Consider the following 55,010-nt stretch of genomic DNA (forward strand, 5'->3'; position numbering starts at 1 on the left):
ATCCCCTCCTAAAATCTCTTTAAGTGCAAACCCCGCACCCTCTAAACCCTGAGTAGGGTCTAAAAAGGCAAGTCTTTCAGCTAATTTATTTAAATCCATTAACTTATCTGTATTTTTTGTGAACTGGATAAACTGACGAGATATAGCGGCAAAATCTTTAAGTCCGTATTGACTTATTAATGCATAATCGTTTATTCCATTAAAAAATGCTTTACCTACATCCTTATTCCCTAACATACCACTTATAGTTATTAGTTGTCTTTCCAAATTAGCAGCTCCGCCTATGGTTGAATCTATTCCCTTCTTAACAGCTTGGAATCCTAAATAAGCACCTACCAACCCTTTAATCTTACTTGCCAATCCATCAGAAGAGTTAATTCCTCTGTTAAAAGAATTATTCAAGTTCTCTTGATTATATTTAGCCTTATCTTGTGAATCGGCTAGTTCCTGTAATCCTGATGAAGCCCTTTTGATGCTATCCCTAGCTGTATTAAGTGTATTAGTAATTTTTATATCCCTATTTGCCTTATTGTTCATATCATCCATAGCACTTATAGTTAAATTTAATGCATTTGTTATTTGTTGAAGAGGTCTTGTCATTTGGTCAAACATTCTTAAACTAGTTGATACCGTAGCCATGTATTACCTCCTTTCGTTCATAATAAAAACACCTACCTTTAAGGTAAGTGTTCTATATATCTCACTATGAAATTAATATCACCTAACAACATATTTAAACTCTCTATTATTTACACTTATAATAACTGCCAATGGTTTTTTATCACTTTCAACTTCATTTGGAACTTCAGCAATAAAATGAATTACACCATTTTTTAACGGTTCTATTGATGTTATATTTGTATAATTAAAATTTGTGCCCCCATCCTTCTCTATTGCAGAAAAAGTTCTATATTCATATTTCTCATTATAAATAACTTTAACCGACAAAAACTCATTTGCCCGTCGTCCTTCTGTCAAAAGACTCTTTACATCTATTGTAGTATCAAAATAAATTGTACCTGGTTCTTTTGCTTCATAATAAGTATAAATATTTTTTGGCTTTGGTGGGTTGATTTTTTTACCAAATTTAGTATCTATAATAGTAAATTCACAATAATTTTTTATTATGTTTACCCTCCCTTTGTTACTATCTTCAAACTTTGACTTTACTTTTTTAGATTTATTTTCATCCTGCTGAATCTTTTCATTTATATCGTTTTTTGAAGATGTTTCTTTAGAACTATTACTTCCACATCCAAGCATAGTAATTAAATACATTGCAATGAAAATAGTACTGAATATCTTTTTCATTTATTAGACCCCCTTTTTTCTAATGAAACCATTTTAATGATAACAAATAATGGAGTTTGTTTCAATATTATCTTTTTCTTTTAGCTTTATCCATTTGTTTCTTTTCATTCTCTATATGCAAATCTATACTAGCATATATAAACGCCTTCTCTTGTCTATTCATATTTATTAATACGCTTGGGAGTATTTTTAATTTATGGAGGGCGTAGTGCGCATAATTAGCTTCACCGTCACCCTCCTTTATTAGTTTTTTGCTTCTTCTACTAGCTCTTGAATACCTTTATCGTATCCATTTACTTCACTTACAATACTTGACCATTCAGAATATTCTCCATCACTCATTTTATTTTTCATAGCTTTTAATAGTTCTTCTGCCCCAAGAACTCCCCAAGCACTTTGTAACTCTGCATTTTTTAAATCTGGATGTGTTGTTGTCTCTATTATAAGATTAGATAAATACTTCTCTTCATCTGTTTCCATTATCTTTTGTCCTTTTATAAATTTAACTTTTCTACAACTTTTTCTAATCTCATCCGCCTTAGTAGCACCTATTGCTTTAAATTTCATCCTTCTTTTTCTACCACCTATAGTTATTTCTCTCTCTATTTCTTCTACCTCTTCAAAAGTATCCATTAAAAAATCTTCAAAATTCATTTAATATTCTCCTCCTATTAACCTAATACTGGTTTATTAAATTTATCTAACATGTCAACATCTTCAAATGTGAAACTCATGTCTTCCTCAAGCATTTCTGAATCTATATCAAACATTGCCATTGCAACTTCATCAAGATTACAATTTTTCAATACTATTGTTTGTTTTCCTATAGTTGAAGTTGGGTCCTCATTAGTAACAGCTATATCAAAATAAGTATCAATACCATCTTTCATGTACTTTAACATCAATTCTCTAAATAAAGATGTAGCATAGTAAACTGTAAGAGTTCCTGTTCCTTTCCACCCAGCGGCCTTATTTTGCGTAGCTCTATTCCCTATTGTCTTTCCCTCTGTCTTTTGTTTTTCAACTTTAGATTCAAGCTTCTTTGCATAAAACAAAACTTCATTTCTGCCATTTACAGTTAAATAGGCTCTAGCTTCTGCCCCACTAATAGTATCACTAAGCTTAAAAAATCCCATATACTATTCCACCTCCACATCCATGTATAGCTTTTCCATAGCATCTATTGGTTGTACTCCCATTCTAGCTACTACAGAATCTTTATCCTGTCCTCTTTTGATTTCAATATCCTCTGGAACTACATTTTCTAAAGCTCCAATACCTTGTAATCCTTCTAAGAATTTAATTACATCTTTTTTATATAAATTTCTGCCATCTTCACTATTGTCACCTTTCCCAATATAATTGGTTTCCCATAATAATCTACTTCCGTTATTTACTTCAAAAAGTGTACGAACTACTCTATTTTTTCTATAATCTTTCCCTTTATCTTTAGTAAAGCTTTTAAATGTATTAATATCCTGCTCTATAACTACTCTTCTGTTGCTAATAGTAAATATCATTTCTCCATTTAATAAAGCTTCCTCTATTTCTCTACTAGTGTATTTAACATCTACATCAATGGCACCTGGATACTCTAGATAAGTGTTAGATTGATTTACATTTGCTCCTGCTGTAGCCCCAGTTACAAATGCTACAGCTTGGTCAGATTTTATTATTGTGCCATCACTTAAAATAACACCGTTTTTAACACTAATAACATTTTCACTATCGGCTTCAGGGTAATTCTCTAGCACTAGTTGTACTTGTCTACCTTCTTCTTTTAATCTTTTAATAAATGTGGTGGCAACTGTTTTTATGCTAATATCCTTTGCTGAAATACCTATAGTATGAAACTCATAAGGCTCAATTATAGCTAGATAATCCGTGTAGCTTTGATTAGTGACAAGTCCATTTTCTCCACCCTTTAATACTAACCCAGCAGTAACTTTTAATTCTCCAGTACCTTTAAACTCAACATAATTATTAGGTTTTAATTCCTCTATAGTTTTAACTAATTGCTTATCCACCTTATTTCCTTCAAACATAGTTATAACTTCAAAACTTCCTATATTATCAATACTGTTTTGAATTACTATAGTAATATTGTTTCCTTTAGTTCCACTATATTTTGCATTTACAGTTAACCCTTCCAATGTTGCAATAGCTTTAGCACCTTCATTTAATCTATATAATAGTAATGTCTTAGACTTCTTAAATACTTCTCTTATTAGCAGTACACTTTCATCAGCTATATTAATACCTAATACTTTTGATAAATCATCATCTGCCTGTATTGTAATAACTTCTTTTTCAGGTCCCCATGGTAATACTAATGGTAAAGTTGCAATACCTCTTTCACCTATAGGAGTTGATGTATTCTTTTTAGACTTGAAGTTTGTATATGCTCCTGGTCTAATTTTATTTTGTTTTTCCCATGTTCCTCCCGCCATCTATTTCACCTCTTTTTTATTAAAATCATCTATAATCTTTTTAACTTCTTTTAAGCTATATTCTTTATCTTCTAGAATAGCTTTTAATATGTCTTTTTCTATAACTGTAAATTGTTTTGAAGATAATATTTGTTCCTTGCTAAATTTAATTTCTTTACCTTCCATTGGTTTTCACCTCAACTTTTAACTTATTCATTTTAGGAGCTTCCTCAATCTGTTTTAAAACATAATAATTAAACCGCAGCATGAAGTGTAAAACTCCATCTATAACCTCATGAGTCATATCAGTACTTCTATATAAATTGTCATTTACTTGTACATATTCAAGTACATCATAAAGCCTATCAGCCATATCTAAACAATCCGAATTAATATCTTCTTTATCACTAAAATAATGAATATCAAATAATATATTTTTCTTGTATCTGATATCCAATTCCTTATCCTGTGCAGAACTTAAAACCTTAATAAAAAAACAAGGCTCCTCAAAGTCTTGTTCTATCTTTTCATTGTATATAGTTATGTTAGGAAATTCTTCGTCTAATGCCTGGTTTATTCCTATTTTTAAATCATTTATACTTGCTATGCTATCACCTTCTTATATAATGTTATAATCTTATTGAAAGGGGGGTGTTATTTATGGATATTGATTTTAATAAACTACAACAAGATAGCCTTGATAAATTTTTTGCTAAAAATCCTAAAATTAAAGATAATAAAATTCTAGCTTCTCAATTGGAATTAAACTCAAAGCTTATGTGCACTATCCTATCTCAGTATCATGAGCAATTGAAACAAGCTCATTCTCAAGATGTTGAGAAATAGTTTCGGTTATTTTGTCTATATCTATTGGCTGAACTTTTCCTTCAAGTTCAGCCACTCTTTTCTTTAAATCGTTAATTTCTTTTTTTAACTCCTCCAACCTTATCACCTACCATTCAATATCTGATTCAATAGTTCTACTTGCTTTTTCTCCATGAATTTAGGTAATTCCCTTTCCATTTCCTGCATAGATATTGTGGCCATGAACCTACCTTCCACCCATGCCTTATGATTCCTGGTCCTATGGCCATACTCAACATAGCTGGCATACTCTACGTTATTAAATACTTCCACCAAATAGCTATTTCCTTGCTTAATAACTTCTCCTACTTGCCAATTCCTCCTTAAATGTCCTCCTGTCTTATTAGGATAAACACCAACCGGAGTTCTTTTCTTAATTTTCCTCTCAGCACGAAAAGCCATTTCCAATAAGAACTCTCTTATCCATCTTTCGATTACTCTTTCATTTAAAGCTTTATTGAATCTTCCAGCCATATTCTTAAATTCAGAGTAATCAAAGCTACCCATTCTACTCATTAGGCTTTACCATCTTTACTAAGAATAACTTCCTGGTGTGTATTATATTTAAAACCTTCTCCAGCTTCATATGTTTCTTTATCTCCAAATTGGTTAGTAATTTCTATAGTATCACCTTGTTTTATATCTGCCTCTGGAGCTATAAAAAGCTTAAGTTCATATACTACCTGATTTACTGTATCAGTCTGAGTATTTTTACTTAAGCTTTGTTTAGATACCTTGCAAGAAATATTTTTATATTTTATTTTTGGCATTATTTTAGTTTCTTTAGTTTTAGGGTCCTTAACCTTTTCTTTACCTCCAGCTATGGTGCAAGTGCAATCGTATAATTTTTCTACTGCTTTCCTGGCCTGTTTAAATGCCTTATTTAGCATTACCACACCAACTTTCTGTACCTATTAATCTGTGTCTTATAGTCCATTATCAAGCTATCTTTAACTTCACTTGCGACACTCCTATAACTTACAGAAGTATCTCCTTCACTTATAGAAGAAACAGAACCTAAAGAACTTTCTTCTTCCCCTAGGTTCTCATTTCTGTACATGTCCATGGCCATTTTTAACACTATAGTATTTAAGGCTTCTGGTATTTCTTTAATGTGGCAATAATCTTTTACTATTTGCTCTACATCTTCTAGTGCAAATTTCAATAAAAAATCCTTAGAATCATCTTCTAAGGCTATTCCTAAAAGCTTTTTTAATTTTTCAAGCTGAGTCATAAACTCACCTTCTTATATTTTATGCTTAAACGCAACTATTCTTATTTGTTTTGGTTCATATACTCTCTCCCAGTTAGTTTTTTCTTGTAATTCTGCTCTACTTGGACCTTCTGTTTTAGCTACTTTAGCATTAGTAAATTTAATTCCTCTAGGGTGTAATATCATTGTTTTTCTGTTAATTAAATAATCAACCCCAGAACCCTTTTTCTTATCTCTATCAGTTTCAGTTGGTATAAATCCTACTGGATTTCCATTACCCAAAGCTAAAGCTCCTTGCCCAAATAAATAAGTAGTATAAACTCCACCAGTTTCTACAGGGCACCCATCATCAACTATAACCCTCTTATCCTGGTATACATCAAACTCTGGACTATCACTTGGCCTTATTGTCTGTATCAAATTTTGTTTCTTAAGTTCTGACTTAACAGCGCTATGCATCATAACCCCCGTCAATAATTCTTGAGCATCTCCAAGTAATTGTTGAGCATCTATAAAGGCACTTGCTGACCACTTAGCCGCACCTTCTGTCATAGCTGATATATCAAGTAAGTTATTTTTCATTGATGTACTTAAAAACACACCTTTAAGAATTGCAATTAACTCTTTTTGCATATCTCTAGTCCAAAATCCACTTACTAATTCTCCTATAGCTGCCATTGGGTCTTTACCTGCAAGAGCTGCTGATAAGTCTGTAGCACTCCACATTTTCGCCCTTCTTATAATAGCGGCAACATCTTTATTACTTGTAATCTTAGCTGCTTCTAAATCTGCATCCTCAATTATTTGCTCTGATTCTCCTGTTAAATCCTCAAAGAATGGCATATTAATTAATGGTGAAGCTTGACTTGCTAAATTATCAAACTCTGAGTTATTGGTTATAATGCCACTTTGTATTAAAGCTGACTTCTCCATTGTTCTATTAATCACATAAGGGTTAAATAATTCTGGTACAATTACATCACTTAATTTTGTTCCCATATTTTACACATCTCCTTTATTATTATTGATTTACTCCAGCCTGAGTCATTAATTGTTTGGCCTGTTCTGGATTTTCTTTAAATATTTTACCTTGCTCTGTTAAGTTAAAAGAATCCTTTTTCCATGGATTATAACCCTGTGGTGTTTTACTTCCATCTGTTGGTTCTACTCCTGAAAATTTAGGTTTTTGTTCTTCCGTAAATAAATAGCTATCACTTTTTTGTAATGCTTCTATTTGCTCTTTAAGTCCTAAAATATTCTCACCATCTAACTTAACATTTTCTAAATTCAAAAGAGCTTTAACGGCCTTTGTATTTCTTACATTGGCACCTTTTAAAGCTCCTTCTAATGCATAATTAAATTGCATATCTTGTATTTGTTTTTCATATTCCTTAACCTTAGTTTCATACTCTCCTACCTTAATTTGTAGGGATTCATTATCTCCATTGCTTTTCTTTAAATCATTGATAGTTGTATTAGCAGTTTTAAGCTGCTCATTTAATGTGTCAAATTTATCTTTAGTAACATGTTGCGAGCTATCTACTAAGTCCACATCCTTATATTTGTCTTGTAGCTCCTGTGGTATTTGAGAATATGATTCTCCTAATATTTCACTTAATTTTGGCATAATATCATTTCCTCCTTAATAATTTTTATATTTAATTACTGGACAGTTTTTAAGTTCTTCAATACAGCGTTCTAGTATAGTTGTTGCTTCGGATATTAAATAATTTTTCTCATTAAACATATTTAATATTTCTACAACTATTTCTGATTCCTCAAAATCCATATCTCCCAAACATGGAACAACATAAAGTTTATTCTTAACTTCTCTTACTTCATTTGATAATAGCTCTTTCATTTGTAATCATCCTCTCTTTGATTCTATATAAAATAAGAAAGCCTTATTTCTAAGACTCTAAATTTTATCTAATAATTTTTTAAACTGTTTCATTATTTTCTCAGCCTTCTCACCTGTAAAAACTCCACCTGGTGGAATAAATGAAGCAATAAAAGATTTACGTAATGCTAAAAAAAGTTCTCCATCAGAACAACTTATATTTGATTCTTCACCCGTTTCAATCAATCTCCAATCATTAGCCAAAATATCATCTTCACTTGATACCCAAGGTATTAATTTACCATTGTTATTCTTATAAATATATGGTAAAGATATCTTTGACTCCAATAATGTATATTTAACCTGTATCCATGTATTTTTGTCCCAACTCTTTCTTGCAATCTTATTCCCTTCTTTTAATAATCCTAAAGCCTTTCTAATGTTCATTTATCTAACCTCACTTTCATGCATAATAAAAGCACCTACTATTTTTACTTAGTAAGTGCTTATTGCATACTTTTTATTTGCATATCTTTCCATATATTTTTTAACATTTTGTTTTGTATTTTATAATCTAGCATTTCATCCAATGTATTAAAATAAACTATATCACCATCAGGACATAAAGCAATTACACATTTTCCATTAGACCATCCTATATAATAGTCTGTTCCATAAATAGTACATTCTATATCCAATCCAATCTCTATTGAATTTTTTAACTCTTGTAAACTATCAAATTTACTATTATTCATTACTTCACCTTCTTACAAACTGATTTATTAGCTATTTTTTCAGCTTTACTTAACTCTCTAAGATTCTTATCTCTAACAACTATATCCTCATCTTTTAAATTCCAATCATGTGAATGTGGCACAATTGGGTGTAGTTTTGAATTACCATGGTTCGTAAAATGAATGTCTAATCTTGGTTTTCCTGTCCTACCATAGTAACGTCTAGAATCTAATACCCCATCCTTGTAATTATCAAATACACTATTAGGCTCACCTATAAATGGAACTTTATGAACACTATCATTTGTTAATTTGTTTTGAGATTTTAATTGCCAGTTAACATCCTTATAAAGATACTGTAATTCATTCCATTTGTTAACATCATTATACTTCAAGTCTTGAAAATCAGCAAATGATTTAGGTGTCAAGTTTCCTAAAATTTCTTTATATTTTAAATACTGTTGATTATCACTAACTCTATTCTGTATTTTCTTTTCTGCTATTTCTTCCTTTGAATTTCCTTTTACATACTTGTTATACCATTGCTCATAGCTCATATTTCCATCTACATAATAAGCCTTGCCTTGGTTGTCTCTAGCAATTCTTTCTTCATCTATAGCATCATCAAAGTAAGCTATAGTAGTACTCCTACAGTTAGCATGGAATGGCGGAGCAGTAACTCCTACTTCCCATTTATTTAAATCAAAAGGTTCCTTTTTACTTGCGGCATCCATAGACCTACATATTTCACTAGTGCGGGAATCCAACGTAGCTAGTATCTGATATTTCTTTACAACTCCACTGCCTGCATAACTATTAAAGGTAGCTTTAGAAACAATATTAGCGCTTTCAGTATTAACAAGTGTCCTTGCTCTATTTCTTGATACTTCCATTCTATCAGCTATTATCTTAGAAGTTTTATCTATGGAATCTCCTCGTATAAAAGCCTGCGCCAAATTAGTCTGTAGCTCCATTATTAACTTTTCTTTATTCTTCCATATCCTGCTGCTGTAATTATCTCCATGCCATGGTTCCGTAATTACCTTATTTATTATATTAGTATCTAACTTTGCAAAATTAACTCCTATTCCTAAGCCTTTGTGTACCTCAAAGATATTTCTATAATAAGTATCTTCATATATTCCACTTAAAAGGTCTGTGGTATCGTCTTTCTGTTTAGTATACAAATCCTCTATAGCACTTCTTATTTGAGTTTGTAGAGCTTGCAAACGTGTTACTCTAACTTTATAAGATACATTGTTAAGTTCTTTTTCCCATTGTTGATTTTTATTATTTTTAGCTTTTCGAGTAAACTCTTTTAAATCCATTTTAAACTCATTTAGCTGATTAGAATTTAAAAGTTTTCTAGCCTCTCCTAAACTTATTTCATTATTCTGTGAAAACCTAGCATAGAATACTTCTATATCTTTTTGTATGCTGTTTAATGCTTCCTGGTACTCTAGATGTAAACTTAAGATATAATCATCAGTCTTTTTAAATTGCCTACTTGCTACTACCTCAGAACGTTTCTTCCAGTAGTCTCTACTCTTCATCTAATTCACCTTCTGATGGTTCTTCTAAAGGAAAGTTTGAATATACTCTTTCACGTTCTTCTTGCTGCTTTTTAATCTTTTCTAGTTCATCCTTAGTAGCCCATGGGTGATTAGCAACTATAGTTTCATTACTAATAATACCAACACTATTTTGACAATTGCTTATAGTATCTGATTCATTTGTAAGCATACTCTTATTAAACACAAATTCTACATTCTCATTTGTATAATCTCCTTGACCAGTATTAATTAAATGCTGATCTACAAACCATAATAAATATTCTAGGCTTGCCTGGAACTCTGTTTCTATAGTGTCACAATCCATATCTAAATCATTATATAAGAATTTTAAGGCTATTCCTGAAGGACTGTTCCCGAACTTATCTGATTGAGTATCAACACCTCTTCCAAACTCATATATATCTTTTCTTGTCTGCTCTATATGGGTTTTATAAGCTTCAACATTAATCTCTAAGTTCCTTGTTTCAACTCCACCCTCACCGGCAACCTTAACAGCTCTGTAAAGACTTATATTCCTTCTAAACTCTCCTAAGTTAGTTCCATCATAGTCCTTAAGCACATAAATGCTATTAGGTAAATCCTCTAAGTTATTACTATTGTCACTTTTGTTTCTGTCATAATCATCTACAAGACTTTTAACAAACTTAATCAACGGCTGCTCTTCATCATTATATTTAAAATATACAAAAGGCACTTTAGACCAGGTAAATGATTTTATATTTCCTTTATCATCCACCATACTAAAATGCCCTGTATCTTCTAGCGCTTCTACATCAGGTATTAATTTACCATTATCATTTATATATCTTAATACCTGTTTTGTGTCCCAGTATTCAACTTTTTGCACTGTCTTTTTAGTTTTACCTTCATATACTATAATTTCATACACTCTAATAAGTGCATCTAATTTAGTATGCTCCGAATCTTTCCATAGTGGAATAATCTCTTCACTAGGTAATCTTTTAAATCGTAGTTCACCATCTGAATTATAATAAATTTGAGCCCATGCTATACCTTTATTAATTGCATCTTTACCTAAGTTCTTAATGAGCCTCATAAAAGATTTATTAAATACATCATCTAATATCTTTTTATATGTTTCATTATCTGTTTGAATAGCTAAAGGTTTTGATAATAAATACCCTGTTTTTTGGTCTGTAAGCTTTCTAACAAATTGATGTACTAATTTATTATTAGCTAAATTCTTTACTTCTTCTAATTCTCCATCTTCACCTATAGCCATTCTTTTACGTTTTAGTATATCAGTATCACCTTTATAATATCTTTCTCCATCTAACATTAATTGTCTTCTTTGTGATCTATTCCATTCTTTTATTTCCTCTTGGATAATTTCTTCTAAACTCATTACACTATTAGCTCCAGTAGACAATATTGACCTTATCTTATCCATCATATACATAACTTTACCACCTCCTTACTCAAATGAAATTGAGCCGCCTTTCATATCCCTTTCTAAACTATACCTTAATGCATCTATTAAATGGTTATCCTTATCTATAGGTATAGGGAGGATGTTACCATTCTTATCTTCTTTATATTTATATTTGCTTATTTCATTCTTAAAGTTTTGACATCTTGGATGAATTATAATTTCTAATCCTTGTAAAAATTTAATTCCATATTCAATACTTCCTGGACCTTTCTTTGCTGATTTAGCATTTACCCTTAGTTTTTTAAATTCAGCTACTGATTTAGGTTCAGCACTATCACATATAACCCTATTTGAACCAGCCTTTTCTTTTACTAAAGGAGCTGATTCTTCATTCAACATTCCAACTACCTCTATTTCATCACATATATAAAGCCTTTTTCTTGTTTTATCTAAATGTGATTTTATATAAGCAAAAGGATCCTCAGCAAATCCCCAGTCTACACCATGCCTATAATTATCAAATGTGTTTTCAATATCACTAAAATCTTGCACTTTCCAATTTTTAAATATAACAGCTCCAAGTACCCCCCAATTACCTAATGTATAAACTTCATAATAATAAGGATCTGCTTCATTTTCTAATGCTGCTATATCATCATCAGTTAAAAACTTATTATCTTTATATGTGGTTTTAAGAATAGATACATTATCTTTTTCTACATACTGTTTATCATCTTCCCAAATATTAAAATATTCATTATATAACCAGTGATCCTTAAGTATCGGGTTAAAGCTCAATATTAATCTTTTAGTTACTTTAGACCTTCCTCTAAGTCTTTTATCCAATTGCTTAACTGCTTTATATTCTGTTTCTGTTGCTTCCTCAACCCATATATCAGTTATTACCCCATCTATTGGAGTGATAGACTTAATTTTTTCAACATCATCTAAGCCACAAAATAGTATTTGCTTTTTATTTATCTTACAGGTAATTATCATGTCCGTTTTATTCACTTCAAAATAATCAGCCACTTCAAAATTATTTATAGCCTTTGTTATTTCATTTAAGCAACTTCTTTTAATTGTGTTTTGAACATTTCTAACTATTAAATAGTTTCTATGACCATTAAGTATATCCAATACAGTCCTTTGGGCCAAAGAAAAAGATTTACCTGAAGATGAACCCCCAAAGTAAATCTGATAACGATTGTTGTTATTTAGTTGATGTTTTAAATATACTGGATTAAACACCTTTGAATTAATATTTAGATTAAGCGCCATATTCCTCACCATCTATTATTATATTAACATCATTAGATAGGCTACCATTTACCTCGACCTTATCCTTAAACATTCCTAAATGCTTACCTAATAACTCTAAAGCCTTTACTTTATCACATGAAGCTACTTCTATTCCAAACTTAGTTTGTTTAATAGCAGCTATTGCTTTCTTTTGATCCTCTGTTAGATTGTCAGTTTCTATAACTTCAACATCTTTATAAAATACTTCTTCTTCATCTATCTTATTTCCACCTTTATCATAAATAGGTTTCATATAAGATTTTTGAACTACCTTTGCAAAATCTGAACCATTGGCAAAGGCTATTTTTGAAAGTTCTTCTAATACTTTATCTTGAGTTATTTCTGTTCTTTTCTCTCTATCTTTCATCCTTTTATTTATATAACTCTTTATGTTAGCATTTGTTAGCAATCTACTTGAATTTGCTCTTGCTGTTTCATCCTTTTTAATATTTTTATATGCTGCCTTATATGCTCTAGTGGCATTAAGATCCACTAGATATTCATCTGCAAATATTTTCTGTTTTGGTGTTAGTTTGGCCAATAATGCCACCTCCTTTTTATAATAAAAACACAATATATAGTATGAGTTATACACACTACCCTCAATACATTATGTATAACTTGGTTTATTTCTGTCTTAATGCTCCTTTAATTCTCTTATAACTTCTCTGCTGCATACATTCTTTTAAATTATCTGCTATTTTTTCTTTCTTAACTCTTCTGCTAGAACAATAAGGACACACTAAGTACCCTTTCAAAGTTTCAACTTCTTCTGTTAATAGTATAAATTCTTTCTTACAAATCTTACAAACGAAACTACTATATACACTTAGCATGTCCTCACTCCTTTAAAACTAAAAGCACCCGGAATTAATCCAGATGCTTTCCCTGTAACCACCACAGTTGTAGTCCCTGCTGTAGCTCACATTTTATTTTCTATAATACTATACTAACACATTAAAAATGTTAAATGTTAAACTATGTTTAAACTAAGATTAATATTAGTTTAATATTAGTGGTATTAGTTTATTTATTACCATTTTCTTTAGCCTGCAAACATGTACTTCTGTTAAATTTAATTTAGCGGCTATATCCCTACTTGTTTTCTTATCAAAATATCTCATATAAACTATACTTTTCTCTCTAGTTTCTAGTGATTCAACAGCATTATCTATCTTTTCTAACTGTATTTCTAGTCTTTCTATATAGCTAGATATTTTACTTATTTTCTTATGTCTATTCATTACTTCATTTTCCACTGCAGAATTAAATTTATTTGTTGCTTGCGTTTTTTCCTCATAGCTTATAGCTCCAGCAGAATTATACTCATTTTCAATTTCTCTTATCTTTAATTTCAAGTTCTCAATTTCAGCTTCTGATTTTCTATAGTTGTATAGCATGGCTTCAAGCTTTCTATAATTATTTTCTCTCATGTGTCCTCTCCCTTCTAGTACATATATCTAAATACTTACACATATCCTTCCAATACTGTGCTTCCTTTTTATAGGCTTCTACAAGTTCTAAACCCTCTTTTACTAAACCTTTTAGATTTTTATATTCTTTATTTAATACGCTTAATTTCTTAGTGTTCATTTTCCTACTACCTCCGCATCCCCTTTATTAATAGTTCCATCTTTAGTTACATAATTTCCATCCTGTACAGATTGTATTTTATAAACCTTGCCGATTTTATTTTTATACCAAGAATAACTACTGTAGCTCATTATTATTATTTGCATCATATCAAGCCACCTTTAATATTTTTGTTACAGATGTCCTTCCAATAGCTGTATGCTTATTATCAAAAACTATATTTAAAATTTCATTTCCCAAACCATATTCTCTAGTAATTTTCCCTTCTATAAGTTTCTTACCATATCTAGCTTGTATATAATCTCCTGGCTTAACTCTTGCCTGTATTTCTTTTAAATTCTCTTCTTTATCTTCTTTCACAACTTCATCTACTTCATGTTCTGCTTTTATATTTTTAAACTCTAATACCCAACCTTTTACATTTATACTAATAACCTTATCTTCTAATATTAAAATTACGTTCTCGTCTCCCCCACGCCTTATTATCTTTGCTGTAGGATACTTTGTTTGCAACTTCTTTAACTTGTCCTTCCGTAAGCTATTAAGCTTAATTTCTGCCACTTTACAGTGTAGCATCTTGTCCATAGGAAGTACTGTAGATTTTCTATTAAATTCGAATTCTTCTTTTCCTTCTGCATTAACGTATATTGTTTTAAAATTTTCTCTGGTTTTATATCTTTCTAAATGTGTGAACGAATCCACCTTTTCTGTTACTTTTCCATATATTTTTGTAATTTCTATGCGTACATTCCATGTTTGCCCTCCTTTCAAGGTGTATTTAAGCCCCTTATTTAAAAATTAATCAAACAAACTCACTTGTGGATTCCCTATAGCTTTTTCTATAAAATTGCCGTCCTCATCTTCTACAAGTCCCTTATCGCTAAAATATGTGTCTTCTTCTTTGTCTACTTTCTTAAAAGTAGTTGTTATATTATGTTTAAAACTTAATGCTTTGTATTCTATTATTTTCTCATTTAAAGTTTCCTTCACGTTATTAAATATAGGGCTGTCTAGATTTACTTTTAGTACCTTTGCTTCTCTTACCTCTTGCATTTTTTATTCTCCCTTCTAATCTTCTTTAACTTATCGTATTCTATCCATCCAGTCTGGCTATACTTTAAAGATCTTGCTACCCATGTAAGCTTTATATTTTGGTATTTATAATCAAATAACTTTTTTCTTATCTCACCTTGTTGAGTACTAAATCCTTTTACATCTATAAGTTCTTCAGATTCATCTAAGTGATATACTAGAAAATCTGGTGTATACGTCATAGCTCTATAAGTCTTTCCATTCTTTTTGAAGGGTGGTATTAAAACATATTTTGGCTGTAATTCAAAATTTAATATTTGCCCTTTAGCCTTTTTACTTTTTAAATATTCATAGTATTTAGCCTCATCCTTACTGTCAAAGGTTATTCCATCAACAGTAATTTTTTCTGATTTATATTTACTCTTTACCATTTCCCCTTTTCCTTTCCTTGAAATTGATTGTCATATGAGAATGTTAAGTGAAAGTAACGCTCCCTTATGACGTTATTTATTTGAATTGCGAACTACTTAGTCCATTGTTCCGCCATAGCTTTTGCTATTCCAGGAAATGTTTTTGCCCTATTTTTCTGCCTATCTTTGCCTCCTTTATTAAACCAATTACCAGGAATTTTCGTACTTTCTGAAGCTTCTATTATTTCAGTGGGTATTAATTTAGGTAATTCCTTAAGCCATAACTGAGTTCTTTTTTTAAATGGGTGTCCGAACTGATATGGTTGTATGACTTGTGAATGCTTTGGTAAATTATATATTTTGCTTGGTGTAGGATTTTCTACTGCAATTCTAGGACAGTCTGCATTATAGAGCTGCATAAAAAACTCTTTCGCTTGTAATCCTTTTTTATATCTTTCTTTATTTAGCACACCTTTAGGATATAAATGTCTAGCACCAGCATTACTTAAATATGTGCATGGTGGAAAGGCTATTATCATGTCCCATTTTTCTTTTAATAGTGGTGTTACATCTTGTTGTAAGTGCCATTCTGGGTGACCACCACTACAAGGCTCTATATCACAACTATAAGCTTCATGGCCCAATTTCCTTAATTCTATTGTGACTGCCTGTGATTCTTCACACGCTACTAATATTTTCATTTCCTTCCTCCATTCCTGGAGGTGTGTACACACTTTTTATCTAGAATTACTCCTATTTTAATTTTTTAGTTATTGCATAATTTATTTTTTCATGAATACTAACCAATGTGTCTTTGCTCTTTTATTTCCGAATAAAGGTTTATAATCTATAACTTTTAATATGTCTTTTATTTTTATTTGTTCTTCATTCCATTTAAAAATCAATATTCCGTATTTATCTAAAACTCTCATGCACTCATTAAATCCTTGTCTTATATCTATTGGCCAATCATTATTTAACTTTCCATATTTCTTGGCCAACCATGAACTTTCTCCAACCTTTATTAAATGCGGTGGATCAAAAACTACTAATTTAAAAGTATTATCTTTATATGGTATATTTCTAAAATCGCCTATTATATCTGGCTCAATAACAAGTTTTCTTCCATCACATAATGTATCTTCCAACTCTCTGTTATCCATAAAAATAACATCTTTATTATCTTTATCAAACCAAAACATTTTACTTCCACAACATACATCCAATATAGGCTTTTCCAATTATCTCACCTCATTTATGTCATAATATAATCAGATTGTGAATTATATTCAAAAATATACTGTCTCGCTTTTTCCTAACGGAAATTTTCTATAATAGCATTCCCCTCTTTTCTCTAATCTTTGGATTCTTTTCATAAGCTTTTTAGCTTCTTCTAGTTGACACTCTTCACAATCTTGAATAAAGCAATTTTTACTATCAACTTTAAATTCAACTCTATATCTATTCATTTATTCACCCTTTAATTTTAATTTCACTTGTATATTCATCTGAGCGTAAATCTTCTGAAACTTCTTTTATAATTCCATTGTTATTTGCACTATCTAACAACCTTTATGCCCCTTTCTTCTAGTATTTCTATTAAATTACGTATTCTTAAGCTCCGTTCTTAACCATGTTAATAAACTTCTTAACGTTTCTATTTCTAGTCTTAAATTATCCATAGCACTAATAGCTGTGTAATATGAACTCTCTGCTAAATCTCTTTTTAGTCTTAATTCTGCCACTTTGTCATTACCTTTTGATAAATCATTTATCATATTGCTTGGATACTTATCTATATTTCTTAATTTAAGCATTTCTTTTCTTAATGCTATTTTATAGTCATGCTCTGCCTTTGCTTTCTTTACTCCTAGAGTTTTTAACTCTATGTTCCCTTTTGTTAACGCTTGCTGACATGTAGATATTTTCTGCATTATCTCTATTGGTGTCATATTGTCCTCCTTATTTACTTGTATAATTTAAAATTACCACTACTTAGACATTTCAAAAACATGCTTGTACTCTTTTGTAAAGTTCTCTAACTGCTCTATATTTTCAAAGAACATTGTTAGTCCTTTATTTTGTAACTCCACTCCTTTTTCACAAACTTTATATTTCCCATTTTCTCCTTCTACTGTCATAGATAATATTTTTAATTTATTTCCCATAGATTTGTCCTCCTTATTTTTTTTAACTTCTGCTGCTAATTTACCACTTGAATTATATTTTCTGTCCCACTCTTTTAGCTTTTCTTTCTTGTTTTTTACTTCCTTTGGTTCTTCCTCTATGATGTCTAATATTTCCTCTACTGCATCATCTATTTCATTTTTTTCTTTGATTTCAGCCTCGGTTATTTTCCATCTACTAACGTAAGTAGATATAGTGCTATAAGTAGCTCCTAAATGATTTGCTATTTTATTTTTACCATCAGTGTCTAATCCATATTTCTTCGCAAGTTCCACTATTTTTTCTCTTGTGATTCTAGTTTCTTTTTCCTCCTTTACTTTTGCATATGCATTTAAAATCATGCTTTTACTTAATTTAGGAAACTTAAATACTAAATCATCTAAGGCTTGTTTTTTAGTTACCCCTTTCTCTAGTAATTCCTCTATATAGTTTTTTACTTCCTTTTCTACCTTGGACATGTTAACATTCTTCCTTTCTAATTCGTTTGATTTTTCAGTATCCTCTTGAAACAGTTCAGTTATTCTTAACTGAATCTTTTTTATTTCATTACAATTCCAATCCTTCTCCATTAGCGCAGCGCTCATACATCTGTCTGCTAAATTAACTAATTGATTAATTTTCATATGTGCAATTTCTTTAGCTTTATCCATTGCTGCAATGTTAATTAATTTAGTTTGTTGTGGTGTTAGCTTGTTTACCATTTTCATATTCTTTTTTAATTCTCTTGCTTTTCTTCTTTTATCTGCTCTGTTCACTTTTTCCCACCTCTGGATATTCTAAGTATTCGCCACAATAAGGACAAGGAGTCATGTTATAAGTTGGATATTTACCACACCTAGGACATTTAGGTATTAAACAGGTGTATGCTATGTCGTCAAGTCCTAAAACAGTGTCCTCTTCATATTCCACTTTCATTTTTAAACCTCCAATAATTCAAGTTCTACTCTAGCTTCTTCTCCATACCATTTACTTACACTACAATCTACAATCTGTTTATCATCATCATAGGCAATTGAATTTAAGCTATCTAAGATTATCTTAACTATATTATCTATATCTGGTTTTTTAGTTGGCCTTAGTTGCCCTTCTAGCATTTGTTCGGTTTTCTTTTTACTTGTGCTCTTGGGTATAGACATATATACCTTAATTTTCGCTTTTAAAGCACCTTCTAGCTTGATTCGTTCTTTAGATATGCAATAACATTGTTTAACCCAGTTTTCGTACTGTACAGTCTTCTTAGGTGTATATGCTATTCCTGTTTTAGTACTCATTCGTGGCCTTTGTTTTCCCATTGGTTCTCCTGGAATAATTATTTTCACATTTGTCCCCTCCTTTTAAAGCCTTTATAGTTTTTCTTGTAAACCCTATCTACGTTTGCTGATGTATGTGCCAAAAAGTCCTGTTCTGCTTTTTGGCTTTTCTCTTTTTTCTTTCTTGCAATAATTCATACGTTATTAAAGCTTTTTGCCTATTTGTCACTCATATCACTCCTCAATACAATTTTCCGCCCATACAAGCCCGTATAATATCTTCTTTTTTATATCTATCTATGTGCTTGTCTATTATTTTTACCAATCTTTTAACTGATACGTTACTTATATTCAATATTTCTTTTATCCCTTCTTCTGTGTAATCTTTATTAGTAAACTTTTCAAACAACATATTTTGAAAAATTAATTTATACTTGACGTCTATTTGTCTGTTTTTATGTGGGCTATTGTTACCTGTATGGTGTTCTTTGCATAAATAGATGTAATTATACTTGCAATGTTCTAAAGCTTTCTGTTGGCTTTTAAACACAATATGATGGCACTCTGAATTAGGTTTCCCACATACTGTACATTCCTTCATTTACTATCCTTTCTTATTTGTCATTTGATTTTCATATGAGAATACAGATATACGACTGTACTCCCATATGAAGTTATTTATTATTAAGCTATTATTTTAATATTTTTCATTTCTTTTAACTCTTCCTGTAAATATTCTTTTATATTCTTAATTGCTTGATTTCTCCAAGCTCCTCCATCAGCTTCAAAAATAGCCGCCATAGGTCCTTGTTGCATTCTGAATATAAACTTACTTGTCGGCTGTTGTACCTCTGGGAATGTTCTATATGGTGCTAATGCTACTGGATTAGGTACTACTGCTTGTCCTACGCTTGCTACACCGGTTTTTATTGTCACCGCTTGAGATACTCCATCATCACCTGTGCTTTTTACTGCTTCATCTTTTACAAGACCTGTGTATTTTAATAGTACATCCTTATCTCCAATATCTACAAAACTACTTTGAAGCATAATATTAAATTGCTCTGTACTTAAAAATCTATTGTATACAATGTTATTAGGTAATATTGCTTCTGCTTGAATGTATTCTTCTCTTTCCCTATCTGTATTTAAGGGACTATAGAGTCTTACTTGAACATGGGACTTAACTTGAACTAATAGTTGCTCTGGTAATCTATCAAGATTTGATTTAATGTAATCTACAAATCCAGTAAGTGTTGATACTGTTAAAGTTGATGCTTTTGGTAATTTTACTCTACTTAAATTTACAGTTGTGAATAATCCTTGCTCAGTGTCAATTAATACCTCTTTTTCTTCTCCTAAACCTACTAAATATTCTAATCCTTCTTTATTAATCATTTTTCATTCCTCCAATTTTATTTTTATTATTTTACTAATTTGATACCTTTAAGATCTACTTCTTTTTCTTCTGCAGTAGTTAATACTTCTCCAGTTTCTTCATCAACTCTTAGAACACTTTGTCCTGGTACTTGCTTCTTATACTCACTTGCAAGTATTCCACCTTTCCCGTCTGTTCCTATAACAATTTTAGCTGCCAATGGTTTTGTTGGTGCTAATTTAGGTTTGGCAACTATCGATACCTCTGCCAATTCTCTATCTTCTCCACTAGCAAATGTCATATCTACAGTTAATTTTCTTTTAGTTTTCCATTCTGTATTAGGGTCAGCAATGTTTTCTAGCACCTCCTTTAATGCCATATTGATTTTTTCTGCCAATGCTCCATCAGCAAAGGTTTCTAGATTAATCATCTTTTCCATAACATTGTTCCTCCTTCTGTATTAGCGTTTTATTATACTCACACACTGTAAGTATAAATATATCCATAGTTAGCCTATACCTACAGTATTTAGTTATCTAACTTTCTTCTTTCCTTTGTCCTATTTTGCTATACAAATCTGCTATAATTACTCCTGTTCTAGTTAAATCAGCATCATTTTGTATTAACTTATTCTTATTTAGTATCAATAACTGTTGTCTTGACACCAAAATTAAATTATCTATATCAAAATTCTGTGAGTTTTTATCACCAAAGATAACTGCATATCCTTTCGGAACTGGTCCATTATATTTTTCCCAAATTACCTGTTGCTTTAACCTCCATTTATTAGGCTCTTCTACTTTAATTTCTGTATATCCATCTACTGTTATTCTTTCACTTCCTACCGCTCTATGATTTATTGGAGTGCTACCTTTCTTAAACCATGTTTTTTCACATCCTTTGGCATATACACCTTTTATTCCTTTATTAGCTGGCACATTTCCCTTCTTAAATTGTCCTGTAAATCCAGTATTTAATTTATATCTACTTATTGCACCTTTTATTTGGCCTAAAGTAAGATTTAAATCAAATTTTTTATTTATAAAATTCTGGATTTCCTTATAATGATGTCCTGGTGTTATTTGCTTAAGATATTCTTTTTCTTCTTTACTCCATATATGAAGAACTTTGTTTTTACTTCCGGTTGTTCTCCCTGCCATATCTATTACCCCTCCAACATTTTAGGCAACTTAGCATCTGCATCTAGCCTATTATCCATAACCTTTTTAGCATCCAACACTAATGAACCATTACTTATTATCTTAGATGCAACTTCATTTACTGCTTTGGCTCTATTTATCTCTTCTACAAGTGCTTCACCTTTTAACTCTTCATCACTTAATCTCTCCAGCTGAGCAAATAGATGGTTATTTAAATCACCAAGTGTATTTCTCATTTAAAATACTCCCTTCTAATTCCAGTTAAATACTTGAAATATTATCATCTTTTTACTTTTCCAACCTCTTTTTCTTAACTTCTTCAAGTGCTTACATATAATCTGCTTTAGACTATATTTTTCTTCCTCTAAGGTATCTAACATACCTATGGCCACCTGTATAACATCTAAAACTTCCTCTGCTATATGTTCTTTATCTCCCTCTTGTATTGCTTCTAATACTTCTTTTGTTTCCTCTACAAGTTTGTCTGCTTGTTTTCCCTATGTATCTTTTTTATTTAATATCACTAAATGCACTACTTTTTCAACTCCTTTAAACAACTCTTACAAACATTTTTCCCTTTAAAGTTTATAACCTCACTTGCCTCACTGCAGAAAATACAAGCTGGCTCGAACTTCTTTAAAACAATTGTTTCTCCTTCTGTGTAAATTTCTAGTCCGTCACCTTCTTCTAAACTTAAAGTTCTTCTTAGTTCCTTAGGAAAGACTATCCTTCCTAATTGGTCCATTCTTCTCACAACTCCAGTTGATTTCATAATTTATTCCTCCTACTTATAATTTTTTCTTTTTTAACTACTTCTTTAAGATAACCTTGCCAGTTACCACCCTTAAAATAAATTTTAAGCACCTCGTTAATAACATCTTTATTCCCCATTTCAATCCCTTTCTGGCATTTGGAACACAAATTCCTTTGTTGTCCTTTTTTTATTATTTATGCTATCAAAGCTAGTCCCCTTCATTATCCTGTCTTGTATCATATCCAACACTTCTACAGCTCTTTTTTCGTTTGGATATTCTCCAAGTATTACGGTTGTACTCCCATTTAAGCTAGCACCTATTTGATTTGTACTTCTTACTACACAATTAAATTGCCCTAAAATTAATTTATCTTGACTTCTAATCCACATATTATGCTCCCTTCTATTTTCTTAAATCTGATATTTTAATTCCCCTTAAAGACATATTCCAAAATTCTTGAGTAATGTGTTCCTTTAGCTTTTCTCTAATTTCTTTTAAATCTAGGCTGTTCTCTAAGTCTTCTATTCTTCTGTTTAGCTTGTCTACTTCCTTTGCTACATATACACTAGCACTTAGTACTACAGTTATATTAGCTATAAGTAATGTGCCTATTAAAATTTGCATAATTTATTCCTCCTCTAATATCCTAAAAGTTTCTTTTCTAAATCATCGAAGTCATATTCTCGTTGTCCGCCATAGCTATTAAATCCATCTATCTTGGCACCATTTTTATTCCGTTCCTTATTATTTCTTCTCTTAAACTCTTTATCTAATGTTTTAACTTCTTCTACAGTTTTTATGTTATTTTCTAGCCAGCTATGTAAGATAGTTTTAACATAATTTATAGTTCTTACCCCGTTCTCAACTGCCTTTTCTAAAGCTAGTATTATTACTTCTTCATTTAGTCCATCTTTTTCAAAACTATTTAAAGTTTCTAGTTCAAATTTAGTTATGAGATGAAAATTATTATTAAAAAATTCAACATAACTTTTTTTAACATTATCATTACTATTATTGTTTTCTTTACTTTTCTTTACTTTACTTTCCTTTACTTTACTTTGGGGATTAATGTTGTCATTTATTCCGTTAATGTATACAATAATCAAGTTTTTGTATACATTAACTGTGTCTTGGTTTAAAAGTAAGTATTCTTTATACATTTTTACCTTTTGCCTACGACCTACTGCTTCTAAATATCTTCTCTGCACACCCTCGGAAGTAAGAATTTTGTACGTTTTTAGCATATCACCATTAAATAATCCCCACTTTGCACAATCATTAATGATTACATTAACTCGATTAATGTCAACATTAACCCTCTTTGAGAAGAGTAATTGTTCCTTTTCAGTCCACTCATAGAAGTAACTGTTCTTATAAATCTTCATTAACAGTTTAACTACTATGGCAAAACCAACTATGCCATGTTGTGCTTCTATAAGTGCTACTTTATCATCTTGGTCCATGTCTACATCAAGTGGAAAATAATCTAGTCCGTTCTTTTGTGGTCTTGCCAATTAATCTCCCTCCTAAATATCCTCTTTGTACTCCTCTATAATTAAATTAAGTAATTTATCTTTATTTTTTTGATTTATTAATGCTATTTGAATTTTTGCCATTATCTCCTGGATAATTTCATCTTTGGTTCTAAGCAGTTCTTCTTGCTTTTCTAATTTCTCTACAAAATCAGAAGAAAATGTGTGTAGTTCTTTTGATAACATATTACCCCTCCTTAGCCTTTAATTTCTCATATCCGTTGCAAACTGTATCATATTCACTTTTGGTTAATTGCTTTATCTCTTTGTTGAATTTAATTTTTACTTGGTCTTTTACTTTATCTCTACTAATTCCAGCACTGTAGGCTATAGCATATAATCTTTTTATCTGCGCTTCACTTAACTCTATACTTGTAGTTTTTTTATTTGAGTTAGGTTTATTTTTAGTTTTCTCACCATTGTTTGTTGTGTCACTATCTTTATTATCATCAATGGCAAACAAACCATTTAAAGCGTATTTTCTTGCGTAGGAACTAACACTTCCAGTAACTTGTGCTAGATCCATACCTTTTTTAGTTTCATCTTCTCTAGCTAGTGCACTTGTTTGTATCTTTTCTCCTTTTTCTATGTCTATAAAAGTAGCTGTGGCTTTTATATAAAATCTATTATTTATTTCTATAACCTCGTCTGTTATAGAAACTATCGCCTTATTTTCTTTCAAAAGAGGTTTTAGGCTTTCCAATATATCTTCACAACTCCTATAATTGTACTTTCCAAAAGAATTATATTGGCTTTTAGGTGCTTTCAAACTTGTCTGCACGTTCATAAGTTTTTCATATACATTCATACTTTTATTCCACCTTTATGGTTATTTTCTCTTCCTCTGTTATCTCTATTCCGGGAATTATTTCTCCTGTATTTGTGTCTATACCATCTTTAAATGTCTTTTTTATTGTAGACTTGTCCAGTTCTTCCTTAAGTCTTATAAGGTCGTCATATCCGTTTTTAGCCGCCCACTCTATTACTTCTTTGTCGTTGTAACTCCATTTCTTAGACTTTCTACTGCTTATCTTTCCGTAAGGTGTATTTACCTTTGCTTTTGGATTTTCTTCTTTTAGTTTTCTGTAATATTCAGTCAATATAGTTTCAAAATAAACTATATTACTTTCTGCAAGTTCATTTTCTTTTCTTTCCCATGCATTTATTCTTTCTTTTTCTTGTTCTGCAAGGGCTTTATTTTCTCTAACCTGTTCTTGCAATGCTCTTATCTTCCTAAAGCACCAATTAGCACTATCTAAACTGTCAACTTTAAAACCTTGTACCTCTTGTAATTCATCTATTTCATTTTTTAATAATTTATTTATCACTTTACATTCCCTCCATTTTCTTATAAAATCTATTTAGTATCTTTAAAAATATTTTTCATTTGAGCTGTTGGCGCAGCTCTTTTTCTTTTTCTAATTTTAGATACAATTTTTTAAGTTGTTCTAAGGTTAAATCTTCCAAGTCGAATACTGCTTGTCCAGTTTCTACATTATAGATTTTGCTACCATCTAAATTATATTTATTAGGAAAATTAAAGTTGGTATTAAAAGTGCTAATTCCCATCCTTCCGCCTCCTCTCTAGCTACTTTTCTTACGCTAAACATTACTAAAACTGTTACTGCAACTAGACTATATATACTTAGCACAAACCTGCCTGTTGCGGTCACATTATCACCTCCTATATCTTTTACTGCTTGTCCCCTTTGTGGTAAAATCTTCTTAAGAAAGGGATGTGGAATAATGTCAACTATTTATGATGTCTTAAAAATACAGAAAAATATTGCTAGTCAATTTTCTAAACTAAAAATACCCGATTCTGTATTCAATAATGCTACGTTACAAAATCTTGCTAAAGTACAATCACAATTTAATATGTGCTATGGGTTAGGTAGAAATTTTGCTGAACTTTTAGCTAAGCACCAAGAAACTTTAAATAGTTTCTCCCAACAATTTTCTAATAGCACTTTTTCTGAAACACTTACTACTACTTTTTCACAAAACATGAATCGTATTTTCAATCAACTTCCTAACATATATAAAAGGCTTGATTTAGACCTAAATATACCTGAAATTAATACTAATGAATTAATAGAATCAATAAATGATCTCTCCCATCACATACAATATGTTATTGATGAACCTACCGATATAGATTTATCATATACTGCGGTTATGCCAGCTGATGTAGAATCAAGTAAAACATTTGATTGGAAATTTTTAATTATGTTTATAATAAGCTTGCTTAGTCTCTTTATCCAAATATCAAATACAATTGATGCAAATAATCAATCAAAGGAAAATGCTGAAATTCAGGCTAAAAATATTGAAACCCAAACTAAAATTGTTAATATACTTGAACAAATAAATGATTGCTTAAATGATATAGAAAAGACTCCTTAATATTATTCAGATATATAAGTTTCTATTTCTAAAAGTATTTTTTCACCTTTCTGTAAAAATACTTTTTCTTTTTTTATTAATTGATTGTAATGATATATGCTGATACCATTAACAATCGAAGTAATTATTGTTATTGTAACTAGTGCAGCTGTGAGCTTTTTTACTTTTTTAAGCTTATTCTGCACTAGTTGTGTTATAAATTCTTTTTCCATGATTCTCACCTCCTATGCAATCTTATATTTAATAGCTGTTTCTTTAACTATAGCTGTGTAAATCTCTATAAGTTTCTTATCATCTGCAATTACATCCAGAAAGTTAAGTTCACCAATCTTACTCTTAGCAGTTCCATTCAGAGCCAATCTAGCCCTCATGTTCTCTAACCTTCTTTTTAAATCTACTCTAGCTCTTTCATTTAAAGCCTTATATACTTGCTCTTTTGGCTTAGAGTAATCTTTGGCTTTAAAACATATTTTAGTCATTAATCTATTAGTTTCATTCCTCCAACTTTGTGATGGTCTTATCTCTACTACATCCCTTATAGCTTGTACCTCTTCTTTAGTTTCTTGCACTGCTACATTTAATTTCTTTTGTTCCAGTTCTGTAGTTGCTATTGCTTTAAATAAACTATTAAACATTTGCAATTCTGGACTAAGCTGATTTACTTCTACCTTTTTCTCCTTAACTCTAAAGTAATTTTCCTCTAAGTTGTCGAACTGCTCCCATGCTTTATCAGTATCTAATATTTTGCAATGTCTATTTGCTCCTCTTTCTGTCCAGAGATATAAACTTGAAGCCCTTTTCCCAACTAGGTCAATATCATTGACTTGGTTCTTGAATCCCCTTAATTCCTCGCCTTGTAAAAAATAATAATGTTTACCTTTTATGAAATTGCCTTTGTGATTTTAAAAATTAGCTTGAATATTATTTATATCAGTTTCATATATTTCAGCTAGTTGCTCTGTTGTTAAAACTCTTTTTCCGCCTATTTCTGTTATAGGTTGTCCATTTTCTATGTTTAAAATTACTTTATCCATGCTTTTACCTCCTAATAATTTTTTATATTCTCCACCTACATAATCCCCTTAAATTTATTTATAAAATATACCTGACCTTTACCAGTTATCTTAGGCGTCTTAGATATACTTATATGTCCATCTGAATGTGTTATTGAAGTTTCTTTAACCTCAAATAATTTAAGTTCCATAGATTTTTGCGTAGGCATATTGTAGTCCATACCCTTTCTCTTTATTAAATAGCCTTTATTTCTTAGCCATATGAATAATCTTTTAGCACCCATGTCTATGCCATTTTGTTTTATAATCTTTGCTAAATCTCCAACTAAGATTGAAGTTTTAGATGCTTGTACACTATCTGCAAAAATAACTTTTGGCTTCTGTTCTTCTAGTTGTTTCTTTTGCTGTGTATTTTGTTGCTGTAATAGTTTCTTTTCTTCTTTCTCCTTCTTAAGTTCTGTAGCTACTTGTATTAACAAGTCTGGATTGTCTAGTAATTCATCCTTGGCATACATACCGTGCTTTCTTATAGATGGAAGCACTTCATCAGTTACCCAATTGGTAAATTTCTCCGCACTAGGCTTGTTGCTTCTAAATATTAACTTATAAACTCCACTTTCCGTAAGGAAGTTTTCGCCTGCATTATTCAATTTTCGGATGTTACTTTCTTTCACATCTAAATTTTTTAATTTAATAACTTGCTTGTTGCTCATATTTGATACTGCTTTTCTAACTGCGCTTTCAGTTAGTCCTAAACATTCCCCAACATTATATGGGTTAAATAATGCTTGTCCTTTAAATTCCAAAACTTCAACTTGTTTATCTTCAAACCTCATAATATTGTTCATTATCTCCCCACCTTCAAATAGATATTTTTTCTTTACTTACTTTATCTAGCCATTCATCTAAAAGTTCTTTATTAACCAAAAACTTCTTACCTACTTTAAAAGCAGGGAAATCATTTTTAGCATGTGCTAACTGCAATAACTTATCCCTTCCTATTCCACTATACTTGCAACATTCCTCTATGGTTAGAGTAGCTTTTTCAACAGCTTTAGCTTCTTCAATAGCTTCCTTTATTATTTCTTTTAATTGCTTATTGCTTAAAGATTTAGTTACTTCCATTATCTTTGCTTTCATCAATATCCCTCCTATTTTTAACATTGCATATAACAGCTTCCCCTAGTTCTTGTTCACTGCATTTATAAACAAATAACATTTTTGATAAAATTTTATTTGTAGGAACTCTCCCTTTGTTTTCATAGCGACATACAGATTGATAATTAATACCTAGTTTTTCAGCTGCTTGTCTAATGCTTAAATTCTGTCTTTTCCTTAATGCTTTAAAATTCATTTTTCTTGCCTCCCTTCGCTTTAAATTCTATCCCCATTTTGGAGACAACGCAAATCTGTCTAGCTATGATTTACGGCGAATAAATGAGAATATTTAAGTAAATCTTTGTTTTTCTCCATTCGTCTCCATTTTGGAGATAAGATTAAGTTTGCTTATAGTCTCCAAAATGGATATAATATAATTATGCTAAACGGAAGGAGGGTTGACTATGGAGCAACATGAAATACTACTAAAGTTAAGAACTGATTCAAATCTTACTTTAGATGAATTAGCTAAAAAAACAGGCATAAGCAAAAATATGCTTTGGCATTTAGAAAAAGGTAATAGAACCGGGACTATAGACACGTTAAAAAAATTGTCCCAGTTCTATGGAGTTTCTCTAGATTATATTACAAACAACTCAAATAGAATGTTTTTAGTAGATGATTTTATTAAAAAATTGGTTGATGATAAGGTTATAAATGATGCTAATAATATTCCTGAGGAAGTAGAAGAAGAAATTCTAAATCTAATAAAATTAAAAATTAAAAAGCTTACTTAAAAAGCAAAGCATACATTCTGATAAAAGAATGTATGCTAAAACAATAATGAAGGTGATTGGAATGGCACGCAAGATAAATTATAAAAAAAATGGTAAAGAGTATTTTCGAGTTACTGTTTCAATTGGAAGAGATAGTAATGGTAAACTTATACGAAAAGAATTTTATGGCAAATCAAAAAAAGAAGCTGAAAATAAAAGAGACGAATATTTATCTGGAATAAAGAATGGCTTAAATATTGACTTTAGTAATTGCGAATTTGGCAAAACATTTTTTAATTGGCTTTTTGAAGTGATGAAAGTAAAAGTTAAACCTTCTTCTTTCCAAAAATATGAAGGCATCTATAGAAATTATCTAAAAGACACCCAAATATATGGAATAAAATTAAAAGAATTGAAAACTCTACAATTGCAAAGACACTATAACAACCTATTTAAAAATGGCAAGAGTAGTAATTCTATAAAAACTTTAAATAAGCTATTAAAAACATTTTTTAATTATACAATTGATGAAGGTTATATTCTAAAAAACCCATGTTTAAAAATAGCTATCCCTGGAGCAAATGAACTTAAACAAAAACATAAAGAGATAGAAATTTTTACAGATGGAGAAATATATAAACTAAGAACAGAAACAAGGGATAGCAGACTACATGCTTTAATTTTAATGGCACTTGGCACAGGGCTAAGACAAGGCGAACTCTTAGCGTTAACCTGGGATGATATAGATATGGGAAACAAAGAGGTTACAGTAAACAAAAGCATCAAACGTGTAAAAATTATAAATGCCGACGGAACATATGAATATAAATTTTTAGTTCAGACTCCAAAAACTAAAAATTCTATAAGAAATGTACCTATCCCATCTAGCTTGACACCTGTATTAAAGAGTCATGCAAGAAAACAGCTCCTTGAAAAAGTAAAAGCTGGTCCTGCTTATAATGAAAATAATCTTGTATTTCCCAATATATTTGGTAATCCAACAAGTGTAAAAAACTTATTTAAAAGTTATAAAAGTTTATTAAAAAAAGTAGAAATTAAACATAAAAAATTTCATTCTCTTAGACACACTTATGCCACAAAATTATTTGAGAAAGGTGTTTCACTTAAGACAGTACAAATTTTATTAGGACATTCAGATATATCTATAACAGCAGATATATATACTCATGTAATGCCTAAAGAAAAAATAAATGCTGTTGAGAAATTAAATGATTTGTTTGGATAAGAAACTAGTGTGGGAAAAGTGTGGGAAAATAAAAAAAACTAAGAAGTTTAAACTCTTCAAACTCCTTAGTTTCACGCTTTGGTAGCCCCTAGGGGAATTGAACCCCTGATTCCACCTTGAGAGGGTGGCGTCTTAACCACTTGACCAAGAGGCCATATCATTTACTTACAGCGCTTCTTTATTATATTACATTAATATGGAATAGTCAACAAAATTACATCATTTTTTGTAATTTTTATTAGAATATAAAGTAAGGTTTATAATTTATTTAAATCCTAAACCTTACTATTTGTATTAAACTACTTTTTTACAGTTTAATTCTTCTTTATTACCCTTAAATAATACCCCTCCTATTAATCCTCCTATTAAAGCAGGTATTATCCAAAAGAATCCATAACTTGCAAAAGGCAATTTATTAATTATATTTGTTACTAATTCAACATTTATTCCAATGGACTCTAGTGAGCTAAATATACTCACAAATAAAGCACCATAAACAGCCCCTGCATAAATATTATTATTCTTTATATATTTATCAAACAAACTCATTACTATCAAAACTATAACTACAGGATAAGTTGTAACAAGTACTGGTACTGCCAACTCTATTATAGTATCAACCCCATAATTTGAGATTGCACAACTAAATATACATATAATAGTAACAATTAATTTGTAACTAACTTTCCCATTACTTAGTTTGCTAAAATAATTACCTGCAGTTGCAGTAAGTCCAACCGCCGTAGTTAAACATGCAATAGATATAGCTATTCCAAATATTATTTTACTAGAACTTCCAAGCAGTCTCTCCATTACAAATATAAGAAGGCCTGTTCTTGTAGCATCTTTAGGTGCTACACCACTTGCTGTGGAACCAATATATACAAGTCCTCCATAAACAAATCCAAGGCATATTGCAGAAATTATTCCAGATTTAACAACCATCCTTATTTGGTCTTTTCCATTTTTATATCCTTTTTTTATTAAACTTTGTATAACCATTTGTGCTACAATTATAGATCCTATAGCATCCATAGTTTGATATCCCTCTGTAAACCCTTTAGAAAATGGTTTGTCTATCATTGTATTTATAGGCGCCCCCATAGGAACAAATATGGCCTTTAATATTATAGCTACTAATGTTATTAGTAGAAATGGTGTAAGAATAGTTCCAACTTTATCTACTACACTACTTTCATTAATTACAAATATAAGAGTAATAGTAAAATATAATATAGAAACAATTACTGGGCTGACATTGGTAAATAAGGGCTCTACCCCTAATTCAAATGTGGTGGCACCTGTTCTTGGTATACAAAACATTGGTCCTATTGATAGCATTATTATTGAACATAATATTTTCCCAAAATTATTACTCACCTTACTAGTTAATTTATCTGTAGTACCCCCACATACAGCCACAGAAATAATACCAATAAGCGGCAAACTTATACAGGTAAGAAGAAACCCTACCATTATCCATATCCACTTATCCCCTGCAACAAATCCAAGAGTAGGTGGAAATATTAAATTACCTGCACCAAAAAATATAGAAAATAATGCAAAACCTGTTATTAAAATGTTTTTTGAATCTTTATTCATACTTAACCCCCTATTACTTAAAAATTTTATGAAAAAAGCATTCATCCCTAAAGGGACGAATGCCGTGGTACCACCCTAATTATTTATATTCAAAATAGCTTTACCTAAAAAATACTATATTTTTATATAAATTTGAATATAAAAAAACGTCCCTCTAAAGGGACGAATATTTTCGCGGTACCACCCAATTTGATATACAAATCATCTCTATCCTTAATAACGTTAGGAAACCGGCACGGCTTAATTATCTTTATTTAATAAGATGTTCAGCCTACGATTCGGAAATGAATTTTCTCTATAGTCCTAATACGGTTCTCACCTACCACCGTCTCTCTTTACAATTTCTATAGTTACTTTTTTTCCTCATCATCTTTTAATTATAAAATTATTAACATAAATTTTATATAAAAATTCACATTAATACAAGTTAACTTTTTCTTATATATAGCCAATACATCAAATTACATTTGATTTCTTATACATTGTTGTTATATTCTATAATTTCCTATCTATTTGATTATATTTATTTAAATTTCATATTATTATATATATTACTTAAAGTTTTTACATTGTAAATCCTATAATCATTAAGATACATTGAATATTTTTCTATAATCCTTCTATCTATATAATCTTCATATATTATACCTAGCGCATCCCCACTATGAGCGCCTATTATTCCATATCCACCAATATCCTTTTTTATACTATTTAAAATACTAAGTATATTGTAGTTTAGTCTATTTTGATTTCTTTTAATGCTTTCTTCCGAACAATATGCTACTTCTTTTACATTATTTTCTTTAATTGCTTTCTTAAATTTTTCTATTAAATCCTCTACGTTTTGTAATGGGGGAAGACTTTTCCTATTAAACTCTAATGTATCTACTGTTCTTTTACCTTCAAACACTAATATATTAAACTCCATATAATTGCCTATTTTTTCTTTATAAATTCCTTTTTTATAGTCAAATATATTTAATTCTTTAAAGATTATACTGTCACTTGGTTCAATCTTTATACAATTTCTAATCAATTCATCCTCTTTAAAATTTTTGTTAAAAAGTTTTAAAAGCCCATAATATACCCCACATAAATCCGCAGTACTACTGGCGAATCCTTTTCCTTTTGGAATATTAGACTGAATTAAAATATCTAAATTTTTATTATAACTTTCTAATCCCCATTCAATTAATAAATTATTTAAAAACTTTACTGACTTTAAATTGTTAAATTTATAAATAGGTTTCTTACTTTCAATTATTTTTACCTTAGTAAATATATTTATTGGACATGAGCATAATATATCTATACCATTTAAATTTCCCTGAAGAATTTCTCCAAAACTCCCTGGATAGTATGTAACTGTTTCCATAAACTAGTCTCCTTATAATTTTTTATGTTAGTATTTATTTTATCAATGTACTTTTGGTATGTAAATACATAAATTTTAAACCACTATTATATGAAAATCTTATTTTATTGACAGTAAATAAATTTAATGATAAACTCAATTCGAGTTATTAGAATAATTCACTTAATAGGTACCTTTCAGGTTTAAAAGGGAAAGAAGTTTAATGCTTCTGCGGTCCCGCCACTGTAATGAGGAGTATATTAACATTTTGCCACTCAATGCTATTGGGGAAGGCGTTAATATATGATGAATCTTAGCCAGGATACCTGCCTATAGTGTGATATGTAAACATTTAGCTTACGAGGATAAGCTTATGGTTTAAAAGAGATTAAACCATTATCTTATTTTAGGTAATGGTCTTTTATTTTATACAAACTAAGGAGGAAAAAATGTTTAAAAAGAAAAAAATACTATCATTAATCTTAACACTCTTATTTGTATTTTCATTAGCAGCTTGTACTACAAATAAAAATACTGAAAACAAAAATACTAATGAAAATACCATCAGTGAAACAAAATATCCATTAACAATTAAAGATTCTTACAATAGAGAAATAAAATTAGATAAAGAACCCGAAAGAATAATTTCTTTAGCTCCCAACATAACAGAAACTATATATGCTATAGGGAAAGATAATAAATTAGTGGGAAGAACTGATTTTTGTGATTATCCTCAAAAAGTAAAAGAAGTTACTTCTATTGGTGGTCTGCAAGATCCAAATATTGAAAAAATAGTAGAGTTAAAACCTGATATAGTTATCGCATCAACACACTTTAAAAGAGATGTTTTAAAGAAGCTAGAAGACCTTGGAATAAAAGTGGCCGTATTATATGGTGCTGAAGATTTTGAAGGTGCTTATAATACTATTAAATCTGTTGGAAAATTATTAAACTCAAATAAAAAGGCCACAGAAACTATTAAAAATATGAAAAATAAAGTAGATGGTGTTATAAAAAAGGTTGCTGGTAAACCTACTCCTTCTGTTTATTATGTTGTATCCTTTGGTAAAACCGGAGATTTTACACCAGGAAAAGATACATTTATAGATAAGTCCATAACAATGGCTGGCGGAAATAATTCAGCTTCAGATGCAGTAGAGTGGAAATATAGTTTAGAAAAATTACTAGAAAAAAATCCTGATATAGTTATTTGTTCTAAATATTTCAACACAAAAGATAGTTTTAAATCCACTAATGGCTATAAAGATTTATCTGCAGTGAAAAATAATAAACTATTTGAAATTGACAATAATATGCTTGATAGACAAGGTCCAAGATTGGCTGATGGACTTGAAGCTTTAGCAAAAATAATTCATCCTGAAGCTTTTAAATAGAATGAAAAGAGGATTCCTATGATATTTGCTAATAACAAACGACATTATGCTATATTATTCATCCTTTTACTTATAGTATTGTTTTTTATAACAATATTATCCAGTACTCTAGGAATTGCTAATATAACATTCATTAAAACATTAAAAATTTTAATATGCAAAATGCCTTTTATAGGAACACTTGTAGATGTCACTAACATTTCCAATACACATAAATTAATTATTTTAAATATAAGATTACCTAGAATAGTAATATCTTCATTAATTGGAGCCGGTTTATCTATAGTAGGAACCTCCTTCCAAGCTATTTTTAAAAATCCTATGGCAGATCCTTATGTACTTGGAATATCCTCTGGTTCTGCCTTGGGTGCTTCTATTGCTATAGTAATAGGTTTTCAAGCAAGCTTCCTAGGTTCCAATATTATTACGATATTTGCATTTGCCGGTGCAATGCTGACAACTTTTGTTGTTTATAATATTGCTAAAGTGGGTACAAAATTACCTACCAATACATTACTATTATCTGGAGTATCAGTAAGTTTTCTTTTGTCTTCACTTATATCTTTAGTAATGATATTTAATAGAGAACAAATAGATCAAATTGTCTTTTGGACTATGGGAAGTATATCATCTGCAAATTGGAAACAAGTGTTTACTCTAACTCCTTTTGTATTTATAGGCAGTATAGTAATTTTTTTATATGCTAAAGATTTAAATTTAATGCTTACAGGAGATGAAACAGCTACAAGTCTCGGTATCGAAGTCCATAAAGTTAAAAAGATAATACTTATTTTATCATCTGTTATAGTTGCTTCTTGTGTATCTGTTAGTGGTGTTATAGGCTTTGTAGGTCTTATAATTCCTCACATTATAAGAATTATGGTAGGGCCAGACCATAGAGTATTAATTCCTTTTTCGGCCCTTGGTGGTTCCATATTTATGATAATTTCAGATACCCTTGCTAGAACCTTGATACCACCTGCTGAAATACCTGTAGGTGCCATAACATCAATTTTTGGAGCTCCTTTCTTTATATACCTATTGATAAAAAATAAAAAGAAGGTGATATAATGAACCCTAAGGAAAATCCTATAATAAATATTCGAAATCTAAACTATAGTTATTCAAATAAAGCCATATTAAAAAATATAAATATTTCCTTAGAAAAGAATAAATTTTATAGCATTATTGGGCCCAATGGTTCTGGTAAAACAACCCTTCTTAAAAATATATTAAGAGTAGTTCCAATTAAAAAAAATAGTATTTATATTGAAGGAGATGACATTGTAAATCTATCTACAAAAGATTTATCAAAAAAAATTGCATCTGTACCTCAAAATACTATGATAGACTTTGATTTTACTGTAATGGATATTGTATTGATGGGTAGAGCCCCATATTTAAGCAGACTTAAAAACGAAACTGAAGAAGATTTAATAGTAGCAAAAGAATCAATGGTTATGACATCTACCTGGCATCTTAAAGATAAATTAGTAAATGAACTAAGCGGTGGTGAACGTCAAAGAGTTATTATCGCTAGGGCCTTAGCACAGCAAAGTAAAATAATTTTATTAGACGAGCCCATATCTAATTTAGACATTCAACACCAAGTAGATATATTAGATACAATTAAATTCTTAAAGAAGGATATTACTGTAATAGCAGTGCTACACGATTTAAATCTTGCAGCCCAATACAGTGATGAATTAATTTTGTTAAAAGAAGGTAAAATAGTTTCAATGGGAGAACCAGAAAAAGTCTTAAATAAACAAACTATAAAGAATGTATACCATGTGGAAACATATATATTAAAAAATCCAATCACTGGTAAACCCCATATAATACCTATAAGTGACCACTTTGTTAAAAGCAAAACAAATTTAACTGCACTATAAAAAGACTGTTGCTAAAAGCAACAGTCTTTTTATATCTATATATATTTAATTTTATACTATTTATTTAAAATAGATTTCCCTTTTTGTGAAATTGTCCACATATTCATTTTTATATTACTGCAATGACAACTTCCAGTACAACCACTACAATCACATGATAATTCTCCATTAGTCTGCTCTATATATCCCATTTGTATTAACTGATCCATTATCCCCTCTAGCATAGATTCACTTAAAGAAAGCTTTTTACATATTTCCTCTTTGGATTTTAATTCTCCTGCTGCTATTTCTTTTAATACTTTTGTTAACATATATTCACCTCATCTTATAATCATCTATAAATTCCTTTATAACCTTTTCCATATGAACCCATGAACGTTTTGAATATAATATCTTAGTGTTATTTTTCTTTGATTTAGCTTTTATTATTTCTGCCACTTTATGGTTTATAAAATCTGTAAGTATTAAAACCAAATCCATTTTTACCGGTATATCTATTTTCCTATCGGAGTTTCTTCTGCCTGTTACATGTTTAATATTATCAAATCCGCTATTTTTTAAGTTGTCCTTTATATTTCCTAGTCTGTCTCCCCCAATTACTAATACACTCACAAAACTCTCCCTCCTTTACCTCAATGATATAGATAATCATTTTCATTGTGCCCTTGTACTAATTCCTTATACCCTTAATGATTAACTAAAACCCAACATTTTTCCTATTTGATAAACTAAAACCGCCATAATCCAAGCTATTACAGTGGTATATAAAACTGTAAACCACGCCCACTTAGCAGAGTTCGTTTCTCTTTTAACAGCTGCTATAGCCGCTGCACAAGGTGCATATAACAAAGTAAACACCATAAATGAAATTGCAGAAAGAGGTGTGAATATTTGTCTTACTTCTTGTATAAGTTCTACTCCTTCAGATGCCACTCCATACACAGTTGCCATAGTTCCTACAACAGCTTCCTTTGCTCCAAGCCCTGTTATTAAAGCCACTCCTGATTGCCAATTTCCAAATCCTGCTGGTTTAAATATAGGTGCAATTGCAGATCCTATAATACCAAGTATACTATTCTCACTTCCTGGTTCTACTCCAGCTGGTAAATTAGATAAAGCCCAAACTAATACTACTATACCGAATATTATTGTACCTGCTTTTTTAATAAATGCCTCTGATTTTTCCCACATATGAATTATAACGCCTTTTATAGTAGGTATACGATATGGTGGAAGTTCCATTACAAAATAGGACTGTTCTCCTTTAAATAACGTACTACTAAATATCTTCCCCATAAATATAGCCATTATTATTCCTAGAACATATAATCCAAAAATTATGATACCTGCTTGTGAAAATATACCTATCTTTTTCTCTTCAAAAAAGGCTGATACAAATAAAGCGTATACTGGTAGTCTAGCTCCGCATGATATAAACGGATTTATAAGTATACTTACCATTCTGTCTTTTTTACTTTCCATAGTTCTTGTAGACATTATTCCTGCTACATTACATCCACTTGATATAATTAAAGATACTGCTGTTTTACCATGTAACCCTATAGAACTCATAAACCTGTCCATAACATATGCTGCTCTTGCCATATATCCACTATCTTCTAACAATGATATTAGAAAATACATAGTAAATAGTAATGGAACAAATACAATAACAGCCCCCATACCTCCAATAACAGCATCAACAACAAAAGATTGTAAAAGTTCTGGACTATTAACCATCGCTTCTGATGCCCACTCTCCTAAAAATGCAAATCCTTCATCTATAAATCCGCCTAAGAAATCATTACCAAAGGTTATTGTAATCTGATACATTAAAAACATTATTGTTGCAAATATAGGTATTCCCCAGATTTTATGAGTAATAACCTTATCTATTTTATCTGAAGTAGAGAGTATCTTCCCACTTGGTTTTTTAACAGAATTTTTAGTAGCTTCTGCAATAAAGTCATATCTCATATCTACAATATAAGCTTCCGGTTCATAACCTATAGATTTAGTTAAAGTACTTATACTTGTTTTAACTTCATCCATTAGCCTTTTATTTAAACCATTTTCATTTATTTTATTTACTATATAAGCATCATTTTCTAAAAGTTTTAATGCAGTCCATTCAGCTGGATATCCAAGAGATACTGGACTATCAATTATTATATTTTTTAAATTTGTAATTTCTTTTTCTATTTCTTTTCCATAGTCCATTTTGAATGACAATTGTTTTTTATTTTCTCCTAATTGTATAGTCTTTTTTAGAAGATCTTTTACACCCTCCTTTTTAATAGCTATTGTAGGCACTGTATGTATACCTAATTTTTCTGAAAGTTTAAATTCATCAATATCTATATTCTTATTTTTAGCCTCATCCATCATATTCAATGCTAAAACAACATTGGTGTTCATTTCCATAAGTTGAGTTGTTAAATATAGGTTTCTCTCTATATTAGTAGAATCCACTACATTTATGACCACATCAGGACTTCCCTCTAATATAAAATTTCTGGCCACAACTTCATCCTCTGAATAAGCCCCCAGACTATATGTTCCTGGTAAATCCACAACTGTAATGTTCCTTCCTTCAAAAGTTAATCTACCTTCTTTTTTCTCTACAGTTACTCCTGGCCAGTTACCTACATGTTGTTTTGCACCGGTAAGTGCATTAAACAAACTTGTTTTACCACAATTAGGATTACCAACTAACGCAATTACTAATTCTTTTTTCATTTATACCCTCCATCCTTTTACTACTAAATTACATACACTTTCTAAAATCTTTCTACTAATACATCCTTTGCTTCATTTTTTCTTAGAGTTAAAACATATCCCCTTACACCTATTTCAATAGGGTCTCCCATAGGAGCTTTTCCTTCCATGAATACATCTGTTCCTCTCACAATACCCATATCCATAAGTCTTCTTCTAACTCTACTTTCTGGCGCTATGCTAACTACCTTAGCTTTATCACCAATTTTCAGCTGATCTAACTGAATTACTGATTCATTCATTATATCACCCCTTCTGATATTGATACTCATTATCATATTATTTATAAAAAATATATCAACTAACCCTTATCCCATGCATGAATATCAACTTCTTCTTTTATGGTTTTTAATGCTTTAATTTTAGCTTCATCATAATTCTTAAATGTTTTTACAGCTTCCTTTAAATTATGATATACCTTCCAATATCCACACATTAAACAAGGCTTTTTTGATGACTCCATAAAACAAATTACATCTGATAAAGGTATGCCTAAAAATATACCTATTTCATGAGGACATGATATTTCATATCTGCTTTTTAATAATAATAAATGCTCTTCTATACTCATATAATTTTTATACCCAAATTCATTTAAAAAATTTATATGCTCCTTTTTAAATAAATTTGTCTGTAGTTTATCTTCTTTATAAAAAAGCACTGTGTGAGTATCCCCTGTATCTTTTATATGAAAAGCTTTTATATTAAAATATTGTAAAAATTCTTCTCCATATTTTTGCCATAAATCATATAAATTTTTATTATTTTTAGAAAAACTTATAATTGAAGATGGCTTATCTTTATATATAGTAGGAGCTATGTTATAACTAATCATTGAAAACATATACTCTTTATCTTCTAAATCCTTTATCATTTGTAAAGTTGTTATAATTTCTACCTTTGACATAAATATCATCCTTTGCTTTATTGATATCGATTATCATTCTCGTACCATTGTAATACATATTTTCATTTTTGTAAATAGAATAAACAGTATTTTTTTATTCTACTAGTAAATATCTATAACTTTAATCCCTTTTTATTTATTACAATAATGTAAGTTCTTAATATATATTGTAAGTCTATTAAATGGTTTATAACCTAAAAATATATTATTATTTAGCTATAAAGAAATTATGAAAGGAGATAAATTCATGAAGAAACTTATAGGAATTATAATTATATGTGTTATTTTAATAGGGGGATATTTTACTACTAAATCTATATACCCTTTAAAATATAAAGATTCTATAACTAAGTATTCAAAAGAGTTTAATGTTGACCCATACTTAATATGTTCAATTATATTTAGTGAAAGTGGCTTTAGAGATAGTTTATCAACATACTCTCCAGGGGGAAAAAACGGAGTAATGCAAATATCCGACGATACAGCACAAAAATGGGCTAAAGAGATTGGACTTAAAGATTTTGATGTTAAGTCTATATCAAATCCTGATATAAATATAAAATTAGGCTCCTGGTATCTTTCAAAAATATCAAAGAACTCTAAAAATACAGAGGATTTAGTAGAAAAATGGATGACTAGAAATAATAATTCTTTAAATGATGATGCAATAAAAAATTATTCTAAAACATTAACAAGCACTGAAAAGATGTATAAGATATTATATAAAAACTTAAAATAAAATTAAGGTTAATTGGTGTATACCAATTAACCTTAATTTTTTCTTTTATAAAAGTTTCATCCCATGTTTTCCACATATTTCTATCATTTCTTCTGGCCATATTGATGATTGTACTTCACCAATATGTGCTTTCTTCAAAAAAAACATACATATTCTTGATTGTCCAAGCCCACCACCAATGGTATATGGTAATTTTTTTTCTAATAATAATTTATGAAACTCCAATTCCTTTCTATCCTCACATCCAGATAACTTTAACTGTTTAATTAAAGCTTCTTCATCAACCCTAATTCCCATAGAAGACAATTCAAATGCTTTATTTAAAATTGGATTCCAGAAAAGAATATCCCCATTCAATTCCCAGTCATCATAATCCGGTGCTCTTCCATCATGCTTTTCTCCAGATGTCAATGTTTTTCCTATTTTCATTAAAAATACCGCTTTTTTTTCTTTAGTTATAGCATCTTCTCTTTCCTTGGGTGTAAACTCTGGAAACATATCCTCCAACTCTTGTGAAGTTATAAAAGTTATTTCCTCTGGAAGTACTTCATTTAAAAATGGATAAATATTGCATATATATTTTTCTGTTTCTTTAAAAGCTTTATAAATTTTTTCTACAGTTTCTTTAAGATAAGATTCGTTTCTATATTCTTTTGTTATAACTTTTTCCCAATCCCATTGGTCCACATAAATTGAATGAATATTGTCTAAATCTTCATCTCTTCTTATAGCATCCATATCAGTATATAAGCCTTCCCCAACAGAAAAGTTATATCTATATAAAGCCATTCTCTTCCATTTGGCTAATGAATGTACTATTTCCGCTGGAGCCTCATTATCATCTTTTATAGTAAATGTAACCGGTCTTTCAACTCCACTTAAATTATCGTTCAATCCTCTGTCACATCTTACAAATAAAGGAGCTGAAACTCTAACTAAATTTAGCTTTTCTGCTAATGTATTCTCAAAAAAATCCTTTAATTTCTTTATAGCTACCTCAGTTTCCTTTAAATCTAATTGTGTTTTATATTCCTTTGGTATTATAAGTGCATCTTCATACTTACTCATTATTTATTCCTCCTAATTCAAGTAAACTAATTTTAAATTGTCATTTTTTTAATAGCGCTATCTATTTATTTAATATCTACTATATAATAGATTTTATTTAACAATATAAAAAAACCTTTCATCCCCATAAAGGGACGAAAGGTTGAATTCCGCGGTACCACCCTAATTAGCTTATATAAAAGCTCATCTTCAAAAAACATCTATCAATGTTCTCCAGATATAACGGCCTGGTTCCGTCTAAGCCTACTCTCATAACTAGATTTGGGTTAGAGACTCTGAGATGTTCTTCAGTATAAACTTCGTATCAACCTCTCACCATCGTTGATTCGCTTTAACTACATTTTATACTTACTCTTCTCTTCACTGTCTTATACATAAATTTTAAATTTAATTATTGATTTACATTATAAATGGTAGTTTCCATAATGTCAATAGTAATTTATGAATATATTATAAATTATGAATTATACTACCCCCTGTTCCATCATAGCATTAGCAACTTTTATAAATCCTGCTATATTAGCTCCTACTACTAAATTGTCCTCACAATCATATTTTTTAGCAGCCTCACTTGCATTTTCATATATATTTATCATTATTTCCTTTAATCTTCTGTCTACCTCCTCAAAACTCCATGATAATCTCATACTATTTTGAGCCATTTCAAGAGCTGATGTTGCAACGCCTCCTGCATTAGCAGCTTTAGCTGGAGCAAAAAGTATATTGTTGTCTATAAAAATTTCTACTGCTTTTGAGCTACATGGCATATTTGCTCCTTCTCCTACTAGTATTACTTCATTTTCAACCAAAATTTTAGCAGCTTCTTCATCAATTTCATTCTGAGTTGCACAAGGAAGAGCCACATCACATTTATTTGTCCATATCCCCTTACATCCTTCGTAATACTTAGCCCAGGATCTATACTTTACATATTCTGAAATTCTTTTTCTTTCCACTTCTTTTATTTGTTTAACAACTTTTAAATCTATTCCTTCACTATCATAAATATACCCATTTGAATCACTGCAAGCCACTATTTTCGCTCCTAATTCTTTTGCCTTTTCCATAGCATATATAGCTACATTACCAGAACCAGAAACTACAACTGTCTTTCCCTTTAAACTCATATTTTTATCCTCTAACATTCTCTCTACAAAGTAAACTAGTCCAAAACCTGTAGCCTCTTTTCTAACTAAACTTCCACCATAAGCTAGTCCTTTTCCTGTTAAAACTGCAGCTGCAAATTCATTTTTTATTCTTTTATACTGTCCAAAAAGATATCCTATTTCCCTTCCTGAGACACCTATATCTCCTGCTGGTACATCTGTAAACTGTCCAACATGTCTATATAATTCAGTCATAAAGCTTTGACAAAACTTCATAATTTCTTTATCAGATTTTCCTTTAGGATCAAAATCTGACCCACCTTTGCCTCCTCCTATAGGGAGACCAGTTAATGAATTTTTAAATATTTGCTCAAAACCTAAAAACTTTACAATACTAGAATTTACTGTTGGATGAAATCTAAGCCCACCTTTATACGGTCCTATAGCACTATTGAATTCAACTCTAAATCCTCTATTTACTCTTATATTTCCATTATCATCTAACCACGGAACTCTAAACATTATTATTCTTTCTGGTTCAACTAATCTTTCTATAATACCTTCTTTAATATATTCATTATGTCTATCTAACACTGGTATTAATGATTCTAAAACTTCTTCAACTGCTTGATGAAATTCCGGTTCATTAGGATTTCTTTTTACAACCTGTTCAAATACTTGTTTTACATATTCTTCTGCGTTCATAAAAAACTACCTCCTGCATATGCACTTTATTCGCTTAATAAAGCACTTTAAAGAATTTTGCAATATTTTTTATATTACCCCTTCATTTTATCAAACTTTTAAGCTTTTGTATATATATTTTTATAGTTTTTTGAAGCTTTTTTATTTTGAAATTGCAATATTACTTTATCCATTCTTTTACCTTTTTATAATATGTTTTTCCTTGCAAATAACCCATATTGTATAAATTTTCAAGTTTATCTGTGTTTTTCTCTATCCTACTGACTTTAATATGAATTTCTGGCCTTATAACTAATACTTTACCTTCTTTTTCTAATTTATCTATATAATCTAAAGTATCATTATACATTTTGTATCTATTCTCCATAGCATTTATTAGCCCAGCATATTTATAATAAACTGCTTTTAACAATCTTTTATTTTTGAATGGTTCTTTTCTGTATCCTTTATGTCTTGTAAGTATAATAACATTTTTATTGTTACCATCTTTTATAGATTTTTTTATAGGTATGGAATCGGATATCCCTCCATCTAATAAACACATTCCTTTATAATTAACTATTGGTGATATGAAAGGTAAACTACTAGATGCCCTCACAATTGTTAAAATATCCTCACTATTCTTATGACTAAAATATACAGGTTTCCCAGTGTTACAATCTGTAGCCACAATTTTAAGTTCTTCATTACTATTAAAGAAAGTTTGAAAATCAAATGGTTCTAAAGAATTTGGAATTTCATTATATATAAAATCCAACCCCAATATACTCTTATATTTAAATAAGTTCTTATAACTTAAATATTTAGGGTTATTTATGTAATTTACTGTTATAACCTTGTTCCTACCTATTTGTCTTGATAAATATGATGTAGCATTACAGGCCCCCATAGAAACTCCTATAACATATGGAAAATAGATGTTTTTTTCCATAAAAAAATCTAAAATTCCTGCTGTATAAAGGCCTCTCATGCCTCCACCTTCTAAAACTAATCCTATATTTTCCATTTTCATCTTCCTTTACTTAGAAAAGTTTAATTACCTTATAAGCATACATTAGAAAAGCTGATTTTTCTATTTTATTTTTATTATGTAACAAAATGTTAACAAAACATTAGAGCATACAGATTTTCCCTGCATGCTCTAAAATTTTATTTATATTCTTCTACTAAAACATTATAGCTCTCTCCACTAACATTGATATAATATCTTTTGCTCTTAATTATTTCTTTTTTTACCCTTTCAATAGAATTCTTTATTCTTTCAATTCTATTTTCATATTCTTTAAGTAAGTTTGCTGCTTCCTGTAAAGAAACTCTTATAAATTTTATTTTGTCTTTTGATTTTCCCTGAGCAAGTAATGATATATCTTGTGAAATAACAGTTGCAATTTTAGCATACCCCCCTGTTGTCTGCCTATCCGCCATCATTATAATTGGCATGCCATGTGCAGGAACTTGTACGGCTCCTAATACTATGCCATCTGAAACTATGTCTGCCCCCTTTACATGCTCTATTTTTTTACCCATAAGCCTATATCCCATTCTATCTGCCTCATTTGTTATCTCATATTCAGAACTTAATAAAGTTTCTATACCACTATCAGAAAAATAATCCTCTTGAGGTCCCATAACAACCCTAACATTAATATTATTTGAGTAAATAGGTTTAAATTCATCTTTTATATTCCTATCTACAACCTTATCTAAATCTATATTGTTTTTTAATAAATTAAGTTCATCTTCTGCCTTTAATGCTTTTCCATTTAGCCCCCCAACATTAGCCTTAATATAAGTTGATTTGCTTCCCATAACCTCTGTTACGTCTATGCCTCCTAAAAAACATATATAGCTTCTGGAACCACTTTTTATTTTACCAAAGGATAATACATCCCCAATATTTACCCTTAAAACCTTCCACATATCTACTTCCTTATTATTTATTTTCGGACTTAAATCTGCTCCAGTAATTGCTATAGCAGTGTTTACATTAAACATTAATTCAGCACCTATCATAGTAATTTCTAAAGCACCCTCAAATTCTTTATTTTTAAGTAAAATGTTTCCTATTCTAAGAGAAAATTCATCCATAGCTCCAGCAACAGGCATTCCAAATTTTTGGTATCCAATTCTTCCTCTATCCTGAATTGTAGTTAAAAGTCCCCCTTTAATCACTTTTATATCAGCCAAAATTTTCACCTCTATTCCTTACATTTTATAATTATCTCATAGTTATCATTTTCTATTAATTCTAGTATCCTTTTATAATCTTTTTCATCTATTGGAACGAATCTTAAATAATCTCCTGGATTTAATACTATTGGTGGCTTTCTATTAGAATCATAAAGTCTTAATGGAGTTTTACCTATAAGTTGCCATCCTCCAGGGCTTTCAATAGGATATATGCCCGTTTGTTTTCCGGCAATTCCCGTAGATCCTGCTGGTATTTTAGTTCTTGGAGTACTCAATCTTGGAGTTTCTAACTCCTTAGGAAGCCCTCCTAAATATGTGAATCCAGGTGTAAACCCTAACATATATATAAGATAATCCACAGAAGAGTGTAGTTTTATCACCTCATCTTCAGTTATATTATTATGCCAAGCTACAAATTCTATATCTGGTCCATATTGATTCCCATAAATAGTAGGTATTTCTATTATATTAGGTGATGGAAGTGCTATATTTTCAATATTTATATATATTTTTTTTAGCTGTGATATTAAATTTTCTATGGAAATTATTAATGGATTATACTGAATCAATATAGATCTATATGTTGGAATTATTTCTATAATTCCCTCAATACTACTTGTATTTATAGCAATGTTCATACTTCTTACTTTATTATTAATATTTTCATTTATTTCCTGTCCAAATTCTAGTATAACCCCTTTATCACCTGCTATTAAATACTTTGGCTCATCATACAATTAAAATCCCTCCTCTATAAAAACAAGTTTTTAATTCCAGCAAATGATTTTATTCCTGCGTAAGATGATAAAATCACAACAATTATACCTAAAACTAAAAGCCATTTAGGATGCTTATAATCTCCAACTATATCCTTATTAGTTGATGCCACAAGCATAATTGCTAAGGTAATAGGAAGAATTAATCCGTTTAAAGATCCTGCTAATATCAGTAATTTAACAGGTTGTCCTATAGTTATAAATATAATTGTAGAAATAGCTATAAAAGCAATTATCCATTTATTAGAATTTTTATCAATAGATATAAAAAGAGTTCTTAAAAAAGATACAGAAGTATATGCAGCACCAACCACTGAAGTAAGAGCTGCAGAAGCTATTACAACTCCAAAAAATTTATAACCTATATTACCAACAGCTATTTTAAAAGCTGAAGCTGGCGGATTTGCTGGATCTAATTTATTTCCCCCAGTTACTACACCAAGTACAGCTAAAAAAAGTAGTACTCTCATAATTGATGATACAAATATACCAATAGATGAAGATTTAGTTATTTCATTTATATTATCTTTTCCCGTTATACCTGCATCTATAAGCCTATGCCCTCCTGAAAAAGTGATATACCCTCCTACAGTTCCACCAAGTAAAGTAATCATAGGGAAAAAATCTATCTTCTCTGGTATAAAACTTCTTTTTAATGCCATACCCACAGGTGGCTTTGTACTTATTGCTACATAGGCTACTAGTAAAATCATTACTGCTCCCAATACTATAGTTAATTTATCCATAACTTTTCCCATTTCTTTAGATAAAAATATAAGAATACACAAAGCAGCGGTAATTAAAGCTCCCACTTTAAAATCTAGTCCAAATATTACATTCAATCCCATAGCAGCACCGCCAACATTTCCTATATTAAAAGCCAAACCACCAATTGCCACAATAAATGCAACAAAATATCCAAGCCCTGGTAATATTTTATTCGAAATATCTTGTGCTCTCATATTGGACACCCCAATTACTCTCCATACATTAGACTGTGCTCCTACTGTTAATATTATTGAAATTAATATTACAAATCCAAAATCCGCCATATATTTCTCTGTAAAAACTGCTGTTTGTGTTAAAAATCCAGGTCCTATAGATGAAGTTGCCATTAAAAATGCTGCTCCCAAAAGAGCAGATAAATTTTTTTTCCCCATTAAAATTCCCCCTCTTATAAATAAAATATATTATATAAATTCCTTAAGAGGAGTTATTTTGATATTTTCCTCTTCTAGCTTTTCCCTAATAAATTTAACAAACGCAACTGCCTGAGAATTATCACCATGTACACATATTGAATCTGCATTTATATTTATATCTTCTCCCGTTATAGCTGTCACCTTCTTGTATTTAATCATAGATATTACTCTCTTTATTGCTATATTTTTATCTTCAATAATAGCTCCCTTTAATTTTCTTGAAACTAAAGTTCCATCTGCATTATAAGATCTATCTGCAAATACTTCCTCTGCAACTTTAAGTCCAACTTCTTTTCCCGCCTTTATCATTTTGCTACCTGAAAGTCCAAGTAAAATAATGTTTTTATCGAAATCGTATACAGCTTTTGCTACCTCTAAAGCTAAATTATAATCCACCGCTGCCATATTATAAAAAGCCCCATGTAATTTAAAATGCTGAATATTCTGTCCCTTTAATTTACAAAATGCCTGCAATGCTCCCATTTGGTATATTATATAGTCTCTTGCTTCTTCTAAACTTATATCCATTTTTCTTCTACCAAAACCAATTAAATCAGGGAATCCTGCATGAGCACCTATGCCTATCTCTTTTTCGTATGCCTTATTTACTGTACTTTTCATAACCCTCGGGTCTCCACCATGAAATCCACACCCAATATTTACTGAAGATACATATTTTAATACCTCTTCATCCATGCCTATAGTATAGTTTCCAAAACTCTCCCCAACATCACTATTTAAATCTACTTTTATCTCCATAATACCCCTCCTACGATAATAAACTTATGTTTCTTAACTTATATTTCTATAATTATATATCCTTTCCCTTTTATTTTCTAAATAAAAATACACATACTACTATTTTAATAGCAATATGTGTATAAAGTAATCATTTTACTGAATTTAATTTACCTATAATAGCCTGCTCCATTATCTTTAATTTATTTTCCCCTGCTTCTAATGTATCACCCTTTGAATACATATAAATCTTAATTTTAGGCTCTGTACCTGAAGGTCTAACAGCATACCAGGATTCATCATCTAATATAAACTTAAGAACATTTGACTTTGGAATTTCACTTTTACTTTCTTTTCCTAAAATCAAATCAAATTCCTTTCCAATCTGCAAATCAATATATTTTATAACATTAGAATCACCAATTTTATTTGGGAATTCACTTCTGTATACATCCATCATTCTACCTATTCTCTGTTGCCCCTCTACACCCTCAAGAACTAAAGAAATAAGTTTTTCTCTGTAATATCCTAATTCCTCATAAGTCTCATTTAATACATCAAGAAGAGATTTTTCTAAAGTTTTATAATAAGCTGCTGCCTCACATAAAAGCATAGAAGATATAACTGCATCTTTATCTCTTACAAAATCCCCTGCTACGTATCCAATACTTTCTTCATAACCAAATATAAATTTATATTCACCAGTCTTTTCAAATTCATTTTCTTTTCCACATATATTCTTAAAACCTGTTAGAGTTTCAAAAGTTTTTACACCATACTTTTCTGCTATTGCCTTTCCCAAATCTCCTGTTACAATAGATTTTATAATAGCACCATTAGAAGGTAATTGTCCCTTATCATCTTTACTTTCTAATATATATTTAATTAATATTGCTCCTGTTTGATTGCCATTAAAAGCTACATATTCTCCATTCTTATCCTTAACCATTATAGCTAATCTATCACAATCTGGATCCGTTGCTATTAATATTTCTGCTCCTACACTTTTACCTAAATTTTCAGCATACTTAAATGCTTTCACATCCTCAGGATTAGGATAGCCAACTGTCGTAAAATCTGGATCTGGATTTTCTTGTTCAGGAACAACTATAATATTAGTAAATCCTCTTTCTTTTAACACTGTTCTTACTGGAATATTCCCTGTGCCATTTAAAGGAGTATAAACTATCTTAATATCTTTATCTATATTATCCCTAAGACTTAAAGATTTTACCTTTTCAATATATTCACGATCTATTTCTCTTCCTATTACTTTTAGGAGTCCTTTTTCTTTTGCTTCCTTTTCTGATATTTTCTTTATATCATTAAAACTTTCTATATTATTTATATTCTCAGTTATAGGATCTGCAATATATGATAGAATTTGTGCTCCATCCTCCCAATATACTTTATACCCATTATATTCTTTAGGATTATGACTGGCGGTTATAACTATCCCCGAAATTGTATTAAGTCTTCTCACTGTAAAAGATAACTCTGGTGTAGGTCTTAAGCTCTCGAAGAGATATGCTTTAATTTTATTAGCTGCTAAAACTAAAGCCGCTGTTTTAGCAAATTCATCAGAATAATGCCTACAATCATATGCTATAGCAACCCCTCTTTTCATAGCCTCTTGACCTTGAGTAACTATAAAATTTGAAAGTCCTTGGGTAACTTTTGCAATTATATATTTATTCATTCTATTTGTTCCTGCAGCAATCTTCCCCCTAAGACCTGCTGTACCAAATTCCAAGCTCTTATAAAATCTGTCTTCTATTTCTTTTTTATTATTTCTTATTCCTCTTAACTCTTCTTTAGTTGCCTCATCAAAATAATCATTATTTAACCACTGTTGGTAAACCTTAATATAATCCATAAACTTTTCTCCTTTCCAATGGACTTAACCTTACTATAGTATTTAAAATTTATTAGATAAATATGTTAATTAATATTATTTTATCAGATAACATAAGAAATGTGGATAATAAAAAGGTATTATCTTAGAATTAATTGAAAATTATATAATATTTTCTATATAAATACAAAAGGTTAGTATTCTAACTTTAGAATACTAACCTATATAAATAAAATACTTATTTTACTATTACAGTAACAGGTTCTGGTCTTACTATATCTTTTAAGTTACTACTATTAATTCGTTCTGCAGATAACCTATATGATCCTTTTTTACTAAACTTAATAGTGGCTTTACCATTGCTATCTGTAACAGCCTTTAATGGACTTCCATTAACATATATAGTAGCTCCTTTAGCAGGTTCTCTAAATTCTTTCCAAGTATTGATATCATTTTTGATACCATTTAATGTTACCGTAATAGGTTGTCCTACATTTACACTTTTAGCACTCACACTCATTTCCGTAACTAAAGTATCAAATCCATAAGCACCAAAATACCATAAAATTTCATCCCCATCTTTTATTGGTCTTCCTTGACACCCTACACTTGGCAGTACATTATTCACTCTATACATCCAGCCTGATGTACTTCTATAATCAAACTCCCTATTACCACCAATCATAGCTATATATAAACTCCAACCATAATCTTGAAGATCATAACCTACTCCCTTTTTATACCCTTTATCACTTAATAATTTAACTAAAGCATGAGCATTTGTTGGTTCCTTAAATTTATCTACTCCCCAACCTTTTGAAGCTGTGGCTGATGACCCTGTAGCAGGTCCTGAATAAGGATTTAAATCAAAAATTCCAGTGGTAACCTTTGTTCTTGGTATAAATGTTTTATCATATCCCTCCACCCTTATATACACAGTCCTATTGTTTGAAGTGTCCTTAACTTTAGAACTAGTAGAGGGAGCCACAGTTTTTTGATTTGATTTATTTGTTTTATTCTCTTCCTCCTTTTTTCCCTCTTCTTTTTTATTTTTTTCTTCCTTCTTTTTCTCCTGTTTTTTCTTATCCTCTTTCTTTTTATCTTCCTTTTTCTTTTCTTCTATAGTTTTTGTATCTTTATCATCCCTTTGTATTACCCTAGTATTATTTGAAGTAACTTGGCTACTCTTTTTATATCTATTGAATAAAAACCCTACAATAAATACAATAAAAATAGCAGTACAGGCTATAATTAATTTTTTTTTATCCTTCATTTTATACCCTTCCTTCATTAAACATATTATTGGCCCTTCTTTATATTACTTCATATGATTAAAATAACTAATCTAATTTTAAAACTATTGGATTAGCTAAGACATTCATCTTTTCTGTAGTTAAGTCATCACATACTATAGCTTTAATTGTATATTTTCCTTTTTGCGGTATTACAAATCCACCTTCAAATTCTTCACTTTCTCCTGCTTTTAATATTTTTTTAATATAGCTATAGTTTATCATCTCTTTAGTATTATCATCATACAATACTATTGCCAATGTAACTTCCTTCTCCTCTTTATAATTATTTTTTATATTAAATTTTAATTCTGCACTAGAACCTCTTTTTATATTTTCTTTAGAATTTAAATTTTCTAAAGCTATTTGTGACTCCTTTGGTATTTCCTTGTCTAATACCTCTATATATAAAGGTATAGGTCTTACTATATCTATCTTTTCTCCATTAGTTGTATTATCTGAAGCATATCTTATAAGTGAAATTTTATACTTTCCAGCTTCTTTGAAATTTAATATAGCCTTTCCTTTCTTATCAGTTTTTATTTCTAAAAGTCCATTATATTCTTCTTCTTTTCCCTGTACCATTTTAGTTACTAATACCTTTGCATCACATAAAGGACTTTTTATTTCTTTATAGTCTTCTATACTAGTTTCAACTCCTGAAGCTGTTAATAAGATATTTTCATTTACCTTAACCTGATTTTTATCTACATGAATTTCCGAGTATTTGTTTTTAAATCCAAATGCTGCATAAAACCAAGTAATTTCATCTCCATCTTCTAAATACTTACCTGCAGCTCCTACATTTGGCATTGCTCCATTAACTCTATAAATCCACCCTGAAAATCTACCTTGATCAAATTCCTTATCTCCATCTATATCCACCATATAAAAAGGTTCCTTAAAAAAATATTTCCCTTTACCTTCTTTACCTTCTTTTCTTTTTTCAAAGCCATTATCAATTAAAGTTTTTAATAATGTATGCGCATGGGTAGGTCTTTCAAAATTTCCATCTAACCCTAAATTACACATATCCTTTGTAGCAATCTTAATTTTTCTTCTTTCCAATATTGTGTGATTATAACCTTCTATTCTTATATATGCTACATATTCATCTGTAACAGTAATATCTACACTTTCTTTTATTGAAACATTATCCTTTAAAATAGCAGTTAAAGTAACGGTACCATTTCCTATAGCTGTTACTTCCCCTGTTTTTGAATCTACTTTTACAACTTTTTCATTACTACTTGTAAATATAATTTCCTTATCTAATATTAAATAATTCTCTTTATCTACTGCCCTAGCCTTTAAAGTTATTTTATCCTTTGGATGAAGTTTTTCTTTACTACCTTTAACAACTATTTTATGAACTAAAATATTAGACTTATATATTAAAGTATATTCTTTTTTATCACTATTACCTGCTTTGTCTTTAGCTATTATTTCAATAGTGTTTTTTCCTTCCTTTAATGAAGCACTATAATTATCCTTATCTTTAGACAATATACTGCCATTACATTTTACTTCTGGAATTATAACTTCATCTATATTGTCCTTTACTAATACATTAAATACTATATCTTTTCTGGATACCACTGAATTATTTTCTATGCCCTTTACTATTATTTCAGGTTTTTCTATATCCTTTCCTAAAAGATTAACGTATCCTATATTAATTAAATTTTTATGATAATTTATATATATAGGAAATTTTCCTTCTTTGGAAGTTATTTTACCCTTTATATTTCCATTTTCCCCTGTTTCTCCAATCAAATAATCTTCCTTTAATTGGTTCCAATAACTTATATCATATGGATTCCAGTAAACCTTTATTCCTGGTGCTCTTTTTCCATCTATAGTTATATTTAAATTAAATTCTTCACTGCTAATAATATTTTCAGGAAATGTTGCCAAAATTTTAGGAAGTACTACTAAAATACTCTTTTCTTGGGATCTAATATATCCTTCCTTTTCCACATAGAAACTATACTGAAATGCCTCATTTAAAGTAATTCTTCCTTTACCTTCTTTATCTGTTACTGTGTATTCATCACGTACTGTACTAATTAGGGCTCCCTCTACTGCCTTACCCTTTGAATCCTTTGCAATAATTTCAAAGGGCTCTCCTGCTATGCATTTTTCGGGTAGTTCTATTTGTAATTCTTCTGTAGCTCCATTTTGTGAACATATAATATTGTCCCCTGTTTTAATAATTAAGTCTCTTGGATTTTCTATAACCTTTCCATTTGCAATTACTGAAAAATGCGGTTTCCCTTTCTTTCTTCTAGAAAGTTGAAGTAATTTACCATTTTCATCAAATTCAGGTGAATAATATTTTTTACCTGGAGAATATACAGGATAATTTAATACAGTTTCTAAATTTGTTTCCCTTCCTGGTATTCTAATTTCTTTATAAAAATCCATATCACTTTCTAATTCTACTCTTAACACTGTTTTTACTACATCTTTTAAAACCTTCACCTTAATTTCAATGCAATATTTAGGGTCTTTTTTTATGCTAGCTTTTATAATTGATTCTCCCACTTTTAATGCTGTAACTTGTCCATTTTGATCAACTGTTGCAACTTCACTGTTTAAGCTTTCCCATATAAGCTCTTCTTTAATTTCATCACTATTTTTATCATTTATAATAGCATTAAATATATGTTTTTCACCTTGCCCCATTAATAGGTCTTTTTCCTCGGTTTTTATAACATAATCCTCTTTAAGTAATTTTAGGGTTTTTATTTCACTTTTCACTTTTCCTTTTCTAGCCTTAAAATACATTGTACATGTAGCATTATTATTTTCTACTTTTATTATAGCCTTTCCAAATTCATCTGTTTTTCCTTTTAAATGTATATCAAAATTCTCATCATCAACCCAGGTATCAAATAAACCATATGCAAT

General features: G+C 30.0%; 77 protein-coding genes, 1 tRNA gene, 2 pseudogenes, 1 riboswitch and 2 other annotated features (2 of these 83 running past the window's edge). Of the genes and pseudogenes, 8 read left to right on the plus strand and 72 right to left on the minus strand.

The features are described from left to right. The 7 genes from EJL03_RS06180 to EJL03_RS06205 all read right to left on the minus strand — a co-directional run. Nucleotides 1-639 carry the 5' end (the start) of a hypothetical protein gene (locus EJL03_RS06180; RefSeq protein WP_125153096.1) on the minus strand. The gene continues 1,488 nt to the left of window position 1, outside the view, so 639 of the gene's 2,127 nt are visible here — the first part of the coding sequence; the start codon lies at nt 637-639; the stop codon falls past the left edge of the window. A gap of 78 nt (nt 640-717) precedes the next feature. Next, nucleotides 718-1,311 carry a hypothetical protein gene (locus EJL03_RS06185; RefSeq protein WP_125153097.1) on the minus strand — a complete coding sequence of 198 codons (594 nt, stop codon included), beginning with the start codon at nt 1,309-1,311 and terminating at the stop codon, nt 718-720. A gap of 243 nt (nt 1,312-1,554) precedes the next feature. Next, nucleotides 1,555-1,965 (minus strand): phage tail assembly chaperone, encoded by a 411-nt coding sequence (locus EJL03_RS06190; RefSeq protein WP_125153098.1) that lies wholly within the window; start codon nt 1,963-1,965, stop codon nt 1,555-1,557. Between the two features lie 17 nt (nt 1,966-1,982). Continuing rightward, complete coding sequence (locus EJL03_RS06195; protein WP_125153099.1) at nt 1,983-2,447, minus strand: phage tail tube protein; 465 nt, start codon at nt 2,445-2,447, stop codon at nt 1,983-1,985. 3 nt (nt 2,448-2,450) lie between these two features. Beyond that, nucleotides 2,451-3,761, minus strand: coding sequence for a phage tail sheath family protein (locus EJL03_RS06200; protein ID WP_125153100.1), 1,311 nt, complete (start codon nt 3,759-3,761; stop codon nt 2,451-2,453). Then, nucleotides 3,762-3,926, minus strand: a complete 165-nt coding sequence (locus tag EJL03_RS16000) for a hypothetical protein (RefSeq protein ID WP_164509014.1) — start codon at nt 3,924-3,926, stop codon at nt 3,762-3,764. Continuing rightward, the gene (locus EJL03_RS06205) at nt 3,916-4,347 is read right to left on the minus strand and encodes a phage tail terminator family protein (RefSeq protein WP_125153101.1); all 432 of its coding nucleotides are present in this window, start codon (nt 4,345-4,347) and stop codon (nt 3,916-3,918) included. The genes EJL03_RS16000 and EJL03_RS06205 overlap by 11 nt, the downstream gene beginning before the upstream one ends. 53 nt (nt 4,348-4,400) lie before the next feature. Here EJL03_RS06205 and EJL03_RS06210 point away from each other — a divergent pair, with 53 nt between their 5' ends. Further along, nucleotides 4,401-4,586, plus strand: coding sequence for a hypothetical protein (locus tag EJL03_RS06210; RefSeq protein WP_125153102.1), 186 nt, complete (start codon nt 4,401-4,403; stop codon nt 4,584-4,586). 102 nt (nt 4,587-4,688) lie between these two features. Here EJL03_RS06210 and EJL03_RS06215 read toward each other — a convergent pair whose 3' ends face one another. The 42 genes and pseudogenes from EJL03_RS06215 to EJL03_RS16025 form a co-directional block, all read right to left on the minus strand. After that, complete coding sequence (locus tag EJL03_RS06215; protein ID WP_125153103.1) at nt 4,689-5,120, minus strand: HK97 gp10 family phage protein; 432 nt, start codon at nt 5,118-5,120, stop codon at nt 4,689-4,691. Then, nucleotides 5,120-5,494 (minus strand): hypothetical protein, encoded by a 375-nt coding sequence (locus EJL03_RS06220; RefSeq protein ID WP_125153104.1) that lies wholly within the window; start codon nt 5,492-5,494, stop codon nt 5,120-5,122. Before EJL03_RS06220 ends, EJL03_RS06215 begins: the two co-directional genes overlap by 1 nt. Further along, complete coding sequence (locus EJL03_RS06225; RefSeq protein ID WP_125153105.1) at nt 5,494-5,838, minus strand: phage head-tail connector protein; 345 nt, start codon at nt 5,836-5,838, stop codon at nt 5,494-5,496. The genes EJL03_RS06220 and EJL03_RS06225 overlap by 1 nt, the downstream gene beginning before the upstream one ends. A 12-nt stretch (nt 5,839-5,850) precedes the next feature. Then, nucleotides 5,851-6,816 carry a major capsid protein gene (locus tag EJL03_RS06230; protein WP_125153106.1) on the minus strand — a complete coding sequence of 322 codons (966 nt, stop codon included), beginning with the start codon at nt 6,814-6,816 and terminating at the stop codon, nt 5,851-5,853. Nucleotides 6,817-6,838: 22 nt separating this feature from the next. Beyond that, nucleotides 6,839-7,444 carry a phage scaffolding protein gene (locus EJL03_RS06235; protein WP_125153107.1) on the minus strand — a complete coding sequence of 202 codons (606 nt, stop codon included), beginning with the start codon at nt 7,442-7,444 and terminating at the stop codon, nt 6,839-6,841. Nucleotides 7,445-7,459: 15 nt separating this feature from the next. After that, the gene (locus EJL03_RS06240; RefSeq protein ID WP_125153108.1) at nt 7,460-7,678 is read right to left on the minus strand and encodes a hypothetical protein; all 219 of its coding nucleotides are present in this window, start codon (nt 7,676-7,678) and stop codon (nt 7,460-7,462) included. Nucleotides 7,679-7,735: 57 nt separating this feature from the next. Next, complete coding sequence (locus tag EJL03_RS06245; protein ID WP_125153109.1) at nt 7,736-8,104, minus strand: Thoeris anti-defense Tad2 family protein; 369 nt, start codon at nt 8,102-8,104, stop codon at nt 7,736-7,738. A gap of 59 nt (nt 8,105-8,163) precedes the next feature. Beyond that, a complete protein-coding gene (locus tag EJL03_RS06250; protein ID WP_125153110.1) occupies nt 8,164-8,412 on the minus strand; it encodes a hypothetical protein in 249 nt (82 codons plus the stop codon). Continuing rightward, nucleotides 8,412-9,944: a minor capsid protein gene (locus tag EJL03_RS06255; RefSeq protein WP_243108659.1), complete on the minus strand. Its 1,533-nt coding sequence runs from the start codon at nt 9,942-9,944 to the stop codon at nt 8,412-8,414. The genes EJL03_RS06250 and EJL03_RS06255 overlap by 1 nt, the downstream gene beginning before the upstream one ends. After that, nucleotides 9,934-11,385: a phage portal protein gene (locus EJL03_RS06260; protein WP_125153111.1), complete on the minus strand. Its 1,452-nt coding sequence runs from the start codon at nt 11,383-11,385 to the stop codon at nt 9,934-9,936. The genes EJL03_RS06255 and EJL03_RS06260 overlap by 11 nt, the downstream gene beginning before the upstream one ends. 15 nt (nt 11,386-11,400) lie before the next feature. Then, entirely contained in the window at nt 11,401-12,639 is a 1,239-nt protein-coding gene (locus tag EJL03_RS06265; protein ID WP_125153112.1) for a PBSX family phage terminase large subunit, read from the minus strand. After that, complete coding sequence (locus EJL03_RS06270; RefSeq protein ID WP_125153113.1) at nt 12,629-13,201, minus strand: terminase small subunit; 573 nt, start codon at nt 13,199-13,201, stop codon at nt 12,629-12,631. Before EJL03_RS06270 ends, EJL03_RS06265 begins: the two co-directional genes overlap by 11 nt. Nucleotides 13,202-13,286: 85 nt before the next feature. Beyond that, complete coding sequence (locus EJL03_RS06275) at nt 13,287-13,496, minus strand: hypothetical protein (RefSeq protein WP_125153114.1); 210 nt, start codon at nt 13,494-13,496, stop codon at nt 13,287-13,289. Nucleotides 13,497-13,661: 165 nt separating this feature from the next. Next, nucleotides 13,662-14,093: a sigma factor-like helix-turn-helix DNA-binding protein gene (locus tag EJL03_RS06280; RefSeq protein ID WP_125153115.1), complete on the minus strand. Its 432-nt coding sequence runs from the start codon at nt 14,091-14,093 to the stop codon at nt 13,662-13,664. Next, entirely contained in the window at nt 14,080-14,253 is a 174-nt protein-coding gene (locus tag EJL03_RS16005) for a hypothetical protein (protein WP_164509015.1), read from the minus strand. Before EJL03_RS16005 ends, EJL03_RS06280 begins: the two co-directional genes overlap by 14 nt. Beyond that, nucleotides 14,250-14,402: a hypothetical protein gene (locus tag EJL03_RS16010; protein WP_164509016.1), complete on the minus strand. Its 153-nt coding sequence runs from the start codon at nt 14,400-14,402 to the stop codon at nt 14,250-14,252. The genes EJL03_RS16005 and EJL03_RS16010 overlap by 4 nt, the downstream gene beginning before the upstream one ends. 1 nt (nt 14,403) lies before the next feature. Beyond that, a complete protein-coding gene (locus tag EJL03_RS06285) occupies nt 14,404-15,024 on the minus strand; it encodes a hypothetical protein (protein WP_125153116.1) in 621 nt (206 codons plus the stop codon). A gap of 27 nt (nt 15,025-15,051) precedes the next feature. Beyond that, nucleotides 15,052-15,306, minus strand: coding sequence for a hypothetical protein (locus EJL03_RS06290; RefSeq protein WP_125153117.1), 255 nt, complete (start codon nt 15,304-15,306; stop codon nt 15,052-15,054). Continuing rightward, complete coding sequence (locus EJL03_RS06295) at nt 15,294-15,716, minus strand: DUF1064 domain-containing protein (RefSeq protein ID WP_125153118.1); 423 nt, start codon at nt 15,714-15,716, stop codon at nt 15,294-15,296. Before EJL03_RS06295 ends, EJL03_RS06290 begins: the two co-directional genes overlap by 13 nt. Before the next feature lie 92 nt (nt 15,717-15,808). After that, complete coding sequence (locus EJL03_RS06300; protein WP_125153119.1) at nt 15,809-16,396, minus strand: DNA cytosine methyltransferase; 588 nt, start codon at nt 16,394-16,396, stop codon at nt 15,809-15,811. An 81-nt stretch (nt 16,397-16,477) separates the two neighbouring features. Continuing rightward, the gene (locus tag EJL03_RS06305) at nt 16,478-16,936 is read right to left on the minus strand and encodes an SAM-dependent methyltransferase (protein ID WP_164509017.1); all 459 of its coding nucleotides are present in this window, start codon (nt 16,934-16,936) and stop codon (nt 16,478-16,480) included. 48 nt (nt 16,937-16,984) lie between these two features. Continuing rightward, nucleotides 16,985-17,164 carry a hypothetical protein gene (locus tag EJL03_RS06315; protein WP_125153122.1) on the minus strand — a complete coding sequence of 60 codons (180 nt, stop codon included), beginning with the start codon at nt 17,162-17,164 and terminating at the stop codon, nt 16,985-16,987. A gap of 135 nt (nt 17,165-17,299) precedes the next feature. Beyond that, nucleotides 17,300-17,647 (minus strand): hypothetical protein, encoded by a 348-nt coding sequence (locus tag EJL03_RS06320; protein WP_125153123.1) that lies wholly within the window; start codon nt 17,645-17,647, stop codon nt 17,300-17,302. Nucleotides 17,648-17,686: 39 nt separating this feature from the next. After that, complete coding sequence (locus tag EJL03_RS16255; protein ID WP_206427346.1) at nt 17,687-18,637, minus strand: hypothetical protein; 951 nt, start codon at nt 18,635-18,637, stop codon at nt 17,687-17,689. Continuing rightward, the gene (locus tag EJL03_RS16015) at nt 18,621-18,797 is read right to left on the minus strand and encodes a hypothetical protein (protein ID WP_164509018.1); all 177 of its coding nucleotides are present in this window, start codon (nt 18,795-18,797) and stop codon (nt 18,621-18,623) included. Before EJL03_RS16015 ends, EJL03_RS16255 begins: the two co-directional genes overlap by 17 nt. Nucleotides 18,798-18,799: 2 nt before the next feature. Further along, nucleotides 18,800-19,201, minus strand: a complete 402-nt coding sequence (locus EJL03_RS06330; protein WP_125153124.1) for a RusA family crossover junction endodeoxyribonuclease — start codon at nt 19,199-19,201, stop codon at nt 18,800-18,802. Nucleotides 19,202-19,373: 172 nt separating this feature from the next. After that, nucleotides 19,374-19,733, minus strand: coding sequence for a hypothetical protein (locus EJL03_RS06335; RefSeq protein ID WP_125153125.1), 360 nt, complete (start codon nt 19,731-19,733; stop codon nt 19,374-19,376). Nucleotides 19,734-19,816: 83 nt separating this feature from the next. Continuing rightward, nucleotides 19,817-20,530, minus strand: a complete 714-nt coding sequence (locus tag EJL03_RS06340) for a hypothetical protein (RefSeq protein ID WP_125153126.1) — start codon at nt 20,528-20,530, stop codon at nt 19,817-19,819. 26 nt (nt 20,531-20,556) lie between these two features. Further along, nucleotides 20,557-20,949, minus strand: coding sequence for a replication terminator protein (locus tag EJL03_RS06345; protein WP_125153127.1), 393 nt, complete (start codon nt 20,947-20,949; stop codon nt 20,557-20,559). Between the two features lie 97 nt (nt 20,950-21,046). Next, nucleotides 21,047-21,670: an HNH endonuclease signature motif containing protein gene (locus tag EJL03_RS06350; protein ID WP_125153128.1), complete on the minus strand. Its 624-nt coding sequence runs from the start codon at nt 21,668-21,670 to the stop codon at nt 21,047-21,049. Between the two features lie 5 nt (nt 21,671-21,675). Next, nucleotides 21,676-21,906 carry a hypothetical protein gene (locus EJL03_RS06355; RefSeq protein ID WP_125153129.1) on the minus strand — a complete coding sequence of 77 codons (231 nt, stop codon included), beginning with the start codon at nt 21,904-21,906 and terminating at the stop codon, nt 21,676-21,678. A gap of 15 nt (nt 21,907-21,921) precedes the next feature. Beyond that, nucleotides 21,922-22,149 (minus strand): annotated as a pseudogene (locus EJL03_RS16395) (MazG nucleotide pyrophosphohydrolase domain-containing protein); the annotation flags it as partial. Nucleotides 22,150-22,202: 53 nt separating this feature from the next. Further along, nucleotides 22,203-22,442: an AbrB/MazE/SpoVT family DNA-binding domain-containing protein gene (locus EJL03_RS06365; RefSeq protein ID WP_125153130.1), complete on the minus strand. Its 240-nt coding sequence runs from the start codon at nt 22,440-22,442 to the stop codon at nt 22,203-22,205. Further along, nucleotides 22,439-22,561, minus strand: coding sequence for a hypothetical protein (locus EJL03_RS16605; protein ID WP_279222063.1), 123 nt, complete (start codon nt 22,559-22,561; stop codon nt 22,439-22,441). The genes EJL03_RS06365 and EJL03_RS16605 overlap by 4 nt, the downstream gene beginning before the upstream one ends. A 1-nt stretch (nt 22,562) precedes the next feature. Beyond that, nucleotides 22,563-22,814, minus strand: a complete 252-nt coding sequence (locus tag EJL03_RS06370; protein WP_125153131.1) for a hypothetical protein — start codon at nt 22,812-22,814, stop codon at nt 22,563-22,565. 13 nt (nt 22,815-22,827) lie between these two features. Continuing rightward, nucleotides 22,828-23,049, minus strand: coding sequence for a hypothetical protein (locus EJL03_RS06375; RefSeq protein WP_125153132.1), 222 nt, complete (start codon nt 23,047-23,049; stop codon nt 22,828-22,830). Between the two features lie 14 nt (nt 23,050-23,063). After that, nucleotides 23,064-23,939: a Lin1244/Lin1753 domain-containing protein gene (locus EJL03_RS16260; protein ID WP_243108660.1), complete on the minus strand. Its 876-nt coding sequence runs from the start codon at nt 23,937-23,939 to the stop codon at nt 23,064-23,066. A gap of 12 nt (nt 23,940-23,951) precedes the next feature. After that, complete coding sequence (locus EJL03_RS06385; RefSeq protein WP_125153133.1) at nt 23,952-24,143, minus strand: hypothetical protein; 192 nt, start codon at nt 24,141-24,143, stop codon at nt 23,952-23,954. Between the two features lies 1 nt (nt 24,144). Then, on the minus strand, nt 24,145-24,765 hold the full coding sequence (locus tag EJL03_RS06390; protein ID WP_125153134.1) for an ERF family protein: 621 nt from the start codon (nt 24,763-24,765) through the stop codon (nt 24,145-24,147). Between the two features lie 4 nt (nt 24,766-24,769). Then, on the minus strand, nt 24,770-25,285 hold the full coding sequence (locus tag EJL03_RS06395; RefSeq protein WP_125153135.1) for a host-nuclease inhibitor Gam family protein: 516 nt from the start codon (nt 25,283-25,285) through the stop codon (nt 24,770-24,772). A 55-nt stretch (nt 25,286-25,340) separates the two neighbouring features. Beyond that, nucleotides 25,341-25,526, minus strand: a complete 186-nt coding sequence (locus EJL03_RS16020; RefSeq protein ID WP_164509019.1) for a hypothetical protein — start codon at nt 25,524-25,526, stop codon at nt 25,341-25,343. Next, nucleotides 25,472-25,630 (minus strand): hypothetical protein, encoded by a 159-nt coding sequence (locus EJL03_RS16025; protein ID WP_164509020.1) that lies wholly within the window; start codon nt 25,628-25,630, stop codon nt 25,472-25,474. Before EJL03_RS16025 ends, EJL03_RS16020 begins: the two co-directional genes overlap by 55 nt. Nucleotides 25,631-25,703: 73 nt before the next feature. Between EJL03_RS16025 and EJL03_RS06400 the strand changes: the two genes are divergently transcribed. After that, entirely contained in the window at nt 25,704-26,363 is a 660-nt protein-coding gene (locus EJL03_RS06400) for a hypothetical protein (RefSeq protein WP_125153136.1), read from the plus strand. A gap of 2 nt (nt 26,364-26,365) precedes the next feature. On the opposite strand, the gene EJL03_RS06405 is transcribed toward EJL03_RS06400, so the two are convergent. From EJL03_RS06405 to EJL03_RS06425, 5 genes and pseudogenes are all read right to left on the minus strand, one after another. Continuing rightward, nucleotides 26,366-26,575, minus strand: a complete 210-nt coding sequence (locus tag EJL03_RS06405) for a hypothetical protein (RefSeq protein ID WP_125153137.1) — start codon at nt 26,573-26,575, stop codon at nt 26,366-26,368. A gap of 12 nt (nt 26,576-26,587) precedes the next feature. Continuing rightward, nucleotides 26,588-27,397: pseudogene (locus EJL03_RS06410) on the minus strand (ORF6N domain-containing protein). 35 nt (nt 27,398-27,432) lie between these two features. Further along, nucleotides 27,433-28,224, minus strand: a complete 792-nt coding sequence (locus EJL03_RS06415; RefSeq protein WP_125153138.1) for a phage antirepressor KilAC domain-containing protein — start codon at nt 28,222-28,224, stop codon at nt 27,433-27,435. 13 nt (nt 28,225-28,237) lie between these two features. Next, nucleotides 28,238-28,516, minus strand: a complete 279-nt coding sequence (locus EJL03_RS06420; RefSeq protein WP_125153139.1) for an excisionase family DNA-binding protein — start codon at nt 28,514-28,516, stop codon at nt 28,238-28,240. Further along, entirely contained in the window at nt 28,488-28,730 is a 243-nt protein-coding gene (locus EJL03_RS06425) for a helix-turn-helix domain-containing protein (RefSeq protein ID WP_125153140.1), read from the minus strand. The genes EJL03_RS06420 and EJL03_RS06425 overlap by 29 nt, the downstream gene beginning before the upstream one ends. Before the next feature lie 208 nt (nt 28,731-28,938). On the opposite strand from EJL03_RS06425, the gene EJL03_RS06430 reads away from it, so the two are divergent. Together EJL03_RS06430 and EJL03_RS06435 are read left to right on the plus strand one after the other, a co-directional pair. After that, nucleotides 28,939-29,271, plus strand: coding sequence for a helix-turn-helix domain-containing protein (locus EJL03_RS06430; protein ID WP_125153141.1), 333 nt, complete (start codon nt 28,939-28,941; stop codon nt 29,269-29,271). 61 nt (nt 29,272-29,332) lie between these two features. Beyond that, entirely contained in the window at nt 29,333-30,496 is a 1,164-nt protein-coding gene (locus tag EJL03_RS06435) for a tyrosine-type recombinase/integrase (RefSeq protein ID WP_125153142.1), read from the plus strand. A gap of 79 nt (nt 30,497-30,575) precedes the next feature. Here EJL03_RS06435 and EJL03_RS06440 read toward each other — a convergent pair. From EJL03_RS06440 to EJL03_RS06450, 3 genes are all read right to left on the minus strand, one after another. Continuing rightward, nucleotides 30,576-30,650, minus strand: a tRNA-Glu gene (locus EJL03_RS06440). 140 nt (nt 30,651-30,790) lie between these two features. Then, the gene (gene brnQ / locus EJL03_RS06445; RefSeq protein WP_125153143.1) at nt 30,791-32,098 is read right to left on the minus strand and encodes a branched-chain amino acid transport system II carrier protein; all 1,308 of its coding nucleotides are present in this window, start codon (nt 32,096-32,098) and stop codon (nt 30,791-30,793) included. A gap of 155 nt (nt 32,099-32,253) precedes the next feature. After that, nucleotides 32,254-32,474: a binding site (T-box leader), on the minus strand. Nucleotides 32,475-32,621: 147 nt separating this feature from the next. Continuing rightward, a complete protein-coding gene (locus EJL03_RS06450) occupies nt 32,622-33,473 on the minus strand; it encodes a GHMP family kinase ATP-binding protein (protein ID WP_125153144.1) in 852 nt (283 codons plus the stop codon). Between the two features lie 150 nt (nt 33,474-33,623). Beyond that, nucleotides 33,624-33,800: riboswitch (cobalamin riboswitch) on the plus strand. Between the two features lie 101 nt (nt 33,801-33,901). Between EJL03_RS06450 and EJL03_RS06455 the strand changes: the two genes are divergently transcribed. The 3 genes from EJL03_RS06455 to EJL03_RS06465 are packed head-to-tail and all read left to right on the plus strand — an operon-like array spanning nt 33,902 to nt 36,741. Continuing rightward, nucleotides 33,902-34,846, plus strand: coding sequence for an ABC transporter substrate-binding protein (locus tag EJL03_RS06455; RefSeq protein WP_125153145.1), 945 nt, complete (start codon nt 33,902-33,904; stop codon nt 34,844-34,846). A gap of 18 nt (nt 34,847-34,864) precedes the next feature. Continuing rightward, entirely contained in the window at nt 34,865-35,917 is a 1,053-nt protein-coding gene (locus tag EJL03_RS06460) for a FecCD family ABC transporter permease (protein ID WP_125153146.1), read from the plus strand. Beyond that, a complete protein-coding gene (locus EJL03_RS06465) occupies nt 35,917-36,741 on the plus strand; it encodes an ABC transporter ATP-binding protein (protein WP_125153147.1) in 825 nt (274 codons plus the stop codon). Before EJL03_RS06460 ends, EJL03_RS06465 begins: the two co-directional genes overlap by 1 nt. 56 nt (nt 36,742-36,797) lie before the next feature. Here EJL03_RS06465 and EJL03_RS06470 read toward each other — a convergent pair whose 3' ends face one another. The 5 genes from EJL03_RS06470 to EJL03_RS06490 form a co-directional block, all read right to left on the minus strand. Further along, entirely contained in the window at nt 36,798-37,052 is a 255-nt protein-coding gene (locus tag EJL03_RS06470) for a FeoC-like transcriptional regulator (RefSeq protein WP_125153148.1), read from the minus strand. 4 nt (nt 37,053-37,056) lie between these two features. Beyond that, nucleotides 37,057-37,353, minus strand: a complete 297-nt coding sequence (locus EJL03_RS06475; RefSeq protein ID WP_125153149.1) for a DUF2325 domain-containing protein — start codon at nt 37,351-37,353, stop codon at nt 37,057-37,059. 81 nt (nt 37,354-37,434) lie between these two features. After that, nucleotides 37,435-39,480 carry a ferrous iron transport protein B gene (gene feoB, locus EJL03_RS06480; protein WP_125153150.1) on the minus strand — a complete coding sequence of 682 codons (2,046 nt, stop codon included), beginning with the start codon at nt 39,478-39,480 and terminating at the stop codon, nt 37,435-37,437. A gap of 41 nt (nt 39,481-39,521) precedes the next feature. Further along, nucleotides 39,522-39,761, minus strand: a complete 240-nt coding sequence (locus EJL03_RS06485) for a FeoA family protein (protein WP_125153151.1) — start codon at nt 39,759-39,761, stop codon at nt 39,522-39,524. Nucleotides 39,762-39,820: 59 nt separating this feature from the next. Beyond that, nucleotides 39,821-40,426 carry a DUF3793 family protein gene (locus EJL03_RS06490; RefSeq protein ID WP_164509021.1) on the minus strand — a complete coding sequence of 202 codons (606 nt, stop codon included), beginning with the start codon at nt 40,424-40,426 and terminating at the stop codon, nt 39,821-39,823. A gap of 247 nt (nt 40,427-40,673) precedes the next feature. Here EJL03_RS06490 and EJL03_RS06495 point away from each other — a divergent pair, with 247 nt between their 5' ends. Further along, on the plus strand, nt 40,674-41,165 hold the full coding sequence (locus tag EJL03_RS06495) for a transglycosylase SLT domain-containing protein (RefSeq protein WP_164509022.1): 492 nt from the start codon (nt 40,674-40,676) through the stop codon (nt 41,163-41,165). A gap of 45 nt (nt 41,166-41,210) precedes the next feature. Here EJL03_RS06495 and asnA read toward each other — a convergent pair whose 3' ends face one another. From asnA to EJL03_RS06545, 10 genes are all read right to left on the minus strand, one after another. Further along, the gene (gene asnA, locus EJL03_RS06500) at nt 41,211-42,233 is read right to left on the minus strand and encodes an aspartate--ammonia ligase (protein WP_125153154.1); all 1,023 of its coding nucleotides are present in this window, start codon (nt 42,231-42,233) and stop codon (nt 41,211-41,213) included. 127 nt (nt 42,234-42,360) lie between these two features. Then, nucleotides 42,361-42,606: a binding site (T-box leader), on the minus strand. 91 nt (nt 42,607-42,697) lie between these two features. Further along, nucleotides 42,698-44,044 carry an NADP-specific glutamate dehydrogenase gene (gene gdhA, locus EJL03_RS06505; protein ID WP_125153155.1) on the minus strand — a complete coding sequence of 449 codons (1,347 nt, stop codon included), beginning with the start codon at nt 44,042-44,044 and terminating at the stop codon, nt 42,698-42,700. A gap of 160 nt (nt 44,045-44,204) precedes the next feature. After that, complete coding sequence (locus EJL03_RS06510) at nt 44,205-45,050, minus strand: patatin-like phospholipase family protein (protein ID WP_125153156.1); 846 nt, start codon at nt 45,048-45,050, stop codon at nt 44,205-44,207. Nucleotides 45,051-45,193: 143 nt separating this feature from the next. After that, nucleotides 45,194-46,231 carry a 5-oxoprolinase/urea amidolyase family protein gene (locus EJL03_RS06515; RefSeq protein WP_125153157.1) on the minus strand — a complete coding sequence of 346 codons (1,038 nt, stop codon included), beginning with the start codon at nt 46,229-46,231 and terminating at the stop codon, nt 45,194-45,196. An 11-nt stretch (nt 46,232-46,242) separates the two neighbouring features. Then, nucleotides 46,243-46,971, minus strand: a complete 729-nt coding sequence (gene pxpB, locus EJL03_RS06520) for a 5-oxoprolinase subunit PxpB (protein ID WP_125153158.1) — start codon at nt 46,969-46,971, stop codon at nt 46,243-46,245. A gap of 14 nt (nt 46,972-46,985) precedes the next feature. Continuing rightward, nucleotides 46,986-48,170, minus strand: a complete 1,185-nt coding sequence (locus EJL03_RS06525; protein WP_125153159.1) for an NRAMP family divalent metal transporter — start codon at nt 48,168-48,170, stop codon at nt 46,986-46,988. Between the two features lie 30 nt (nt 48,171-48,200). Then, a complete protein-coding gene (locus EJL03_RS06530) occupies nt 48,201-48,971 on the minus strand; it encodes a LamB/YcsF family protein (RefSeq protein WP_125153160.1) in 771 nt (256 codons plus the stop codon). 130 nt (nt 48,972-49,101) lie between these two features. Then, the gene (locus tag EJL03_RS06535; RefSeq protein WP_125153161.1) at nt 49,102-50,826 is read right to left on the minus strand and encodes a phospho-sugar mutase; all 1,725 of its coding nucleotides are present in this window, start codon (nt 50,824-50,826) and stop codon (nt 49,102-49,104) included. Between the two features lie 217 nt (nt 50,827-51,043). After that, a complete protein-coding gene (locus tag EJL03_RS06540) occupies nt 51,044-52,078 on the minus strand; it encodes a DUF4430 domain-containing protein (protein WP_125153162.1) in 1,035 nt (344 codons plus the stop codon). Between the two features lie 67 nt (nt 52,079-52,145). After that, nucleotides 52,146-55,010, minus strand: the 3' portion of a protein-coding gene (locus EJL03_RS06545) for a DUF4430 domain-containing protein (RefSeq protein WP_125153163.1). 255 nt of this gene lie beyond the right edge of the window; only the last 2,865 of its 3,120 coding nucleotides appear in the window; its start codon lies beyond the right edge, outside the window; the stop codon is at nt 52,146-52,148.

It is taken from the genome of Clostridium rectalis, from assembly GCF_900626095.1.
Taxonomy (GTDB): domain Bacteria; phylum Bacillota; class Clostridia; order Clostridiales; family Clostridiaceae; genus Clostridium_AS; species Clostridium_AS rectalis.

What these genes read in the sequence shown, in the direction of transcription:
- EJL03_RS06185 (WP_125153097.1), bottom strand. Translation starts at nt 1,311, where the DNA reads ATGAAAAAGATATTCAGTACTATTTTCATTGCAATGTATTTAATTACT.
- EJL03_RS06190 (WP_125153098.1), bottom strand. Translation starts at nt 1,965, where the DNA reads ATGAATTTTGAAGATTTTTTAATGGATACTTTTGAAGAGGTAGAAGAA.
- EJL03_RS06195 (WP_125153099.1), bottom strand. Translation starts at nt 2,447, where the DNA reads ATGGGATTTTTTAAGCTTAGTGATACTATTAGTGGGGCAGAAGCTAGA.
- EJL03_RS06200 (WP_125153100.1), bottom strand. Translation starts at nt 3,761, where the DNA reads ATGGCGGGAGGAACATGGGAAAAACAAAATAAAATTAGACCAGGAGCA.
- EJL03_RS16000 (WP_164509014.1), bottom strand. Translation starts at nt 3,926, where the DNA reads ATGGAAGGTAAAGAAATTAAATTTAGCAAGGAACAAATATTATCTTCA.
- EJL03_RS06210 (WP_125153102.1), top strand. Translation starts at nt 4,401, where the DNA reads ATGGATATTGATTTTAATAAACTACAACAAGATAGCCTTGATAAATTT.
- EJL03_RS06215 (WP_125153103.1), bottom strand. Translation starts at nt 5,120, where the DNA reads ATGAGTAGAATGGGTAGCTTTGATTACTCTGAATTTAAGAATATGGCT.
- EJL03_RS06220 (WP_125153104.1), bottom strand. Translation starts at nt 5,494, where the DNA reads ATGCTAAATAAGGCATTTAAACAGGCCAGGAAAGCAGTAGAAAAATTA.
- EJL03_RS06225 (WP_125153105.1), bottom strand. Translation starts at nt 5,838, where the DNA reads ATGACTCAGCTTGAAAAATTAAAAAAGCTTTTAGGAATAGCCTTAGAA.
- EJL03_RS06230 (WP_125153106.1), bottom strand. Translation starts at nt 6,816, where the DNA reads ATGGGAACAAAATTAAGTGATGTAATTGTACCAGAATTATTTAACCCT.
- EJL03_RS06235 (WP_125153107.1), bottom strand. Translation starts at nt 7,444, where the DNA reads ATGCCAAAATTAAGTGAAATATTAGGAGAATCATATTCTCAAATACCA.
- EJL03_RS06240 (WP_125153108.1), bottom strand. Translation starts at nt 7,678, where the DNA reads ATGAAAGAGCTATTATCAAATGAAGTAAGAGAAGTTAAGAATAAACTT.
- EJL03_RS06245 (WP_125153109.1), bottom strand. Translation starts at nt 8,104, where the DNA reads ATGAACATTAGAAAGGCTTTAGGATTATTAAAAGAAGGGAATAAGATT.
- EJL03_RS06250 (WP_125153110.1), bottom strand. Translation starts at nt 8,412, where the DNA reads ATGAATAATAGTAAATTTGATAGTTTACAAGAGTTAAAAAATTCAATA.
- EJL03_RS06255 (WP_243108659.1), bottom strand. Translation starts at nt 9,944, where the DNA reads ATGAAGAGTAGAGACTACTGGAAGAAACGTTCTGAGGTAGTAGCAAGT.
- EJL03_RS06260 (WP_125153111.1), bottom strand. Translation starts at nt 11,385, where the DNA reads ATGTATATGATGGATAAGATAAGGTCAATATTGTCTACTGGAGCTAAT.
- EJL03_RS06265 (WP_125153112.1), bottom strand. Translation starts at nt 12,639, where the DNA reads ATGGCGCTTAATCTAAATATTAATTCAAAGGTGTTTAATCCAGTATAT.
- EJL03_RS06275 (WP_125153114.1), bottom strand. Translation starts at nt 13,496, where the DNA reads ATGCTAAGTGTATATAGTAGTTTCGTTTGTAAGATTTGTAAGAAAGAA.
- EJL03_RS06280 (WP_125153115.1), bottom strand. Translation starts at nt 14,093, where the DNA reads ATGAGAGAAAATAATTATAGAAAGCTTGAAGCCATGCTATACAACTAT.
- EJL03_RS16005 (WP_164509015.1), bottom strand. Translation starts at nt 14,253, where the DNA reads ATGAACACTAAGAAATTAAGCGTATTAAATAAAGAATATAAAAATCTA.
- EJL03_RS16010 (WP_164509016.1), bottom strand. Translation starts at nt 14,402, where the DNA reads ATGATGCAAATAATAATAATGAGCTACAGTAGTTATTCTTGGTATAAA.
- EJL03_RS06290 (WP_125153117.1), bottom strand. Translation starts at nt 15,306, where the DNA reads ATGCAAGAGGTAAGAGAAGCAAAGGTACTAAAAGTAAATCTAGACAGC.
- EJL03_RS06295 (WP_125153118.1), bottom strand. Translation starts at nt 15,716, where the DNA reads ATGGTAAAGAGTAAATATAAATCAGAAAAAATTACTGTTGATGGAATA.
- EJL03_RS06300 (WP_125153119.1), bottom strand. Translation starts at nt 16,396, where the DNA reads ATGAAAATATTAGTAGCGTGTGAAGAATCACAGGCAGTCACAATAGAA.
- EJL03_RS06315 (WP_125153122.1), bottom strand. Translation starts at nt 17,164, where the DNA reads ATGAATAGATATAGAGTTGAATTTAAAGTTGATAGTAAAAATTGCTTT.
- EJL03_RS06320 (WP_125153123.1), bottom strand. Translation starts at nt 17,647, where the DNA reads ATGACACCAATAGAGATAATGCAGAAAATATCTACATGTCAGCAAGCG.
- EJL03_RS16015 (WP_164509018.1), bottom strand. Translation starts at nt 18,797, where the DNA reads ATGAAAGTGGAATATGAAGAGGACACTGTTTTAGGACTTGACGACATA.
- EJL03_RS06335 (WP_125153125.1), bottom strand. Translation starts at nt 19,733, where the DNA reads ATGAAGGAATGTACAGTATGTGGGAAACCTAATTCAGAGTGCCATCAT.
- EJL03_RS06340 (WP_125153126.1), bottom strand. Translation starts at nt 20,530, where the DNA reads ATGATTAATAAAGAAGGATTAGAATATTTAGTAGGTTTAGGAGAAGAA.
- EJL03_RS06345 (WP_125153127.1), bottom strand. Translation starts at nt 20,949, where the DNA reads ATGGAAAAGATGATTAATCTAGAAACCTTTGCTGATGGAGCATTGGCA.
- EJL03_RS06350 (WP_125153128.1), bottom strand. Translation starts at nt 21,670, where the DNA reads ATGGCAGGGAGAACAACCGGAAGTAAAAACAAAGTTCTTCATATATGG.
- EJL03_RS06355 (WP_125153129.1), bottom strand. Translation starts at nt 21,906, where the DNA reads ATGAGAAATACACTTGGTGATTTAAATAACCATCTATTTGCTCAGCTG.
- EJL03_RS06365 (WP_125153130.1), bottom strand. Translation starts at nt 22,442, where the DNA reads ATGAAATCAACTGGAGTTGTGAGAAGAATGGACCAATTAGGAAGGATA.
- EJL03_RS16605 (WP_279222063.1), bottom strand. Translation starts at nt 22,561, where the DNA reads ATGGGGAATAAAGATGTTATTAACGAGGTGCTTAAAATTTATTTTAAG.
- EJL03_RS06370 (WP_125153131.1), bottom strand. Translation starts at nt 22,814, where the DNA reads ATGTGGATTAGAAGTCAAGATAAATTAATTTTAGGGCAATTTAATTGT.
- EJL03_RS06375 (WP_125153132.1), bottom strand. Translation starts at nt 23,049, where the DNA reads ATGCAAATTTTAATAGGCACATTACTTATAGCTAATATAACTGTAGTA.
- EJL03_RS06385 (WP_125153133.1), bottom strand. Translation starts at nt 24,143, where the DNA reads ATGTTATCAAAAGAACTACACACATTTTCTTCTGATTTTGTAGAGAAA.
- EJL03_RS06390 (WP_125153134.1), bottom strand. Translation starts at nt 24,765, where the DNA reads ATGAATGTATATGAAAAACTTATGAACGTGCAGACAAGTTTGAAAGCA.
- EJL03_RS16020 (WP_164509019.1), bottom strand. Translation starts at nt 25,526, where the DNA reads ATGGGAATTAGCACTTTTAATACCAACTTTAATTTTCCTAATAAATAT.
- EJL03_RS06400 (WP_125153136.1), top strand. Translation starts at nt 25,704, where the DNA reads ATGTCAACTATTTATGATGTCTTAAAAATACAGAAAAATATTGCTAGT.
- EJL03_RS06405 (WP_125153137.1), bottom strand. Translation starts at nt 26,575, where the DNA reads ATGGAAAAAGAATTTATAACACAACTAGTGCAGAATAAGCTTAAAAAA.
- EJL03_RS06415 (WP_125153138.1), bottom strand. Translation starts at nt 28,224, where the DNA reads ATGAACAATATTATGAGGTTTGAAGATAAACAAGTTGAAGTTTTGGAA.
- EJL03_RS06420 (WP_125153139.1), bottom strand. Translation starts at nt 28,516, where the DNA reads ATGAAAGCAAAGATAATGGAAGTAACTAAATCTTTAAGCAATAAGCAA.
- EJL03_RS06425 (WP_125153140.1), bottom strand. Translation starts at nt 28,730, where the DNA reads ATGAATTTTAAAGCATTAAGGAAAAGACAGAATTTAAGCATTAGACAA.
- EJL03_RS06430 (WP_125153141.1), top strand. Translation starts at nt 28,939, where the DNA reads ATGGAGCAACATGAAATACTACTAAAGTTAAGAACTGATTCAAATCTT.
- EJL03_RS06435 (WP_125153142.1), top strand. Translation starts at nt 29,333, where the DNA reads ATGGCACGCAAGATAAATTATAAAAAAAATGGTAAAGAGTATTTTCGA.
- brnQ (WP_125153143.1), bottom strand. Translation starts at nt 32,098, where the DNA reads ATGAATAAAGATTCAAAAAACATTTTAATAACAGGTTTTGCATTATTT.
- EJL03_RS06450 (WP_125153144.1), bottom strand. Translation starts at nt 33,473, where the DNA reads ATGGAAACAGTTACATACTATCCAGGGAGTTTTGGAGAAATTCTTCAG.
- EJL03_RS06455 (WP_125153145.1), top strand. Translation starts at nt 33,902, where the DNA reads ATGTTTAAAAAGAAAAAAATACTATCATTAATCTTAACACTCTTATTT.
- EJL03_RS06460 (WP_125153146.1), top strand. Translation starts at nt 34,865, where the DNA reads ATGATATTTGCTAATAACAAACGACATTATGCTATATTATTCATCCTT.
- EJL03_RS06465 (WP_125153147.1), top strand. Translation starts at nt 35,917, where the DNA reads ATGAACCCTAAGGAAAATCCTATAATAAATATTCGAAATCTAAACTAT.
- EJL03_RS06470 (WP_125153148.1), bottom strand. Translation starts at nt 37,052, where the DNA reads ATGTTAACAAAAGTATTAAAAGAAATAGCAGCAGGAGAATTAAAATCC.
- feoB (WP_125153150.1), bottom strand. Translation starts at nt 39,480, where the DNA reads ATGAAAAAAGAATTAGTAATTGCGTTAGTTGGTAATCCTAATTGTGGT.
- EJL03_RS06485 (WP_125153151.1), bottom strand. Translation starts at nt 39,761, where the DNA reads ATGAATGAATCAGTAATTCAGTTAGATCAGCTGAAAATTGGTGATAAA.
- EJL03_RS06490 (WP_164509021.1), bottom strand. Translation starts at nt 40,426, where the DNA reads ATGTCAAAGGTAGAAATTATAACAACTTTACAAATGATAAAGGATTTA.
- EJL03_RS06495 (WP_164509022.1), top strand. Translation starts at nt 40,674, where the DNA reads ATGAAGAAACTTATAGGAATTATAATTATATGTGTTATTTTAATAGGG.
- asnA (WP_125153154.1), bottom strand. Translation starts at nt 42,233, where the DNA reads ATGAGTAAGTATGAAGATGCACTTATAATACCAAAGGAATATAAAACA.
- gdhA (WP_125153155.1), bottom strand. Translation starts at nt 44,044, where the DNA reads ATGAACGCAGAAGAATATGTAAAACAAGTATTTGAACAGGTTGTAAAA.
- EJL03_RS06510 (WP_125153156.1), bottom strand. Translation starts at nt 45,050, where the DNA reads ATGGAAAATATAGGATTAGTTTTAGAAGGTGGAGGCATGAGAGGCCTT.
- EJL03_RS06525 (WP_125153159.1), bottom strand. Translation starts at nt 48,170, where the DNA reads ATGGGGAAAAAAAATTTATCTGCTCTTTTGGGAGCAGCATTTTTAATG.
- EJL03_RS06530 (WP_125153160.1), bottom strand. Translation starts at nt 48,971, where the DNA reads ATGGAGATAAAAGTAGATTTAAATAGTGATGTTGGGGAGAGTTTTGGA.
- EJL03_RS06535 (WP_125153161.1), bottom strand. Translation starts at nt 50,826, where the DNA reads ATGGATTATATTAAGGTTTACCAACAGTGGTTAAATAATGATTATTTT.
- EJL03_RS06540 (WP_125153162.1), bottom strand. Translation starts at nt 52,078, where the DNA reads ATGAAGGATAAAAAAAAATTAATTATAGCCTGTACTGCTATTTTTATT.